General features: G+C 55.1%; 59 protein-coding genes, 3 tRNA genes and 1 pseudogene (2 of these 63 cut by a window edge). 27 read left to right on the top strand and 36 right to left on the bottom strand.

All coding sequences use genetic code 11. The features are described from left to right. From ACNSPV_RS07360 to ACNSPV_RS07325, 8 genes are all read left to right on the top strand, one after another. Positions 1 to 528, top strand: partial view of a DUF4366 domain-containing protein gene (locus ACNSPV_RS07360; RefSeq protein WP_270477444.1) — the 3' portion only. It extends 120 nt beyond the left edge of the window; only the last 528 of its 648 coding nucleotides appear in the window; its start codon lies off the left edge, out of view; its stop codon occupies positions 526 to 528. Beyond that, positions 525 to 722, top strand: coding sequence for a hypothetical protein (locus ACNSPV_RS07355; protein ID WP_005927616.1), 198 nt, complete (start codon positions 525 to 527; stop codon positions 720 to 722). Before ACNSPV_RS07360 ends, ACNSPV_RS07355 begins: the two co-directional genes overlap by 4 nt. Beyond that, complete coding sequence (locus ACNSPV_RS07350) at positions 723 to 1,124, top strand: cysteine-rich VLP protein (protein WP_270477446.1); 402 nt, start codon at positions 723 to 725, stop codon at positions 1,122 to 1,124. Between the two features lie 99 nt (positions 1,125 to 1,223). Further along, positions 1,224 to 1,847, top strand: coding sequence for a hypothetical protein (locus ACNSPV_RS07345; RefSeq protein WP_418268262.1), 624 nt, complete (start codon positions 1,224 to 1,226; stop codon positions 1,845 to 1,847). Positions 1,848 to 1,859: 12 nt separating this feature from the next. After that, positions 1,860 to 2,042: a DUF4316 domain-containing protein gene (locus ACNSPV_RS07340; protein WP_003500078.1), complete on the top strand. Its 183-nt coding sequence runs from the start codon at positions 1,860 to 1,862 to the stop codon at positions 2,040 to 2,042. Then, entirely contained in the window at positions 2,042 to 2,383 is a 342-nt protein-coding gene (locus ACNSPV_RS07335; protein WP_012741672.1) for a plasmid mobilization protein, read from the top strand. The genes ACNSPV_RS07340 and ACNSPV_RS07335 overlap by 1 nt, the downstream gene beginning before the upstream one ends. 175 nt (positions 2,384 to 2,558) lie before the next feature. After that, the gene (locus ACNSPV_RS07330; RefSeq protein ID WP_009901657.1) at positions 2,559 to 2,849 is read left to right on the top strand and encodes a CD1845 family protein; all 291 of its coding nucleotides are present in this window, start codon (positions 2,559 to 2,561) and stop codon (positions 2,847 to 2,849) included. A 79-nt stretch (positions 2,850 to 2,928) separates the two neighbouring features. Beyond that, positions 2,929 to 4,344 (top strand): relaxase/mobilization nuclease domain-containing protein, encoded by a 1,416-nt coding sequence (locus tag ACNSPV_RS07325; protein WP_008401432.1) that lies wholly within the window; start codon positions 2,929 to 2,931, stop codon positions 4,342 to 4,344. A gap of 169 nt (positions 4,345 to 4,513) precedes the next feature. Here ACNSPV_RS07325 and ACNSPV_RS07320 read toward each other — a convergent pair whose 3' ends face one another. Further along, positions 4,514 to 4,879 carry a helix-turn-helix transcriptional regulator gene (locus ACNSPV_RS07320; RefSeq protein ID WP_021651271.1) on the bottom strand — a complete coding sequence of 122 codons (366 nt, stop codon included), beginning with the start codon at positions 4,877 to 4,879 and terminating at the stop codon, positions 4,514 to 4,516. A 147-nt stretch (positions 4,880 to 5,026) separates the two neighbouring features. Here ACNSPV_RS07320 and ACNSPV_RS07315 point away from each other — a divergent pair, with 147 nt between their 5' ends. The 9 genes from ACNSPV_RS07315 to ACNSPV_RS07275 all read left to right on the top strand — a co-directional run bounded on the left by ACNSPV_RS07315 (position 5,027) and on the right by ACNSPV_RS07275 (position 12,630). Then, positions 5,027 to 5,212 (top strand): helix-turn-helix domain-containing protein, encoded by a 186-nt coding sequence (locus tag ACNSPV_RS07315; RefSeq protein ID WP_050005652.1) that lies wholly within the window; start codon positions 5,027 to 5,029, stop codon positions 5,210 to 5,212. Positions 5,213 to 5,254: 42 nt separating this feature from the next. Continuing rightward, a complete protein-coding gene (locus ACNSPV_RS07310) occupies positions 5,255 to 5,929 on the top strand; it encodes a response regulator transcription factor (RefSeq protein WP_021651273.1) in 675 nt (224 codons plus the stop codon). After that, entirely contained in the window at positions 5,917 to 7,095 is a 1,179-nt protein-coding gene (locus ACNSPV_RS07305) for a HAMP domain-containing sensor histidine kinase (RefSeq protein ID WP_044961421.1), read from the top strand. The genes ACNSPV_RS07310 and ACNSPV_RS07305 overlap by 13 nt, the downstream gene beginning before the upstream one ends. 87 nt (positions 7,096 to 7,182) lie before the next feature. Further along, the gene (locus ACNSPV_RS07300; RefSeq protein ID WP_044961423.1) at positions 7,183 to 8,058 is read left to right on the top strand and encodes an ABC transporter ATP-binding protein; all 876 of its coding nucleotides are present in this window, start codon (positions 7,183 to 7,185) and stop codon (positions 8,056 to 8,058) included. Then, on the top strand, positions 8,055 to 9,131 hold the full coding sequence (locus ACNSPV_RS07295) for a hypothetical protein (RefSeq protein WP_021651276.1): 1,077 nt from the start codon (positions 8,055 to 8,057) through the stop codon (positions 9,129 to 9,131). The genes ACNSPV_RS07300 and ACNSPV_RS07295 overlap by 4 nt, the downstream gene beginning before the upstream one ends. Before the next feature lie 457 nt (positions 9,132 to 9,588). Beyond that, positions 9,589 to 10,011 (top strand): RNA polymerase sigma factor, encoded by a 423-nt coding sequence (locus ACNSPV_RS07290; protein WP_205506556.1) that lies wholly within the window; start codon positions 9,589 to 9,591, stop codon positions 10,009 to 10,011. Positions 10,012 to 10,518: 507 nt separating this feature from the next. Beyond that, positions 10,519 to 10,722: a hypothetical protein gene (locus ACNSPV_RS07285; protein WP_117851693.1), complete on the top strand. Its 204-nt coding sequence runs from the start codon at positions 10,519 to 10,521 to the stop codon at positions 10,720 to 10,722. A gap of 133 nt (positions 10,723 to 10,855) precedes the next feature. Next, positions 10,856 to 11,032: a hypothetical protein gene (locus tag ACNSPV_RS07280; RefSeq protein ID WP_015553872.1), complete on the top strand. Its 177-nt coding sequence runs from the start codon at positions 10,856 to 10,858 to the stop codon at positions 11,030 to 11,032. 89 nt (positions 11,033 to 11,121) lie between these two features. Beyond that, positions 11,122 to 12,630 (top strand): recombinase family protein, encoded by a 1,509-nt coding sequence (locus tag ACNSPV_RS07275; RefSeq protein ID WP_348583872.1) that lies wholly within the window; start codon positions 11,122 to 11,124, stop codon positions 12,628 to 12,630. 309 nt (positions 12,631 to 12,939) lie between these two features. Here the strand turns inward: ACNSPV_RS07275 and ACNSPV_RS07270 are convergent, their stop codons facing one another. After that, on the bottom strand, positions 12,940 to 13,533 hold the full coding sequence (locus tag ACNSPV_RS07270) for a xanthine phosphoribosyltransferase (protein WP_249238316.1): 594 nt from the start codon (positions 13,531 to 13,533) through the stop codon (positions 12,940 to 12,942). A gap of 225 nt (positions 13,534 to 13,758) precedes the next feature. Here ACNSPV_RS07270 and ACNSPV_RS07265 point away from each other — a divergent pair, with 225 nt between their 5' ends. Then, positions 13,759 to 14,628, top strand: a complete 870-nt coding sequence (locus ACNSPV_RS07265; protein WP_249238315.1) for a patatin-like phospholipase family protein — start codon at positions 13,759 to 13,761, stop codon at positions 14,626 to 14,628. 86 nt (positions 14,629 to 14,714) lie between these two features. On the opposite strand, the gene ACNSPV_RS07260 is transcribed toward ACNSPV_RS07265, so the two are convergent. Beyond that, on the bottom strand, positions 14,715 to 15,626 hold the full coding sequence (locus tag ACNSPV_RS07260) for a LysR family transcriptional regulator (protein ID WP_339396268.1): 912 nt from the start codon (positions 15,624 to 15,626) through the stop codon (positions 14,715 to 14,717). 261 nt (positions 15,627 to 15,887) lie between these two features. On the opposite strand from ACNSPV_RS07260, the gene ACNSPV_RS07255 reads away from it, so the two are divergent. Beyond that, a tRNA-Thr gene (locus tag ACNSPV_RS07255) sits at positions 15,888 to 15,962 on the top strand. Here the strand turns inward: ACNSPV_RS07255 and ACNSPV_RS07250 are convergent. From ACNSPV_RS07250 to ACNSPV_RS07225, 6 genes are all read right to left on the bottom strand, one after another. After that, positions 15,951 to 16,199 (bottom strand): hypothetical protein, encoded by a 249-nt coding sequence (locus ACNSPV_RS07250; protein WP_348583875.1) that lies wholly within the window; start codon positions 16,197 to 16,199, stop codon positions 15,951 to 15,953. The two genes, ACNSPV_RS07255 and ACNSPV_RS07250, sit on opposite strands and share 12 nt — an antisense overlap. 11 nt (positions 16,200 to 16,210) lie before the next feature. Continuing rightward, complete coding sequence (locus tag ACNSPV_RS07245; RefSeq protein WP_348583877.1) at positions 16,211 to 17,569, bottom strand: FAD-dependent oxidoreductase; 1,359 nt, start codon at positions 17,567 to 17,569, stop codon at positions 16,211 to 16,213. Further along, positions 17,556 to 18,113, bottom strand: coding sequence for a hypothetical protein (locus ACNSPV_RS07240; RefSeq protein WP_339396285.1), 558 nt, complete (start codon positions 18,111 to 18,113; stop codon positions 17,556 to 17,558). Before ACNSPV_RS07240 ends, ACNSPV_RS07245 begins: the two co-directional genes overlap by 14 nt. Positions 18,114 to 18,132: 19 nt before the next feature. Then, entirely contained in the window at positions 18,133 to 20,283 is a 2,151-nt protein-coding gene (locus ACNSPV_RS07235) for a hydantoinase/oxoprolinase family protein (RefSeq protein ID WP_348583879.1), read from the bottom strand. Positions 20,284 to 20,468: 185 nt separating this feature from the next. Beyond that, entirely contained in the window at positions 20,469 to 21,770 is a 1,302-nt protein-coding gene (locus tag ACNSPV_RS07230) for a C4-dicarboxylate ABC transporter (RefSeq protein ID WP_249238310.1), read from the bottom strand. A gap of 69 nt (positions 21,771 to 21,839) precedes the next feature. Further along, complete coding sequence (locus tag ACNSPV_RS07225; protein WP_339396287.1) at positions 21,840 to 22,904, bottom strand: winged helix-turn-helix domain-containing protein; 1,065 nt, start codon at positions 22,902 to 22,904, stop codon at positions 21,840 to 21,842. 350 nt (positions 22,905 to 23,254) lie between these two features. Here ACNSPV_RS07225 and ACNSPV_RS07220 point away from each other — a divergent pair. After that, positions 23,255 to 23,339 (top strand) — tRNA-Tyr (locus ACNSPV_RS07220). 152 nt (positions 23,340 to 23,491) lie between these two features. After that, positions 23,492 to 23,743: a DUF6061 family protein gene (locus ACNSPV_RS07215; RefSeq protein ID WP_005927463.1), complete on the top strand. Its 252-nt coding sequence runs from the start codon at positions 23,492 to 23,494 to the stop codon at positions 23,741 to 23,743. A 98-nt stretch (positions 23,744 to 23,841) separates the two neighbouring features. Here ACNSPV_RS07215 and ACNSPV_RS07210 read toward each other — a convergent pair whose 3' ends face one another. Together ACNSPV_RS07210 and ACNSPV_RS07205 are read right to left on the bottom strand one after the other, a co-directional pair. Further along, positions 23,842 to 24,018: a hypothetical protein gene (locus ACNSPV_RS07210; protein WP_348583881.1), complete on the bottom strand. Its 177-nt coding sequence runs from the start codon at positions 24,016 to 24,018 to the stop codon at positions 23,842 to 23,844. Positions 24,019 to 24,035: 17 nt separating this feature from the next. Then, positions 24,036 to 25,301 carry a plasmid recombination protein gene (locus ACNSPV_RS07205; protein WP_348583883.1) on the bottom strand — a complete coding sequence of 422 codons (1,266 nt, stop codon included), beginning with the start codon at positions 25,299 to 25,301 and terminating at the stop codon, positions 24,036 to 24,038. Between the two features lie 686 nt (positions 25,302 to 25,987). Between ACNSPV_RS07205 and ACNSPV_RS07200 the strand changes: the two genes are divergently transcribed. The 3 genes from ACNSPV_RS07200 to ACNSPV_RS07190 all read left to right on the top strand — a co-directional run bounded on the left by ACNSPV_RS07200 (position 25,988) and on the right by ACNSPV_RS07190 (position 28,145). After that, positions 25,988 to 26,818, top strand: a complete 831-nt coding sequence (locus ACNSPV_RS07200) for a helix-turn-helix transcriptional regulator (protein ID WP_348583885.1) — start codon at positions 25,988 to 25,990, stop codon at positions 26,816 to 26,818. Further along, complete coding sequence (locus ACNSPV_RS07195) at positions 26,802 to 27,467, top strand: sigma-70 family RNA polymerase sigma factor (protein ID WP_348583887.1); 666 nt, start codon at positions 26,802 to 26,804, stop codon at positions 27,465 to 27,467. The genes ACNSPV_RS07200 and ACNSPV_RS07195 overlap by 17 nt, the downstream gene beginning before the upstream one ends. Before the next feature lie 201 nt (positions 27,468 to 27,668). Beyond that, the gene (locus ACNSPV_RS07190) at positions 27,669 to 28,145 is read left to right on the top strand and encodes a hypothetical protein (RefSeq protein WP_097772699.1); all 477 of its coding nucleotides are present in this window, start codon (positions 27,669 to 27,671) and stop codon (positions 28,143 to 28,145) included. A gap of 121 nt (positions 28,146 to 28,266) precedes the next feature. On the opposite strand, the pseudogene ACNSPV_RS07185 reads toward ACNSPV_RS07190, so the two are convergent. Next, positions 28,267 to 28,359, bottom strand: a pseudogene (locus ACNSPV_RS07185) (DUF6061 family protein); the annotation flags it as partial. A gap of 135 nt (positions 28,360 to 28,494) precedes the next feature. On the opposite strand from ACNSPV_RS07185, the gene ACNSPV_RS07180 reads away from it, so the two are divergent. The 3 genes from ACNSPV_RS07180 to ACNSPV_RS07170 are packed head-to-tail and all read left to right on the top strand — an operon-like array spanning position 28,495 to position 30,624. Next, positions 28,495 to 28,800 carry a type II toxin-antitoxin system RelB/DinJ family antitoxin gene (locus ACNSPV_RS07180; RefSeq protein ID WP_035393314.1) on the top strand — a complete coding sequence of 102 codons (306 nt, stop codon included), beginning with the start codon at positions 28,495 to 28,497 and terminating at the stop codon, positions 28,798 to 28,800. Beyond that, complete coding sequence (locus ACNSPV_RS07175) at positions 28,797 to 29,117, top strand: type II toxin-antitoxin system RelE/ParE family toxin (RefSeq protein WP_015537812.1); 321 nt, start codon at positions 28,797 to 28,799, stop codon at positions 29,115 to 29,117. Before ACNSPV_RS07180 ends, ACNSPV_RS07175 begins: the two co-directional genes overlap by 4 nt. Before the next feature lie 13 nt (positions 29,118 to 29,130). Next, positions 29,131 to 30,624: a recombinase family protein gene (locus ACNSPV_RS07170; protein ID WP_348583889.1), complete on the top strand. Its 1,494-nt coding sequence runs from the start codon at positions 29,131 to 29,133 to the stop codon at positions 30,622 to 30,624. A 392-nt stretch (positions 30,625 to 31,016) separates the two neighbouring features. Here ACNSPV_RS07170 and ACNSPV_RS07165 read toward each other — a convergent pair whose 3' ends face one another. The 24 genes from ACNSPV_RS07165 to purE all read right to left on the bottom strand — a co-directional run. After that, entirely contained in the window at positions 31,017 to 31,355 is a 339-nt protein-coding gene (locus ACNSPV_RS07165; protein ID WP_348583891.1) for a sporulation initiation factor Spo0A C-terminal domain-containing protein, read from the bottom strand. Between the two features lie 193 nt (positions 31,356 to 31,548). Further along, complete coding sequence (locus tag ACNSPV_RS07160; protein ID WP_348583893.1) at positions 31,549 to 31,686, bottom strand: phage holin; 138 nt, start codon at positions 31,684 to 31,686, stop codon at positions 31,549 to 31,551. A 59-nt stretch (positions 31,687 to 31,745) separates the two neighbouring features. After that, positions 31,746 to 31,822, bottom strand: a tRNA-Trp gene (locus ACNSPV_RS07155). A gap of 73 nt (positions 31,823 to 31,895) precedes the next feature. Beyond that, on the bottom strand, positions 31,896 to 32,045 hold the full coding sequence (locus tag ACNSPV_RS07150) for a hypothetical protein (RefSeq protein WP_348583895.1): 150 nt from the start codon (positions 32,043 to 32,045) through the stop codon (positions 31,896 to 31,898). Between the two features lie 59 nt (positions 32,046 to 32,104). Beyond that, positions 32,105 to 32,308 (bottom strand): hypothetical protein, encoded by a 204-nt coding sequence (locus tag ACNSPV_RS07145; protein ID WP_348583896.1) that lies wholly within the window; start codon positions 32,306 to 32,308, stop codon positions 32,105 to 32,107. Between the two features lie 185 nt (positions 32,309 to 32,493). After that, positions 32,494 to 32,826 (bottom strand): hypothetical protein, encoded by a 333-nt coding sequence (locus ACNSPV_RS07140; protein ID WP_348583897.1) that lies wholly within the window; start codon positions 32,824 to 32,826, stop codon positions 32,494 to 32,496. Between the two features lie 182 nt (positions 32,827 to 33,008). Further along, positions 33,009 to 33,266, bottom strand: a complete 258-nt coding sequence (locus ACNSPV_RS07135; RefSeq protein ID WP_348583901.1) for a hypothetical protein — start codon at positions 33,264 to 33,266, stop codon at positions 33,009 to 33,011. Between the two features lie 567 nt (positions 33,267 to 33,833). After that, positions 33,834 to 34,688, bottom strand: a complete 855-nt coding sequence (gene rsmA / locus ACNSPV_RS07130; RefSeq protein WP_348583903.1) for a 16S rRNA (adenine(1518)-N(6)/adenine(1519)-N(6))-dimethyltransferase RsmA — start codon at positions 34,686 to 34,688, stop codon at positions 33,834 to 33,836. A 339-nt stretch (positions 34,689 to 35,027) separates the two neighbouring features. Continuing rightward, positions 35,028 to 36,389 carry a S41 family peptidase gene (locus tag ACNSPV_RS07125; RefSeq protein ID WP_348583905.1) on the bottom strand — a complete coding sequence of 454 codons (1,362 nt, stop codon included), beginning with the start codon at positions 36,387 to 36,389 and terminating at the stop codon, positions 35,028 to 35,030. 151 nt (positions 36,390 to 36,540) lie between these two features. Beyond that, entirely contained in the window at positions 36,541 to 37,857 is a 1,317-nt protein-coding gene (locus tag ACNSPV_RS07120; RefSeq protein WP_348583907.1) for a murein hydrolase activator EnvC family protein, read from the bottom strand. A gap of 16 nt (positions 37,858 to 37,873) precedes the next feature. Then, a complete protein-coding gene (locus ACNSPV_RS07115; RefSeq protein WP_348583909.1) occupies positions 37,874 to 38,782 on the bottom strand; it encodes a cell division protein FtsX in 909 nt (302 codons plus the stop codon). Then, positions 38,779 to 39,546 (bottom strand): cell division ATP-binding protein FtsE, encoded by a 768-nt coding sequence (gene ftsE / locus ACNSPV_RS07110; RefSeq protein WP_249238294.1) that lies wholly within the window; start codon positions 39,544 to 39,546, stop codon positions 38,779 to 38,781. The genes ACNSPV_RS07115 and ftsE overlap by 4 nt, the downstream gene beginning before the upstream one ends. Positions 39,547 to 39,654: 108 nt before the next feature. Next, positions 39,655 to 40,740 carry a PucR family transcriptional regulator gene (locus tag ACNSPV_RS07105; protein ID WP_005944450.1) on the bottom strand — a complete coding sequence of 362 codons (1,086 nt, stop codon included), beginning with the start codon at positions 40,738 to 40,740 and terminating at the stop codon, positions 39,655 to 39,657. 264 nt (positions 40,741 to 41,004) lie between these two features. Further along, positions 41,005 to 41,706, bottom strand: a complete 702-nt coding sequence (locus ACNSPV_RS07100; protein WP_348583912.1) for a pseudouridine synthase — start codon at positions 41,704 to 41,706, stop codon at positions 41,005 to 41,007. 455 nt (positions 41,707 to 42,161) lie between these two features. Continuing rightward, on the bottom strand, positions 42,162 to 42,335 hold the full coding sequence (locus ACNSPV_RS07095) for a hypothetical protein (RefSeq protein WP_348583914.1): 174 nt from the start codon (positions 42,333 to 42,335) through the stop codon (positions 42,162 to 42,164). A gap of 174 nt (positions 42,336 to 42,509) precedes the next feature. Next, entirely contained in the window at positions 42,510 to 43,955 is a 1,446-nt protein-coding gene (gene purB, locus ACNSPV_RS07090) for an adenylosuccinate lyase (RefSeq protein ID WP_348583916.1), read from the bottom strand. A gap of 140 nt (positions 43,956 to 44,095) precedes the next feature. Continuing rightward, positions 44,096 to 47,788 carry a phosphoribosylformylglycinamidine synthase gene (locus ACNSPV_RS07085; protein ID WP_348583918.1) on the bottom strand — a complete coding sequence of 1,231 codons (3,693 nt, stop codon included), beginning with the start codon at positions 47,786 to 47,788 and terminating at the stop codon, positions 44,096 to 44,098. Positions 47,789 to 47,990: 202 nt separating this feature from the next. Beyond that, on the bottom strand, positions 47,991 to 49,295 hold the full coding sequence (gene purD / locus ACNSPV_RS07080) for a phosphoribosylamine--glycine ligase (protein WP_339396047.1): 1,305 nt from the start codon (positions 49,293 to 49,295) through the stop codon (positions 47,991 to 47,993). Between the two features lie 200 nt (positions 49,296 to 49,495). Beyond that, a complete protein-coding gene (locus tag ACNSPV_RS07075; RefSeq protein ID WP_249238289.1) occupies positions 49,496 to 50,677 on the bottom strand; it encodes a phosphoribosylaminoimidazolecarboxamide formyltransferase in 1,182 nt (393 codons plus the stop codon). A 34-nt stretch (positions 50,678 to 50,711) separates the two neighbouring features. Then, positions 50,712 to 51,512, bottom strand: coding sequence for an IMP cyclohydrolase (locus ACNSPV_RS07070; RefSeq protein WP_339396048.1), 801 nt, complete (start codon positions 51,510 to 51,512; stop codon positions 50,712 to 50,714). 120 nt (positions 51,513 to 51,632) lie between these two features. Next, positions 51,633 to 52,229 carry a phosphoribosylglycinamide formyltransferase gene (gene purN, locus ACNSPV_RS07065; protein ID WP_339396049.1) on the bottom strand — a complete coding sequence of 199 codons (597 nt, stop codon included), beginning with the start codon at positions 52,227 to 52,229 and terminating at the stop codon, positions 51,633 to 51,635. Continuing rightward, complete coding sequence (gene purM, locus ACNSPV_RS07060) at positions 52,223 to 53,269, bottom strand: phosphoribosylformylglycinamidine cyclo-ligase (protein ID WP_348583921.1); 1,047 nt, start codon at positions 53,267 to 53,269, stop codon at positions 52,223 to 52,225. Before purM ends, purN begins: the two co-directional genes overlap by 7 nt. Before the next feature lie 4 nt (positions 53,270 to 53,273). After that, positions 53,274 to 54,752, bottom strand: coding sequence for an amidophosphoribosyltransferase (purF, locus tag ACNSPV_RS07055; RefSeq protein WP_348583923.1), 1,479 nt, complete (start codon positions 54,750 to 54,752; stop codon positions 53,274 to 53,276). Between the two features lie 159 nt (positions 54,753 to 54,911). Then, positions 54,912 to 55,395: the 3' portion of a 5-(carboxyamino)imidazole ribonucleotide mutase gene (gene purE / locus ACNSPV_RS07050; protein ID WP_249238284.1), read on the bottom strand. Its footprint extends 17 nt past the window's final position; 484 of the gene's 501 nt are visible here — the last part of the coding sequence; the start codon falls outside the window, past its right edge; it ends in the stop codon at positions 54,912 to 54,914.

Here is a 55,395-nt window from a genome sequence, read left to right as displayed (position 1 = left end):
CCGGTGGAAACCGAAGCGGAGCCGGAAACCCAGAACCCCTTTACCCCGGACGGGACGGGAACCGTGGTGGACAACGCCACCGACGAGGATGGAAAGGAGTTCTACACCATCACCACAGCAGACGAGAGCGTGTTTTATCTGGTGATCGACAAACAGAAAACCAGCGAGAACGTCTATTTCCTCAATACCGTTACCACAGACGACCTTCTGCCTCTTGCTGAACAGGGCAAGGAACCGCCCAAAGAAGTGACCCCTGAGCCAGAGCCAAAGCCCACCGAACCGGTGGAGGAAGTACCGGAACCCAAGCCGGAGAAAAAGGACAGCCCCCTTCTCTCTCTGCTCCTGATCGGTGCGGTGGTGCTGGCCGGCGGTGGGATTGGTTACTATTTCAAGATTTACAAGCCGAAGCATGAGGCCCCGGATTTGGAAGATGATTACTGCGAATATGAGGACGGGGAGCTGGAGGAGATCGCAGAGGAACCCGAGGACGAAAATACCCCGCCGTGGGAGGAAGATACGGAGGAATGAGAATGAATTTTACAAGCAGCCCTTTTGAACGAATGATGAAGGAAGTACCGCACCCCGGCTGGGACAATGACGACCCTTGTAAGGGATGCCGTTATTACAAGGAGTGCAAAGGAAAGAAAAAACAGTGCCGGAAGAAGTTCCGGGCGCTGATCGTGGAGCCCCGCCCTTCGGGCCATCGTGGCCCGAAGTCTTAAATGGACGCCCGGGAGCTGACCCGTGACGAGAAGAAAAAAATCCGTTCTCTGGTCACGGGGATGTGCGCCAACTATGACCGGGAAAGCGGCCTGTGCCTTCCTCTTGACTGTGCCTGCTGTATGCTGCACAAGTGCTGGACAGGGGCGTACTGCCGTTATTTCCGTGAGGCTGTCCTGCCTCTTAACCCGGAGCTTCAAGCGTCGTTGACAACGGAAGGCATCTCCCCGGAGCTGCGAGCCTGTGCGGTCTGCGGAAAGGCGTTTTTGCCCGAGGGGCGTCAAGCCTACTGTTCCGACGCCTGCAAGGCCGAAGGGAACCGCCGAAAAAGCCGGGAACGCATGAGGAAAATGCGGAAGAAAAGGCCGGGCGGCTGTTACGATTTGCCGCCTCCAAAGGCTTGACATTCCGGGCTTTTTTGAGGGTGTTTCCGGGGTGGGAATATCTTATTACATTTCTCCCCGGTCTGCCCTCTTATTTCGTAACATCCAGCACTTCGGGTCATGTTAGCCCGAGGCACAGAAAGGAGGAATCTCTTGGAGACAGTACAAGGATATGTGATTTTGAAAGCTGCCACCTTTGAAACCGGACACGGCTTTGCGCTGGGGCATAATCCGGGAGCGCCGAGCCCCTTTGTGACCTGGCAGTTTACCGAGGGGGAAAACGGCCATCGGGATTACTACTGGGGTCGCTATGGAACCAGTCAGGCGTGGGCGCAGAGGGACTTTGACCGCCGGGTGGACGACTATCAGCAGCTTTACCATGCGGCGGTCAAGCATACCGAGCTCGGACCGGAGGGCGTTTACCGCTATTATTCCACCCAGCGGCCCGTGGACATAGGAACTTACCCGAAGCTGCCGGATAACCAGCCTCTTTCCATCGTCAACTACGACGATGACAGGCGGCGTCCTGTGGCAGACGGCAGTCTGATGGCATGGGGCGAACTGACCTACGCAAAGCCGCTGACCGAAAAGCAGATGGAGGATTATGAACTGAAACCAGCACCGGGCAATCCTGACCGGGTGCGCCCATCCATTACCGCCCGGCTCAAAGAAGGAACCAGAGGGCAGGAGCCCCCGAAGGAGCCCGGCCAGAAGCGGAGCCATAAAAACCATGAGGAACGATAAAGGAGGATCGCCATGCACGAAAAAGACAACTATCTGAAAACCGCCGAGCTCTCCACAGAGCAGAACTGCAACATGATCGACGGCGTACCCAACAACACGCCCATCCCACCCACGCCCCCGGAGCTGGACGCAAAACCGCTTGATAAGGTAAAGGAACCCAAAGAGCGCCGGAAAGGCCGGGAGCTGGAACGCTGATGGAGAACCGCAAGCGGAATGTCCATCTGCACGTCATGGTAACGCCGGACGAGCTGGCAGCCATCCATGAACGGATGGCTGAGGCGGGCATTTCCAACGCCGGGGCTTATGTACGGAAAATGGCTCTGAATGGGTATATCCTGCACATCGACCTTGCGCCCGTAAAAGAGCTGATCTCTCTGCAACGGCGCTGTTCTAACAATCTCAATCAGGTTGCCATACACGCACATACCTATGGCGTGTACCCGGAGGAAATCGACGGATTGAAGCGGGACTATGAAAAGCTGTGGGGCGAGGTGTCAAAGGTGTTGCGGGAGCTCTCCGAGCTGGTGGCAAAGTAAGACGAGGGCGGCAGGCTTCCGTTGCGGGGCTTGCCGCCCTGCTCTTTTTTTACCACTTCGGGCCAGTATGACCCGAAGGTTTGGGACAGGATTTACTAATCTTTCGCAACATTTATGTCCCCGGGCAGGCATGATAAAATAGAGGTAGGAAGGATAGATAAAGGAGGTTTTGAAGATGAAGATACTGCTGAAAATATTGGTTGCTCCCTTTGCTTTGGCGCTGTCCCTTCTGGCGGCTCTGCTGGTGTTCCTGTTTGATATTTGTGCCGTCCTGCTGACGATTGCCTCTGTGATCCTGGCGGTGCTGGGTGTCGCTCTCTTTTTCACGCCGACGCCCATAGGCGGGATTGTATTTCTGTTTCTTGCCTTCCTTCTTTCGCCGTATGGACTGCAAGCGGCGGCGGGCTCCCTTCTTTGGGCGCTGGACGGAGGCAAATCCGCTCTGTACCGGTTTCTGGCAAGTTAAGCAGCCTCGGGCCATACTGGCCCGAAGTCGGGGCGGTCGGAATGGGCCGCCCCTTTCTCATGGAAAGGAGGAATGATTTTTGGCTACCACAACTTTGTTACAGCGCCATGCGGGCGAAGGCGAAACGATTGCTGAGGCTATCCGGGATTGTCTGGACTATGGCAAGGACCCGGAGAAAACAGAAAGCGGAAAGTATATCTCCGCTTATGAATGTGATCCGGCCACCGTGGCGGACGAGTTCCTTTTGGCAAAGGCCAGCTATGCCGCTATGACGGGCCGGGAACAGAAGAAAGAAAATAATGTGCTGTGCTATCAGATACGACAATCCTTCTATCCGGGCGAGATCACCCCGAAGGAGGCGAACCGTATCGGCTATGAGCTGGCTATGCGCTGGACAAAGGGGCGGCACGCTTTTATCGTTACCACGCACACCGATAAGCAGCACATCCATTGTCACATTTATTACAACTCCACCACCCTTGACTGCACCCGGAAATTCCGAAATTTTTGGGGCTCCAGCTTCGCCCTTCGGCGGCTCTCTGACAGGCTGTGCCTTGAAAACGGGCTATCCATCGTGGAGAACCCGAAGCCCCGGAGCAAGGGCAAGTATCGGAACTATGGAGAGTGGCAGAAAGACCGGAAAGGGCCGCTTTCCTATCAGGACAGGCTGCGCCTTGCCATTGATACTGCGTTGGCGGAACGCCCCGCTGATTTGGACGAATTTCTCAATTTGATGAAGCGGGCCGGGTATGAGGTCAAGACGGTTCGGGGCGGCGGTATCAGCTTCCGGCTGACCGGGCAGGGACAGGAACGCTTCACCCGTCTGCGTGCCTCCACGCTGGGGGACGGCTACGACTTGCAAGATGTTCTGTCCGCCATTGAGGGTAAAGAAAAACGCCCCGGGCGCTCGGAGCGGAAAATCAGTCTGGCGGTGGATATTCAAGCAAAGCTGGCTGCCGGTAAGGGGCCGGGATATGAACGCTGGGCGAAGGTATTTAACATTAAGCAGATGGCCGCCGCTCTTGCCTATATACAGGACAATAACCTGACCGATTATGAGCAGTTGGCGAAGAAAGCCACCGAGGCGGCAGACCGTTTCCATGTTATTTCCGAACAGGTCAAGCAGACGGAGCAGGCCATGAAAACCAATGCCGGGCTAAAGGCCGCAACGGTTCAGTATGCCAAAACCCGCCCAGTCTTTGAGCAGTATAAGGCGACGAAGTACAGCCGGAAATTCCTTGCGGAGCATGAGGCCGACCTTGAACTGTACCGGGCTGCACAAGCGGAAATGCGCTCTCTGCTGGGCGGGGCGAAGCTCCCTAAAATGGATGTGCTGAAGGAGGAAGGCCGCAAGCTCACAGCAAAGAAAAAACAGCTCTATGGAGAATACCAGAAGGCACGACGGGATATGCAGGAGATCGTCACGATCAAGGCGAACATTGACACTCTGATGGGCTACACCGAGCCGGGAAGAAAGCAGGAAAAGGAGCGTTAAGGTTATGAAAATAAGGAGCAAAGCGACGCTGACACTTCGGGCCATGTTGGCCCGAAGATACGGGTTTGGGGCGAGCCCCAACAAGCCGCCTTTGTGCCACTTGTGGCCACAGAGGCATTGCTTGCCACTTAGCGGCAGCCCCTAAAATGGCGCAAAAAAACAGAGGTCCTTATTCTGGAACCTCCGTTTCTCTGGCTTTCTTAATGCCCTCGGCTGTGGCTTCTATTACGACAAGCTCTTTTTCAGTCATGGAGTTTAGAAGTACATCAATGTGTTTTCTGCAAGAGCTTGACCTTGCCCCTCCGTCCGCATGAATAAACTGGTCAACTGAAACGTCAAACATAGTAATGAGTTTAACAAAAAGGTCGAAACTGGGATACTGACCTTTGTTCTCAATATTCATAATGGTACGGGAGTCACGGTCTACTAATTCCGCAACATAGGCTTGTGTCCAGCCCTTTTCTTCTCTGGCTCGTTTGAGAGCCGCTCCGAGGCCGTGAAAGTCAAACCTTCTTTCATCTTGGTTCATTCTCATATCACCCTATATCATTCTACATTTCGGGTTGAATTATGAGAATGTAATGAAATTTTACATTAAGTAGTATTTTATTTCGCATCCGTGTAGGCTCTAACTTGTATTATTCGAGGTAGAGAACTATAATATATCCTGTGGAGGTGCGAAATGGACTATATGACATTGAAAGAGGCTGCCGAAAAGTGGGGCGTGACACCTCGTAGGGTAAATTATTATTGTGCCGGAGGGCGTATCCTCGGCGCTGTGAAAATGGCCGGTGTTTGGCTGCTCCCTAAAACTGCGGAGAAGCCTATGGATGCTCGTACAAAAGACTTTCGGAAAATAGATAAATAATTGAAAAAGGATTGCTATATTTGCTGTTAGGAGGTGAGCATAATGAATGCAAAGATACTGATTGCTGACGATGAAAGCGATATTGTTTCTATGCTCGGCAGCTTTTTTGAAAGCAAGGGCTTTCGTGTCTTGCCTGCTTCCAATGGTGCAGAAGCACTAAAGCAAGTGGAAAAACAACCGGATATTATTTTGCTTGACATCAATATGCCCGGAACGGACGGGTTAGAGGTTTGCAAGCGTATCCGCGATCACATATCCTGCCCAATCCTTTTTCTGACTGCCCGAATCGAAGATACAGATAAGGTAAACGGCTTTGCTGTTGGCGGCGACGATTACATTGTGAAGCCCTTTTCACTTATGGAACTTGAAGCGCGGGTGTGCGCTCATCTGCGCCGGGAAGCGCGACACAACTTTGAAGCGCAAGTCAAGTTTTCCGGTGATTTGACGATTGACTATTCGGAACGTTGCTTGTTCTTTGGTGATAAGCGTGTCGGTCTTGCAAAAAAGGAATTTGATATTGTGGAACTGCTTTCTCAAAATCCGGGACAGGTCTTTGATAAAGAACGGATTTATGAGCGTATTTGGGGTTATGACAGCGAGGGCGACAGCAGCGTTGTGGCAGAGCATATCCGCAGGATACGAACAAAGATTGCGGCATATACAGACCGGGTATATATTGAAACAGTTTGGGGGTGCGGATATAAATGGTTAAAATAATGCGACCCGTACAAAATTTATCTCTGCGTAAAAGTCTTGTACTCTATATTGTTCTCTTTGTTATGTTCGCTCTTGCCCTATCAATTATGACTGCTTCTGTATGTGAAACTGTCGCCGATAAAATCAATGAAAAGTACCCTAATACTGGCGAAAAATACTACTTGACGAATGAACAGGGGGAACGTTTGGGAGAAGGAACTTATATTTATAAGGAGCTGCCTGTCTTGAACGAACAAGACGAACAATTGCTTGCTATATTAGATTTGTTGCCAACCGTTACACCCCCTATTTATTCTGCATTCTGTATCATAGCGGCTGCGCTATTGTTTTACAAAAATAAACTGAAAAAACCGCTTGCTGAACTGCGGGCGGCTTCTGAAAAAATAGCGAACAATGATTTGGACTTTTCAATCGACTATGACAGCAACGATGAATTGGGGCAGCTTTGCGCGTCCTTTGAAATCATGCGGACAACCCTTGCGGATAATTTCTCTAAAATGTGGCGGCAAGTTGAAGAAAGAAAAGCACTCAACGCCGCTTTTGCTCACGATTTGCGTACCCCTCTGACGGTACTAAAAGGCTATAATGAAATGCTGCAAGCCAGCGACAATTCCCAAACGAGGGAAACCGCCGCCACAATGGGAAAGCATATTTCCCGTATGGAAAACTATGTGAGCAGTATGAGCAATCTTAGGCGTATGGAAGATACGCAGCCGGATTACAAGTTGATTGACTTGCAACCGTTGGTATCTTCTTTATATGACAGCGCAAAAATCGTTTGTACGAAAAACGGAAAAGAGTTGATTTTACAAAATGACATCCCTATTTTGCAGCTATCTCTTGACAGTGCATTTATCTCACAGGTATGCAACAACTTGATTTCTAATGCTGTGCGGTATGCCCGTACTTTGGTAACAATATCTTTCGCCTTGCATGACAACGGTTTGCTGCTTTCCGTATCGGACGATGGGAATGGTTTTGATAAAGACAGCCTACAAAAAGCCGCAAATCCGTACTTCACAGGGGAAAGCAACCATTCCGAGCATTTCGGACTTGGGTTATATATTTGTAAGCTACTTTGTGAACACCATAACGGTTATCTGAGGATTGAAAATACCGAAGTGGGAGCAAAAGTTTCCGCCTTCTTCAAAACTCCTGTCTTGTAGATAAAAAATAGATATTTACCCGCTATACTCTCCATGAAAACACATGGAGAGTATTTTATTGCTCCCTATGGAGAAAGGAGCTTTTTTATGGAATTAAAGACAGTTGGACTGACAAAAAAGTTCGGTTCCAAAATCGCCGTAGACGATTTGAATATTACTCTGGCTAATGGTGTCTACGGCTTGCTGGGCGCAAATGGCGCAGGAAAAACAACGCTAATGCGGCTGCTTTGCAATATCCAAAATCCCACTTCCGGAAAAATACTGTTGAATGGGAAAAATGCTGTTGGGCTGGGTGAACGCTATCGAAGCCTCTTGGGCTACTTGCCCCAGCACTTCGGATATTACCCGGACTTTTCAGCGTTTGACTTCCTGCTATATGTTTCTGCCCTAAAAGGCTTGGACGAGAAGGCAGCGCGGAAGAAATCAAAAGAACTGCTGGAAGCGGTAGATTTATCAAAGGAAAGTAAGCACAAAATCAAAACTTTTTCGGGAGGCATGAAACAGCGTTTAGGGATTGCACAAGCCATGCTCAATGATCCCCGCATTTTGATTTTAGACGAGCCGACGGCGGGGCTTGACCCGAAAGAACGCGTCCGTTTCCGCAATTTGATTAGTGCCTTTTCCAAAGACCGCATTGTAATCCTGTCTACGCATATTGTTTCCGATGTGGAGTTTATCGCGGAGGAAATCATTATGATGAAGTCCGGGCAAATCATTCATTTTGGAAATCCGCAGGAGATTACTTCTGAAATCAACGGTCAAGTATGGGAATGTACGGTTCCGACTGCCTATGCGGAAAAATACGCGGCTTCCTATAATACAAGCAATCTGCGGAATACCAGCGAAAACCAGACAATCCTGCGGATTGTTGGAGATCGTCCGCCGATGGAAAATGCAGTAAGGGTACAGCCTACTTTGGAAGATTTGTACCTGTTCTATTTCAAAGGAGGCTGTGAAGAATGAAAAAACTAATTTATTTTGAACTGCGGAAGATTTTTTCCAAGCGTTTATCTATGGTTACCCTTATCGGGATACTTCTATTCTCTGCTTTGCTTTCTTTTTCCACCTATCAAAACAAATACGCTTTTGACCAGAACGCCGGTGAAGGTTCCGGCAAAGCAGCAGTAGAAATCGACAAGGAAATCGCAGCAAAGTATGAAGGAATCCTGACCGATGAAAAAGTGCGACAAATGATGTCTGATTTTGCGCCGACATCAGATTTGCATGGGTTGAATGCGGCCTATATTTACCAAAACGCCATGCAATCCGCAGCCTTTTCACGATTTTCAGATCTGAACGGAAATTGGAACGGATTGAGTGTTTCCGATGTGTTCGGTAATGAAGAAATCAAAATTGGCTATGTAGATGGTTGGCTTTCAACAAGTAAAAACATGGTGCGGGTTTTTATCGCGCTTGCTCTTGCGGTTATCATCATGCTTGCTCCGATTTTCTCCGGCGAGTATGAAGGCGTTGACAATATCATATTGACAAGCAAATACGGAAAAACCAAATGTGCTACTGCAAAGGTAGTAGCTGGCATTCTCACCGCCATTCTCACCACTGCGCTGATAGTAGCTTTTAACTTATTTCTTGCGCGTGCTTTTTACGGAACGGAAGGATTGAATTGCAGTATTCTATTTGCTCCCAGCGAATATGTTGAAGCATTTATCCCTTTTAATATCACCTGTGGGACGCTGCTCAAATATCAAATCCTGTTGGCATTTACCTGTACCATCAGCGTTACAGGAATTACATTGTTGATGTCTGCAATCAGTAAAAATCAGATTGTAGCTTTGGTTGCGGCAATGGCAATTTTTCTGTTCCCGGTTTTGCTGCCGATCCCGGAAACAAATCCATTGTTCCGATTGGTCGGGCTTCTTCCTGTCTACCATGTTCTGGCTGTTTCGCTTCTATCGGTGGAACAAATGAGCAACGGTATGCTGTATGCGATATGGGCAATCCCAACGGCATTGATCTTTTTGGGAATTGGCGCTGGTTTTTCTCGCCATATATTTGCGAAGCACCAAGTTTCATAAATATGGAATAATCTGCCGCACGACGGCAAAAGAAAAAAAGCCGTCGTAAAGCAGACACATTCACACGCCCATGAAGCGGTGGCTTTGATTTTCAGAGCCGCCGTTTCTTTTCGTCTATCCTAAACCAACGACGACCTAACACCGTGTAAATCCACGGCGGCATATAGGAGGATTGCCGCCGTGTCTATTTTTGCCTTTTTTCATAGTACCCATGACCTACATCAGTTAAAAAAAGCATAGCTCCGCCTCCGGGTTATTCCGGCTATGTATGCGAAATTTGTTGGAACCTTAATTGTTATGTCATTTCATGCGTCCGTGTGGCTTCATGCCGCCCGGGCGCTTTTGTGTTCTTATGGGGCTGCTTCGGGTCATGTTGGCCCGAAGTCATTCCCCAGTGTCGCTCCCCGCCGCCTTCGTTTCGGTCACTCGTCAACCAACAACCGAAACGGAGGTCAATATGGCTATTATCAATTTGCGGGACTATTACCCATTCTATACATCGGATTGCTTCATGGAAGTATCGGAAGAAGTTGCAGAAATGTTCAAAGAGTTTGATCGTAAAGAGGCTGCCTACCGGCTGCGTACATACCGCCACAAAGCCTACTATTCCCTTGATCGGGATGACGGGCTGGAGCATGAAGCTGTCTTTGTTGCCTTATCTCCCCATGAACTGTATGAGCGGAAAGTGACCATGCAGGAACTTCACGCAGCGATTGCCAATCTGCCGGACAAACAGGCAAAACGGATTTATGCTCATTTCATTCTCGGCATGACCAAACAGGACATTGCCCTGGCAGAGGGCGTCCATGAAAAAGTGGTTCGTGTCGCAATCGAGCGAGGTCTGCGGCGCTTAGAAAAAATTTTGAAAAATTCTTTGTAAGGCGTACCGATTTAGGCCGGAAAATGAAATGGCTTATGAGAGGCAAAACACTTCGGGTCACAATGGCCCGAGGTTCAGACAAGCCTCATGCAGATTGAAAATTGAATAAAAAGACACCCGGATACGAAGGGGAACGCGCTGTGTGACAGACCCGCCATGACCTCGGATTTCAAAGAATACAGTCTTTGTAAAACTGAGCGAGCGAACAGGTCCATGCCATAGGTGGGGCAAGGCTGGCTCCACCGGAACAGGCGCAGAACCCGGATACTTGCGTTTAGTCACAGTCCGAGCGTTGAAGCGGCCTTGCAAGCCGTGAGCCGTCGCAGGCAATGAGAACGCCTTGCCATCAGAATGGGGAGAGTTGAAATACTATGGGGCATGAAGCCTATGCCCGTCCGGTGTGTCTGAAATGAAGTGAAAACCTATGGGGAGCCCCCGGCAATGCTGTCTGATGATAGGCTAACCGATCCGGCGTGGCTCCCCATCTTTTCAAAAAAGGAACACTTTATGGGAAATGCGTTTGGAATGATCCCCGGCTTGGAACCGGACGAATGGAGCAATGACGCCTGCCGTGGTTATGTCATTATGGCAATGGAGGACTGCGGATTTTCAAAGAAGGATATACGGCGTGTTGTGGGGCAGCTTTATGAAGTATTCGACCTCAACAGCGTGGAGGACGCCAAAGAAAAGTACCTTTCCAGTCCTTACTGACCTCGGGCCACATTGACCCGAAGTGGAGAAAGCTCAAAGGGCGGCACCTGCTGGGTGCCGTCTTTTGACATTTCCCCACGGGACAAGCGGGAAAGGCTGGCATATACACGAACTTTCGCAAAGGAGGTTTTCAATGACGCAAGCTGTCACTTATGAACGAGAAACAAAGTCTGTCGCATTTCAAGGGAAGATTATTGTGCTGGAAAGCCTCACGCCGGTACTTCCCCCGAAGGAGAAAGAACAGCGCAAAAAAGAAATTGAGCGTTGTCTTTACGAGGTGTTCAGCAAATATGGGGACAGATTTCCCTAATCATTCGCAACATTGTTGTCCGGGGCTGCTGATGGTATAATATAGTTGTAAGGTTGGTAGCTCCATTCCAACAAGGAAAGGAGCCCAATATGGAATTTATCAGAGAAGATTGTATTTACGCAAGACAGTCAGTAGACCGCAAGGACAGTATCAGCATTGAAAGTCAGATCGACTTTTGCAAGTATGAATTGAAAGGTGGGAGCTGCCGGGTATTCAAGGACAAAGGCTATTCCGGTAAGAATACGGACAGGCCAGAGTTTCAAAAGCTGCTGGGCGAGATCCGCAAGGGAAAGGTTCGGCGGGTCATCGTGTACAAGCTGGACCGTATAAGCCGCTCTATTCTGGACTTTGCAACGATGATGGAGCTGTTTCAAGAGTACGATGTGGAGTTTGTATCCTCCACGGAAAAGTTTGATACTTCGACCCCGATGGGCCGGGCCATGCTGAATATCTGCATTGTATTCGCCCAGCTTGAACGTGAGACAATTCAGAAGCGTGTCACAGACGCCTACTATTCCCGGTGCCTAAAAGGCTTCCACATGAGCGGGCAGGCACCATACGGTTATCAGTTAGAGCCTACTGTGGTAGAGGGTATCCGCACAAAGAAAATGGTTGCCGACCCCGTAGCCGCCGACCATGTTCGGCTGATGTTTGAAATGTACGCTGAACCGGAAACCTCCTTCGGAGATATTACCCGATACTTCGAGGAACATGACATAAAAATTTATGGCAAATCCATGTTCCGTACATTTCTTTCCCAGCTTTTAAGAAACCCCGTTTACGCACAGGCCGATTTGGAGCTGTACGAATTTTTCAAGAGCCAGGGTGCAGCGATTGTCAATGACGCTTCCGACTTTGCCGGAACAAACGGCTGCTATCTCTATCAGGGGCGGGATGTGAAGGAGGACAAGGACAGGTGCTTAAAAGACCAGATACTTGTTATCGCTCCACACGAAGCACTCATTTCCTCTGACACATGGCTTAAATGCCGGAAAAAACTTATGGCAAATACCACCTTCCAGCAGGGACGGAAACCGAAAAATACTTGGCTGGCCGGAAAAATCAAATGCGGGCATTGTGGGTATGCTCTGAAAGCCACCCATGTACCAAACAGCACCGGATATTTCCGCTGTACCAAACGGACGGAAAACAAAGGCTGTCCGGGCTGCGGGAAAATCCGCAAAGAAGAATTTGAGCAATTCATTTTCTCGGCCATGCAGGAAAAATTCAAAGACTTTCAGATACTCCACGGCAGAGAGGAAAAAGTCAATCCGAAACTTACCGCCTATCAAGTGGAGCTGGCACAGGTGGAGGCAGAAATTGAAAAGCTGCTGGATACGCTGACCGGAGCCAATGCGACCTTGCTTGCCTACGCCAACAAAAAAATTGAAGAACTGGACACCCGATGCCAGACCATTTCAAAGGCAATCGCTGAATTGAGTGTTGAAACCATATCGCCCCAGCAGATAAAGAAGTTATCCTATTATCTCGACAACTGGGAGAGCATAGATTTTGACGACAAAAGAAAAGCCGCCGATGGTTTGATCTCTACGATCAAGGCCACCAGCGACCGTGTTCAGATAGAGTGGAAAATCTGACATTTCCGCTCTATCGCCCCTCATTTCTATTTTATCTTGTTTGTACCCCTTGTACACCGATGTTTTCGTTCCTTTTTATACAAAAAAGCGGAGCCAACCTTTTCAGTTGACCCCGCTTGATTTCTTCGCCCGGTCAATTTTTATTTTACCGATGTGTCAGAACCGTCACACATCATCTTCACTCGGTCACGTTTTATTTTACCGACGAGTCAGAACCGTCACTCGTCATCTTCTGCGAAGATTGAAAAGCCTGCGCTTTTCTCATTCATATTATATCACAGCACCCGTTAAAATGCAACGTCTTTTTGTTCAATTTTGGTGCGGCTGGTCGCGGAAGACGATCTCGCCGGTCTCGCTGTTCATGGAGTCCACGATGGCAAGGCTTTCCAGCTGGATGCCCTTGCTGCGGATCAGCTCGCCGCCCTGCTGGAAGCCCTTTTCCACGGCGATGCCGATGCCTTCCACGGTGGCGCCGGCTTCCTTGGCCAGATCCAGCAGGCCCATCAGAGCGCAGCCGTTGGCAAGGAAGTCGTCAATGATCAGTACATGATCCTCTGCCGTGAGGAACTTTTTGGAGACGATGACGTTGTAGATCTTTTTGTGGGTGAAGGACTGGATCTTGGTCTCGTAGTTATCGTAGTCCAGATTGATGCTCATAGACTTTTTAGCGAACACCACCGGCACATTGAACTCGCTTGCCACCACGGCTGCAATGCCGATGCCGCTGGCCTCGATGGTGAGCACCTTGTTGATGGTCTTGCCGGCAAACAGGCGCTTCCACTCCTTTGCCATTTCACGGAACAGCGGAATATCCATCTGGTGGTTGATAAAGCTGTCTACCTTGAGCACGTTGCCCTCGCGTACAATACCATCCTTGCGGATACGTTCTTCCAGCATCTTCATAGCGAACCAGTTCCTCCAAGTCTATTTTCCATCTCCGTGCACTCTCCGGCACACATGTTTTTTATTTCATATAGTATACCGGATGCATCCTGCTTTGGCAAGAGCTTTTCTTGCCAAAGTTCAGCCCTTTCGGCCCTTGTACTTTTTGCAGAATTGAGTATACTAGAATTAGTATAAAGGGTTGTCCGGCAGCTGTGTGCCGGTACTGCGGAGAGGGAGAGCTGTATGAAAACTGGACTTGTGCTGGAAGGCGGCGCCATGCGCGGAATGTTCACCGCCGGTGTTCTGGATGTATTGATGGAGCACGGCATCGTGCTGGACGGTGCCATCGGCGTTTCTGCCGGTGCAGTGTTCGGCTGCAACTATAAGTCGCACCAGATCGGGCGCACCATCCGCTACAACACGGAATACTGCACCGATAAGCGCTATGCCAGCTTTGGCAACCTGCTGCGCACCGGCAATCTGTACAGCGAGCAGTTCTGCTACCACACCGTACCGGAAAAGCTGGACATCTTTGACTCCAAGGCTTTCCGGGAGAACCCCATGGACTTTTTTGTGGTGTGCACCGATGTTCGCACCGGCGACCCCATCTATCACAAGTGCCGCACCGGTGACGCTGAGGACATCCAGTGGATGCAGGCATCGGCCTCCATGCCGCTGGCCTCAAAGATCGTGAAGATCGGCCACTACCAGCTGCTGGACGGCGGCATTGCAGATTCCATCCCGGTGCGGTTCTTTGAGTCCATCGGCTACAAGCGCAACCTGATCGTGCTGACCCAGCCCAAGGGCTTTGTGAAGAAGAAAAACAAGATGCTGCCCGCCATCCGGGCGCGTTACCTGCGCTATCCGGCCTTCGTGGATGCCGTGGCCGACCGCCACGAGCGCTACAACGAGACCCTTGCCCATGTTTCCATGCTGGAACAGACGGGCAAAGCCTTCGTCATCCGCCCGCCCATCCCGCTGGAGATCGGCTCCATGGAGCGCGATGCAGCCCAGCTGCGCCGTGTTTACGACACCGGCCGCGCCGTGGCCGAGATCCAGGTGGACAAGATCGCCGCATTCGTAAATGAATCCAAGGCCGCTGCCGAGGAATAACAGCCGCCGTTCAGGGTGATGTCTCTGCACTTGTGCAGGGCATCACCCTGTTTTTTTTGCACGGACAGCTTTTGCCGCATGCTGCATTACTGGGATACCGGCCTGCCGATAGCAGACTTTGTAAGCATCTGCTGGAACTTGCGCGCCGCCGTGTTCAGCGGGCGGTGGCGGTCATACACCAGACAGATGCTGCGCTCCGGGATGATCTCCTGCAGATGGAGCTGCACCAGCTCCCCGCGTTCCAGCAGTTCTTTTGCCATGGGTTCCGGCACAAACGCAATGCCCAATTCGCTTTTGACCAATGTCAGCATCTGGTCGGTGGTGGCGGCCTCGGTGTCCGGCTTCAGCACCGCGCCATGCTCCAGAAAAAACTGTCTGTAGAAGCTGCGGGTCATGCTTGTATCGCTGAGCGAGATCAGCGGATAATTTTTCAGCTCCTTCAAACTCAGGTTCTGGCTGGCAAGGGCCGTAAAAGTCCTGCCGCCCACCAGCACCTCGTAGAATGCTTTCAGTTCCACCATTTTCAAGCTGCCGTCCACCTCTGCCGGGGTGGATACAACGGCAAAATCCACCTCACCGTTTTTCACAGCCTGCACGGCCTGCGGTGTGGAGTGGTTGGAAATGCGCAGCCGGATGCCGGGATACTCGGTGTGGAAGGCGCGCAGCTTCTCCGAAAGATAGATGTTCAGGGCCGTCTCGGTAGCACTGATGCTGATGGCTCCGTGTTCCAGCGTAGCGCTGGCGCTCAGCTCTTCCTCCGCATCCTGGATCTGCACCGCTGCCGATGCAATGCGGGAATAGAGCAGCTCTCCTTCCGGCGTCAGGGTAACGCCGCGGTTGGAGCGGATGAACAGCACACAATTCAGCTGGCTTTCCAGCCGGTTCATGGCGTGGGTGATGTTGGGCTGATTGCTGCCCAGCACCCGCGCGGCCTTGGTAAAGTTCTGATACTTTGCCACATAGTAGAAGATCTTATAATATTCCCAGTCCACGTACATGGAGCGCCCTCCTCTTTCATGTGAAAAAGATATTGTTGCCATGTGCAGGATTCATTTTGCACATCCTGTATCTTCTCGTATCATAACACCAAAATCAAAATTTGCAAGAGGGAAATCCAAAAGCCCCTCAAGTTCGTTTTGAACTGCAGCGTTTCGGGCCAGCAGGATCTGCCGTGACAAAGTTTCCCGCATGGATATTGACAATCTGCACGATTTCTGCTATCCTATTTCAGGACGGTGATCTTCTGCCGTCCTGAATAGGCTGGTGTGGCGCAATGGCAGCGCAACTGATTTGTAATCAGTGGGTTGCAGGTTCAACTCCTGTCACCAGCTCCAAGAAAAATCCTGCGATATACCGCTAAAATAGCGGCGTGTATCGTGGGATTTTTGCTTTTCTATGCGTTGTGAAACGCCCGGAAAGTGCGACAGCTCGGCAGGTTCGTCTCTGTCGGCACAGCAGCTCCCCACAAGAAAATCCCACCAGAAACGGCGAAGATCGTCATCTGGTGGGATTTTTATGTCATTGTGCAGCTGCGCGGCACGCACTTTCAGCCCTTCGGCAAAGACGGGCATACCCGGCGCTTTCACTTTTGCGGCAATGAGGTCGGTTCAAACCGGCGCAGCTTGCTGCCATCCAGTCTGCACAGCGGCTGACCGGTGGCGTGCGCCAGCGTGCAGGCACTGCCCGCCACATCGCCCATGTCAATGACCGTGGGCAGGATGCGGACACTGGCCTGCATCAGGAAGGTGGTGGAAATGCAGCGGCCCGCCACGATCAGGTTCTCGGCTTCGTCTGTGACCATGCTGCGGTAAGGGATCTCGTAGTAATCCCCGTGCTGGTAGGTGTTCTGGTGGAACAGTCCCTTCTTGTTGGAGTGCACATCAATGTACCAGTCCCCCTTGACCAGACCATCCGGGAAGCGCGCCTGCCGGGTGTAGTCCTCCTCGGTCAGCAGATAGTTGCCCTTGAGCCGCCAGCTCTCGCGCACGCCCAGCATGTCCGCTGTCTGCAGCAGATAGCTGTGCGCAAAGCCCGGCATCTTTGCCTGCAGAAACCGCACCAGACGGCCGATCTTCTCGTGTCCCTCTGCAATGGCGGCAGAGCGGGCCAGTGCATCGGTGTTCTGCTTCAGGCTGGGGAGATGCGGGCAGTTGAAGGCCATGCAGCCGGGCTTGTTGGGCAGGCTGAAGCACTGGTAATAGCGCAGGTCCTCCTCGGTGAGCAGGCCCTCGGCTACGCCCTCGCGGAAGATGGGCTCCAGCTTGAAGCTGCGGCCTGCCACCATGGCAGACTCGAAGAAATAGCCGGTCTTGAGGGGAGAGAACTCGTCGTGCAGAGACAGCACATATTCGCGGTATTTTTCCACGTCGATGCCGCCCATGATAAAGCGCAGACTGCTGACCTGATTGTCCCCGTTCTCATCGCCGGAGCTGGTGGGCACGCCAGCCATGCGGGTGAGTACAGCATCACCGGTAGCATCCACAAAGTTTCCGGCTGCAATGGCCTGCAGACCGTTCACGGTCATCACCACGATGTACCGGATGTGCTTGTCCTCGCACACCGCATCCACCAGTGTGGCGTCATACAGCAGCTTGCCGCCGTTGCTGACATACAATTCCTCAAAGGCATCGCTGAGCTGATCCGGTGCAAACCAGATCATTGTGGTAATGCCGTCACGGGTGGTGACGCCGTGCCTGTTCAGGGTCTCCTCTACCCTGTGCAGCACCTCCAGATGTTCCACATAGGTGGGCATCATGGGGCACACCAGTGCACGGGAAGCCGTGCCGCCCAGAAACGCCCCCTTTTCCACCAGCAGGACCTTCTGCCCGTCGATGGCGCAGCGGATGCCGGCTGCGGCACCGGCAGCACCGCCGCCCACCACAACAGTATCATAGTGGCCCAGAAGGGGCAGCTGCCTGCCCAGATATTCAATGCTTTCCATGTTGCGCCTCCAACAATTGATGATAGGTATGGGCAAAGCCGTGCGCGCCGATCTCGGAAAGGGCACGGATGCCGGTCTTGCCCAGACGGAGCGGGCCGATGCTGATCATGGGCACCTGATAGTCCCGGCTGGTCAGGCCCAGCTTGTTCCACTCCAGAAAGTGATAATATTCATGGCTGAGGATCAGGTTCTCCGCTTCCATGCGGGTCATTTTGTTCTGCTGCGCCCACAGGTCCACCGATCTGAGATAGAGGGTGACGCAGTTTTTGCCCGCCACATAGTCGCTGAAATAGCGCTGGTTGCCGGAAACAAAGTCGATGTCCCGCTCCACCACCGTCAGCCCGTTTGCCTTGCAGATGGCAAAAAAGTCTGCACTGCCGCCGCTTTGTGCAAAGACATCCCTTGCCGCAGCGCAGCCTTTTTCCCATGCGGCATCCACGATGCGGGCGCGGTCTGCCTCCGGGATGCGGGGGCAGCACGGGTCGTAGGAAAGCTCTTTTTCCGCCAGATCACGGCCGGGAAAAGGCAGTGCATAAGACGACATGGCAGCCTCCTTTGGTCGGTCAGGAATCGATGCGCAGGGTCGCAGCCACAATGACCGGAGTTTTGGCATCGTAGCCGTTCAGCTCCACATTGGCAAGGCTGTAGATCTGCTCCTCGCTGGACATGCCGGACAGGTCGATGATGCGCTTGCCCAGCACGATGTACACATTGGGGTAGTTGGTGCCGCCGTCGTTGTAGACGGTCAGCTCTTCCAGCATATAGGCGACCGCATCACGCCAGCTGCTGATATCGGCCTGACGCACCGTGGCGTTGGCCTTCTGCAGGCGGATGACCCCCTCTTCGTCGATCAGGCGCAGCGGATGAGAGGTCTTTTTCATCAGGCCGAACAGCTTTTTCTCCACCTTATCCGCCGTCACTGCGCACATGTTCTCGCTTCTGGCTGCGATATGCAGGGCCTTGGGGTCCATGCTCAGGTTCTCTGCCGCCAGTTCCAGCAGCTTGTCCTCGGTCAGTTTTTCGGCGCTGCGGTTCTTGCTGCGCAGCTCGGTAGCACCCACGGCGATGGCGCGGATCACGTTGCGCTGGGTATCCACCTCCACGGTCACTTCCACAGAACCGGGCGCGGCTCCGTTCCGGATGGCCTTCTGTTCGGCCTCCCGGCGCACACTGATGATGTCATTGTCGGTGGGGTTGGAAACGCTGCGCTCCACCATATCACGCACCATGGCCAATGCCACGCCGATGGTGGAAATGACCGGGCCGTTCTTTGCCAGACGGCTCTTGTGATGCATGGTCTCGGCCAGATGCGGCACCACGCTGGCAGCGCCACCGCCGCCGCCCACGAACACGGTGTGCTGGGGGTCCATGTGGTAGTCCTTCATCAGCTGGGCAGCTACCCTGCTGTTTTTGGCGGCGGCAAAGCCCAACACCTTGCGGGCAGCTTCTTCCACGGTGCAGCCCATGTTGTCTGCCAGCGGCTTCCACGCCTTGCGGGCGGCTTCCACATTGCCATAGGCATAATCGCCGGGCTTGACGTAGCCCGCAATGTTGGCAGCGCCGGACATGGTAAGGCAGACCTTAACGCCGTTGTCGCACTCGATGCTGGCGTACTCCGGGTCGCCGGGCATGGGGCTCACGGGCACCAGACGGGGGTTCTGGATCTTGTCGGCATCGGTGAACACCTCATAGTCCAGACCGGCGATGTGGGCGCTGCGGGGGCCGGTATCGCAGGCCTTGCCGTCCTTCACCTCCACCATGCTGCCGCCGCCGATGCCGACGGTGCGCACGTCCAGACTGTTCAGATAGGTCTTGTGGCCGCCCACCTCGGCGTACTTGATCATCACCTTGCCGTCCTTGACACAGGAGATGTCGGTAGAGGTACCGCCTACCTCAAAGAACAGGCCATCGGTCAGCTTTTCGTACATCAAAGCACCGGCAACGCCTGCGGCAGGGCCGGAGAGGATGGTCAGGATGGGGCGGCTGCGCACCTCGTCCACGGTCATCACGCCGCCATCGCAGCGCATGACCATCAGCGGGCTCTTGATGTCCGCATTTTTGATGCTCTGGTCGGTCATGGTGGCAGCATCCAGCATCTTGGGCATGATGCTGGCGTTGATCACGGCGGTGCGGGTGCGGACCTTCAGGCCGTACAGCTTGGAGATCTCGTTGGTCGCTGTGGCAGGCAGGCCCATTTCACCGCAGATCTCGACCACCCGGTTCTCGTTCTTCGGGTCGTCCACGCTGAAGGCCTCGGCGGCAACAAAGGTCTGTGCCCCCTGCTCCTGCAGCTTCTGGATAGCCGCGCGGATGCTGCCGTCCAGATCCGGTGCATTGGTGTCCACATATTCGTTGTAGCTCCGCAGGTACTTACCCTCAGACAGCTCGATGTCCCCCATGGTGGTATCGCCCTTGCTCTTTGCGCCCTGCAGGCCGCTGCCCAGCGTGATGATGCCGACGGGGGCCACATCACCCTCCAGCAGGGCGTTGGTGGCCTGCGTGGTACCATGGGCAATGAAGATGACATCCTCCGGCCGGATCTCGCACTGCTCCATGACCTTGTGCAGCACCTGTACGATGCCGGCAGCAACGCCCTCGGCGGCGGTATGGGTGGTGGGGACCTTTACGCTTCCAACGACCTCAAAGGTCTCGTTATCAATGGCAACGGCGTCGGTGAAGGTACCACCGACATCAATTCCGATACGGACTTTCATAAAGCAAAAACCTCCTGTTTTTCCTTCTTCTTTGCTGCTTTTCGAGCCCGGGCAGATCCAGGTATAAGAATGGGCGGTCCCAGCATCTCGCGAAGATGGAACAACAAACGCGCGGGATACTCGGACCGCCCATGCAGCGGGCTGCGTACAGCCCGCTGCAGACGGCTTGTGGGGGAGAAAACAACTCAGAAGTAGAGCATCGCGCCCAGAATGACGCCGACGATGGACACTGCCCACAGATACGGCAGCATCTTCTTGGTGCAGGTGTTCACGTCCACCTCGCAGAAGTTTGCGGTCCAGACGTTCTGGGTGTTGGTGGGGTCGCCGCCGCACTGGATGCGCTCAGCCGCCAGGAAGGCAGCCATGACAGCCAGCGGGTTCAGGGTGCCCAGGCCAATGATCAGCGCTGCGATGCCGGAGCCGAGGCCGAACATGTTCATGGGGCCGCGGTACAGCGCCAGAGGTGCCAGAATGGCGAAGAAGATGATGTAGGGCACGCGGCTGGTGGGAACAATGGCCAGCAGCAGCGGGTTCAGAACTTCCTTGACGCTTGCGTTGGTGACAGCCAGGAACAGGATGCCGATGCCGACCATCAGGATGACGGCGGGGCCTGCATCGGTGATGCCGTCGTAGCAGGTCTTGGTCATCTGGTTCATGGCCTTGCTGAAGCTCTGCGAGGTGAAGAGCAGGCACCAGATGATGCCAACGGTGAATGCAGGCGTGACAGGCACTTTCAGGAAGGCGACCAGCACGATGGGGATCAGCGGGGTAATCATGGCCAGACCGCCGCGCACGCCGGTGAGCTGCTTTGTGGGCTTTGTGTTGTCCACGGGAGCGGAGAATGCAAACTTGATGCCGTTGCGCTTGAACTCCACGATGACCATGATGAGGGTGGCGATAGCAGTCGCTGCCATCAGGTAGATCTCAAAGCCCTGAATGTCGGCGATGTCCAGCGAGAAGATGCTTGCAAAGCTCTTCCAGTTTGCAATGTTGCAGGCAAGGCCGGTGGTGAATGCCATCAGGAAGATGCAGGCTGCGCTTGCAGCGGGCACGCCGACAGAGATAAGGATGGGCAGCACGATGGAACCTACCATGATGATGGAGCCCAGACCGCTCAGGGTGGTGAACAGGACAGCGGTGGCCACAACCATGATCAGGGTGACTACCAGCGGACGGTCGCCGCCCAGCTCAGCGCTCTTTTTGATGATGTTCTCGGTGACGCCGGTCTTGTTCATCAGCTGACCCAGCCATGCACCAAAAATGGTTGCCATGATGGCGCTGCCCATACGGACGGTGCCGGCTTCAAACACGGTGGTCAGCCAGCCGATCTCTGCGCCGTCCGCGTTTTTGCCGAACATCGGTACACCGGCGATGATGCAGATGACGACAGCCATCAAAGGAAGCGCCAGCAGAGTAGGGATCTTCTTGGTCATCATCAATGCCGCGACGACCAGGAATGCCACAACGATCAGAATGCCTTGTAACATAGTTCTGCTCCTTTTTTTGCGGGGGCAAGCCCCCTTTATTCTCACCGTAAACCACGGCAAGTTTCATTTTCAGGCGTCCGTGCTGCACAGCAGGCTCTGACGCAGATCCGTTGCCATAAAGGCAGGCGTATGGACAGGATCCGGGTTCAGCACCACCGGACGCATCTCCGGGCTTTTCAGCTTCTGCACCACCCCGCGCATGAACGCCGGGCTTGCAGCCGCCGGGCCGGAGAGATACAGCTTCTCGATCACGAACAGCGAGCAGAGCATCCGCGCCACATTGCTCAGCCGTACCGTAAAGCAGCTCACCGGGCTTTGCGTGTTTTTCAGCGCTGCCGCCTGCTGAGCGGGCGGTGCAGCTTCAAAGTTCTGCGCCAGCTCCAGCAGAGAGCCGCCTTCGGGCAGCAGCAGACCGGTGATGTCTGCCTGTCCCTCGCTGCGCAGTGCCACCGGCTGTTCCTTCTGCACGATCTGCACCACGGCCCGGTCGCCAAGGTCGATGTGTGCATAGTTGGAACCTACCGACTTGCCGGCCTCTGCCAGTGCACGGCTCACGGTATAGACCCGGCTGTATTCCTCCACGATCGGCACTTTGAACTGGGTAAACAGCGCCTCCCGCAGAGAAATGGTCGCCGCGGTATAACCGGTGGAGTACATCACGCGGAACTCGCTGATCTCGGTGTCGTCCTGAAACAGCAGCCCGATGCTCTTCATCTTGCCTGCGTGGAGCTCCTCCATGGAAAAGCCCTGAAAGATCGCATCAGAGATCGAAGTCAGCAGCTCGTTTCCATCCCCGCCGTGGTCGGGCAGCACCGTGTGGAACACACACTGCAAAGCCATGTCGTAGAGATATAAAACCGCATGGCTGCGGCCGATATCCACCACAACGACCCTGCCGTAGTCCGGACAGATGGTCAGTCCGGCACGGCTGCGCCCTGCCGTTGCGGCACGCAGGCCGCTCTCCTGCACGACGCCCTCTGCCAGCAGTTCTCCCACCAGCGCCGTGATGGTGCTGGGAGAAAGGCCTGTCTGTTTTGCCAGTTCGATCCGGGAGAGCCCGCCCTCGGTGAGCAGTGCCCGCAAAATCAGGCGGCGGTTCTTCTCCTTTACTGTCCGCAGGCTGGATTTTTTCATGGCTGTGATTCCTTTCAGACCCCATTGTCTTCGCTTATTTCGGATTATGAAATAAGCACTGTCTACAGAATAACACGCTGTTTGGGATACATCAATACTTTTTTCGGATTCCGAAATAATTTAGCGTCCTGAACATTTTCAAGGTATGTTTTTTGTGCATTTTTCCTTCCGAAAAGTGTCGGAACGTGTTCCGTTCCTGTCACTAGCTCTGATACGCTCCGGGACGCCTTGATCCCGGGGCTTTTCGCTTACTTCCGTCCCCTGCAAGAAAATTTCCTCAAAAAACATTGACAAACCCTTGCCCCAGTGGTAATATATACAGGCAGTCTGTGAGACTGCGAATTGAATATGGGCGTGTTCCCGAGTGGCCAATGGGGACAGACTGTAAATCTGCTGCTTTCAGCTTCGGTGGTTCGAATCCACCCGCGCCCACCAAACAAGAAAAATCCGAACCTATTTCCGATTGGAGAAGGGTTCGGATTTTTCGTTTTCTTCGGGTTTGAGAATGAAGGCTCCCGTGGACGGCGTAAAACTCCGATACCTTGTCATAGACCGTAAGCCAATAACAAGATTTGGAGGGTATGATTATGAAGTACGATGAAAGAACCTGCAAATTCAACATGGACACCGGCTGCGTGGAACTGCTGCTCCGGGATGGGAGAATGATCTCCATTGACTGCACTGGGGTCGAGGATGAATTGGACGTGACCATGGCGCAGAGGACGGAACTGGACTACCTCATCTACAACGATCCGCTGGGCTATGCGGATTTGATTCTGAACGGTGACCCGGAGAAATATTTGAAGAATGTGGCTGGAAGCCATGGGCTAGAAGATTAAGGGCAAAAAAATAAGAGGTGTGCCCAACTGGACACACCTCGGTGAGACACATCTATATAAGGCAGGGCGTTCCCTTTACTGGGAGCGTCCTGCTGTTTTTATGCTGCAACAGGCAAGGCTTGTAGAGTTTCCTGCTCTTTCAGCCATTCCTCGTATTCACGCTGGCCTTCCTCGCTGTTGAAAAACTCAACCATGGAGGGATAAAAGCAACGCGCAAGGGTCTTGATTGCTTCATCCGGGTAGCCGGATTTGTTCGACTTCTTCTTTTTGCTCAAATGGTATCCTCCGAAACTCAAAGTTCCATATCCTGCCCACGCTTGCGGTTTTTCTGCGGCACATTCATGGTGTGCTCCTGCTTGGGGGCAAGAATCTTTTCCAGAAAGCCACGCACCAGTTCGGGCGCACGGTGGAGAGCATCCAGATAGGGTTTCACGTCGTACCACAGGTCGTGGTACTTGTTGCTCCAACGAACGGCCTCTTTCTTGGCGGTGGAAAGTTCTTCTTTCAGGCGGCGGTTCTCCACATCCATCATATAGCCGTGGTCGGCTTGCTTTTTCAGCTTGGAAAACTCTTCTTCGGTCAGCGAATAGTTGCCGAGAAAGGTGCGCTTACCAATATAATCCAGATCGCGCGCATGAATGAGGGCTTCTTTTGTGAGCGTGACCTTTTTCTGCACAGCGGCAAGTTCCTTTTCGGTCTTGGAGAGGGTTTTGTTGGTTTGGGTGAGGTGCTGCTCTTTCTGGTCAATCTGGGCGGTCAGGCTGTCCAGCCGTTCCTGCTCCCGTTGAACTTTGAACTGGGTGACGGTCAGGTGTTCTTCGGTGCTGCCGCGCTCGCCGCGCTCTACATCGGTGTACCCGGCATTGTGCATATAGGTGAAGAAATCGTCTTGCAGGATGCTGTACGACTTCTTCAGGACTGGTTTGCCGTTCTTTTGCAGGACGGGCTCTCCAGCATCGTCCAGCAGGGGCTTGGATGCCCACTTCTTGCTCCGGCTGACCTGCATGACAGTCTCCTTTACGGTACCGACCAGTGCCTTGTCCTTGCAGCGTTTCGACCACAGGATCTGCTTTTCGACCACAGGTACATAGACCACATGGAGGTGGTAGTGGTAAACTTCGCGGCCTAGTGCTTCGGTCATGGCACGGTTGATCTCATCGGCGTGCATGACTGCCGAGAGGATATACTGCTCACCACCCACGATCTGAACGGCTGCTTTGTAGGCATCCTCATAGAACTGCTTGGCGAACTCGTAGCCACCGTGATTGTCAAAATAGGCCGAGTTGACATCAAAGACAAGCTCGCAGTAATGGGTGGCATCCGGCTTCAAGCCGCGCGTGGAGATGGTTCCATCGGCTTCCAACTGGGCGAACAGGTCGGTGTAGCTGGCAGTTGGCTTCTTGAGGTGGACGTTCCATGCAGCGCGCTGGGGGATGATATCGGGGTTCCGATAGCTGTCCTTTTCGCGCTCGTTGTGCTGCTGGGTGTTGCCAACGGCCTTGTCCGAAACGGCGAGGTTTCGGACACTGGTGCGGTCAATGCCATCATTTCTTGCCAAAGGGCATCCCTCCTTTCAAGGTTCATCGAGAGGTGACGGGGAACGAAGATGCACTTCTTCGGAAGTGTAATAACCCACTATGACACTTTCATCCCTATGGGCTGCAAAGTGTAGTGGGCTCTTCGAGGACTCTCCGAGGGAGAACGTCTCCTGCGGGAGAGCTCCGATCAAGTTCGCACAATGCGAACTTGATTGCTCCGTACGCATCTGAAAAAATTGCGTACGGACTTCAAATAACCCGTACGGTCTGTACGGTGTACGGAGACGCGAAATATAAACGATGACGCGTTTTAATTTGCTTCTACTTGCCGTACGGGTGCGTACAAGTACAGACCGTACAGGTTGTACGAACTTCTTCCGTAAAAAAATGCACTTTTTACGGGCAGGGGGGACAAGCGGTTCGATGCCGACAAAACCCCGCACCCTGCGGCCACCGGGCAGGGCGGTGTTATGTGTTGCACCAGAGTATCCCCGTGTGGGAACTCTGGTGTTTTTTTGCTTCCTGCCTGAATATACGGGGAATTTTGCAGAAAGAGCAAAAAAGCGGCAGAACTGCAACGGAAAAAGAAAAAAGCCCTTACTGGTTGCAGGGCTGCAACAGCAAGGGCGGAGAGGTAACCGTATATTGAACAAAACGGCAGAGCGTATTATAATGAGGAAAAAGCTCAAAAAGGAGGGCCGACCACATGGCACAGGAATATCTGCCCGCACCATCCAACATCCGTCTTGCGGACTTGATGAAAGAGCACAACATAAGCCAACCGGAGCTTGCCAAGGAAATCGGCTGCTCCAAAAGCACCATCAGCCGCTTCATCAGCGGCGCAAAAGGGACTCTGACCCATGAGCAGGTGCTGAAGATTGCAAGGCTGTTCAACGTGTCTACGGATTTTCTGCTGGGAGAAACCAACATCCCCGACCGCAAGAACTACGACATTGCCGAACTTGGCCTGTCCGTAGAAGCCGCAAAGAACCTCTACACGGGGCGTGTCAATACAGAGGTGGTCAACCTGCTGTTGGAAAACGCCCGGTTTGCAGAGCTTACTTACCGCATATCGCAGTATTTTGATGATACCTTTGCGTCCGGTATTGCGGCACAGAACGCCATGCTCACGACATTGAGCACCCTGCTGCGTACAAGGGTCAAGACCCCGGAGGCAGCCAAAGCCGCAAAGGACATCAGCCTTCGGAGAAAGCCCGTGTACCAAGGCGACCTTGATGACATTGAAATGTACTTCATGGCGGCGGTCAAGGAAATCAAAAAGGGGATCGGGAGCCATTACGCCGAGCAGGAAGCCATGAGCAAGAAAGTGGCAGAAAAAATGTTTACAGAACTGACCAAATGGCAGGATGTGCAGCACCCAACGATTACGGCAGAGCAGTTGACAGATGCAATGTTGGACAGCGTTTCGGGTATGGAAGGAGCCACGCCGGAAGCACTGGAACAGCTGCGAAGCGGTCTGCTGGGAATCTTGCAGTCTGCCGCAGAGCAGGAAAACGCCCATGAAGCAGACGAATGAACGGCTTTGTGCGCTGGCACAGAAAGGCGATGCCGCCGCGCTGGACAGCCTGATCGACAACAACAAGTCCTTTATCGGCAAGGTGGCGAATGACCTTTTTCGCAGCATGAATCTGGCACAGGCTGGCCTGAACCTTGACACGGACGATTTGAAACAGGCGGGCAATCTGGGCTTATGGAAAGCTGTGCCGAAATTTGATGCGGCGCGCGGCATGAAGTTCCTGACCTATGCGGCTCCGGCCATCCGCAACGCCATGATGGATATGGTTCGGGATGCCTTTGCCGCTTTTGAGCAGCGGATGGTGACGGAGGATAAGGATGGTATCTGCTACCAGCGCGTTTCGCTGGACGATGTTCTGCCGGGAGAGGAACAACTGCGGCGCATCGAAGCCATAGCCGACCCTTATGCCATGCAGCCGCAGAGTATTATGGAAGAGCAGGAATCGCGCCGGGAACTGTACGATGGTCTGAAACGGCTGACCCAGCGAGAGCAGACCTATCTATTGTACCGCTATGGCTTTACCGATGGCGAGGAGCATCCTCTGATCGGCACGGCGATATACTTTCACCTGACAAAAAGCCGCGCCAAAAAGACCGAGGAACAGGCCATGGATAACCTGTGGTTGGAATTGCCGTGGTGGTTTGTATGAACGAAAAGAAAAATCGTGATTGTGCTACAAGTTTTCTGGAAATTTATGTGCAGCCATATGATTTTGAAAAAAATTGTGGACAGATGAAATAAATCAGGCTTGAAGTTCGTTATTTAAACAGAAAAGTTAATAATTATGGTATGATAAAATGCGATAACAAATAAATCGACAAAAATAGATTGAATAAAGGAGAAGAATGCTATGAAAAAAGTAATTTATCTGTTTGTGCTATGCATGGTTTTGGGGTTAGCTGGATGTGGGCAATCTCAGGAAAATAAAGAACCATCGACTGAAAGCACTTCAGTACAAGTAGAAAACAAAAATGTTAGTGATATAGTATCAAACGAGCATTTAACCAATAATGATACTGCGAATTTTCAAATGCCAGAGGAAGGCTATTATAGTAATGATTTTGATGAAATTCTGAATATCACTAAAGAAGATGATGGCACATATAGGATCGAGTATAGCGTTACCCATTTGCTTTATGTCGAAAACGCGATTGGAACTTACGATTCTGAAACAGGGATTCTTAGCTTTAGCGGCAAAGACGACAGAGGAAATGATATAAAAGCAGAAATTGAAAATAAGGGAGATCATCTGGAAGTCACAGTAACTCAGAGCAACTATGAAGATATTATCGGGACGAAGCAGGAATTTTTTCAAGCAGATGAGTAAGAACAAATAGGCGACAAAAGTTGTGGAAAAACTTGATAACTATTAACAAACCGATAGCCCTCTATTTGCAATGATCGCAAGTAGAGGGCTGTTGGTCTGTTTGGAATATTCTAATTAAAGGTCAATCTTCTAATCTGCCATGGTCGCGGCCGAGCGAGAGATAATGCTCAATCTCACCACCCAGTATAAGCTGGGCGTATTCCAAAGATTTATTCTAACGAATGAATATTCTGCGCTTTAAACAATTTAATGACGAATATATTGTGAAATACAGAGAATTTCAATAGCGGCTTCGCGCTTGATTGACTCGCAACGCAAAATACGTTACAATAAATCCGAGGTGATAACCATGGAAAAAACGATGACGCTCAATCTCCGTGTCAACCCTACCGTCAAGCAACAAGCCGAAGATGTCCTAAAGCAGCTCGGCATCCCGATGGCAACCGCCATTGATATGTACCTGCGCCAAATCACGCTGACGGGTGGCATTCCGTTCTCGCTATCCCTGCCGAAAGCTCCTGCTGCACTGAACGCTGACACCATGACCGATGACCAGCTTCATGCAGCCTTGCAGGTGGGCATTAAGGAGATTCAGAACGGTGATACCGTGGATGCTGCAAGCGCATTCGCACAGTTCAGGGAACAGCACAGATGAAACAGTATGATGTGAAAATTTCTCATGCAGCCCTCAGCGATATGGAGCAGATCTACAGCTATATTGCCGACCGTCTGCTGGAGCCTGACACGGCTATGGGGCAGTATAACCGCATTGCGGAAGCCATCCAGTCGCTGAACATCCTGCCGGAACGCTGTGCGCTGGTAGAGAGCGAGCCGGAGCGCACCCAAGGGCTGCGGCAGATGCTGGTGGATAACTACTCGGTATTCTACATCGTGGGCGAGGATGCCGTGTCGGTGGCTCGTGTGCTGTACAGTGCATCCGACCTTGTGCGCCGCCTGCGGAGAATGAAGTGAAAGGGGTGTTTGCATGACCGCCGTGATCTACGCCCGCTATTCCAGCGACAATCAGCGTGAAGAATCCATCGAAGGCCAGATTCGTGAATGTACGGCTTATGCCGAAAAGAACGGCATCACCGTGGTCAAACACTACATTGACCGCGCCCTTTCCGCAAAAACCGACAACCGCCCGGATTTCCAGCAGATGATCAAGGACAGCGAAAAGCGGCTGTTTGACATTGTGCTGGTCTGGAAACTTGACCGATTTGCCCGAAACCGCTATGATTCGGCCCACTATGAGTACCAGTTAGAGAGGAATCATGTCAAACTGGTATCTGCCACGGAGCCTATCTCTGACAGCCCTGCGGGTATCATGGTCAAGAGTATGCTCACTGGCATGGCTGAATACTATTCCGCAGAACTTTCTGAAAAGGTCGTGCGCGGCATGACTGAGAATGTTCTGAAGGGAAAGTACAACGGCGGCACGATTCCCATTGGTTTTAAGGTGGACGAGGAGAAGTTCTTTCAAATCGACCCGCTGAAAGCTCCCTTTGTGGTAGAAGCCTTTCAGCGGTACAACGATGGTGCAACTATGAAAGAACTGATGAACTGGCTGAACGACAGTGGTGTGACCACCAACCGCAACCAGAAGTTCACCTACAACAGTGTTCAAAAGCTGCTGACGAACAAACGGTACATCGGAGAAAACCACTTCAAGGACATTGTGATGCCCGACAGTATCCCGGCCATCGTGGACAAGGACTTGTTTGAGGAAGTGCAGCTGAAAATCAAAAAGAACAGCCGTGCTCCTGCCCGCCACAAGGCCGAGGATGATTATCTGCTCACCACCAAGCTGTTCTGCGGAATGTGCGGTGCGATGATGTTCGGTGAGTGCGGTACGGGTAGAAACAAGGTCGTTCATCATTATTATAAGTGCGCCACCGCGAAGCGTTTCAAGACCTGCAAGAAAAAGACCGTCCGTAAGGAATGGCTGGAAGATTTGGTCGTGGCTGAAACCATGAAGCTGATTCAGGACGATGCCGTGATTGATGCCATCGTTGCAGAAGTCATGGAGTTGCAGGATCAGGAAAACACTACGCTTCCTTTGCTGGAAAAGCAGATGCGCGAGGTGGAGAACGGCATTGAGAATATGCTGAACGCTATTCAAGCGGGTGTGCTGACCAACTCCACCAAATTACGTTTGGAAAAGCTGGAAGCCCAGCAGAAAGAGCTTGAAGTTCGGATTGCCGAAGAAAAAATCGCTCAGCCACGGTTGAGCGAAAATCAAGTTCGGTTCTGGCTGACCCGGTTCCGCAAGCTCGACCCGAACGTGAAAAGCCACCGGGAAACGCTTATCAATACATTCGTGAATGCTGTTTATCTCTATGATGAAAAAGTTTTGATTACATTCAACTACAAAGACGGCACAAAAACCATCACTTTCGATGAGATCGCCGCCAAAGATGCCCCAGAGGGCAATGGTTCGGATTTAGGTTGCTTCGCTCCACCAAAAAGACCAGCGTAGAAAATACGCTGGTTTTTTGCTTTATCCGGTATCTCAAGTTTCACTCTCAAGGGTGGATTCGAACAGCTGCGGCGACGTCGCTGAAGACGGCGCAAAAACAGCCCAGTGCAACAGCGACGACCGCTGCCAGCGGCAGAAGCAGGGAGGAGCTGTTTGGGCTGCGGCCAGCAGGATGCGCGTGCCGCCCAAGGCACGACGCAGCCGCTGGGAGCCGCGACCCGGGTTCCTTTTTGTTTTGCGCGGCTCGCGACATCCACCCGCGCCCACCAAGAAATAGCACCTAGAAACGTTGGTTTCTTGGTGCTTTTCTTTTGCTGAAACCCACTCTTAAACCCACTTCTTCAGAAAACCGTTCAAAAAAACAACTGAAAAGATGAGCTTTTGAGTCGCTTTTATGCTCTCATCACCGCGTTGTACAGCATCTCCAGAAACTGCACCGCGCTGGGCGCACCGGTCAGCGGGTAGCCTGCCAGCTGCTGCACATAGGCGGGGTTTGTGTCCCACGCGGTTTTCGTAGCCCTGCGGATCGCGCTCTGGATTGCCTTAGGGTCACAACATCGCTGATCTGCAATCGGAGTGTAGCTCTCTTTCTCCACAGCCTGCAGGCGGTCCTCCTGCTCATAGATCAGTTCGATACACCGGAGCAGGATGCTGTAGGCGCTCACATTGCGTGTGGTGCCCATCGGGCGCAGCAGGTCATTGACTTGAGCGGACAAATCTGAAACGATCATAGTTGACACATCCTTTCTTTATGCGTCAACTCTAACCGAAAAGTTTTCAAAACACATCAAATACGCCGAAATATGTCGTTTTATGTCTCAATACGTCATACAAACAAAAACAGCCCCGAGGAACCGTCAGGCTCCCCGGGGCTGATGCTATGTATGGCCGTTTTGGACTGGGCGGCTTACTTCCCCTGTGCCTTCAGCTTGTCGTAGGTCTGGTCTGCCTGAAGGGCTGCGGGGGGAAGCTGTTGTTCTTCCACCACGCGACCAGCGCGGCAACGGTGGTGATACTGGCGGTGACCAGCTGCTCCACGATCTGGCTCTCGATGGGCAGCACGGGCTTATCGCGGTTCTCTTTCCGCACGGGACAAGGCGGAGTACGCGCCGCCCGCCGCATGGAACCGTTTACAGGGCTCGAACCTGCCGCTTCCGGTTTTGGAGACCGGCGCTCTTCCAACATGAGCTAAAACGGCATGAAAAAACCACTATGAAGCCTTTTTTCGGGGCACATAGTGGTTAAAATGGGGCATTTCCGTGAATGAAAGCTTACTTTTTGGGGTGCGGGTGCGGCGTGTATTTGTCGTCCTGCGCCTGCTGCACGGCGGATGCAATCATGAAGAACAGCCGGGCACCGTTCAGAAGAATGATCTCAAGCAGGGCGAGGATCATCAGAGTGATAAGAACTGTAGTAACCATAGCGTGCCTCCTAAAAATGGGCAAAAGAAAACCACCGTCCGGGTGGATGGTGGTTAAGGTTATTCGATGCCGGGCGGGAGCTTGCCAATCCCTTTCAATGCATCATAGGCACAGCGCGATGCAAGTTGCTCAGGCGGAACATCATTGTCGTATGCTTCACATGCTTCATCATACGAGTGGTCAATTGGATGTTTCAGCAATGTTTCTTGAAGCTCTTTAATTACTTCTGGTGTGAAATAATCACTCATAGAACCGGATGCCATATTTTTTCATCTCCTTGATTGAATCATGAATTATGGATTCGGCTTCCTGAAGCAGTTGTTCGTCAGGCAATTGTTCCCTTGGAATGTCACTCAATGCATTTACTTTTGTGAAAAGCCGGGAAGAAATAGCCTTGATTGTATTCGAATCATACTCTGATGTTTTCTCAATCGCGTAAATGTGCCCGTTATGACCAACTGCGGTCAGAAGTTTTATAGAATCGTCGTGTGCGAAGTTGTACAAATCGCCCTGCGAAAAAAATACTGCAATCGGGATGGGTGTGAATGAAGATATGCGGAACCGCTGTTTTTGGAGGTTTCACGCTTCCGCCACGAGCGGGCCCGATGATATCCTTCGTCAGCGGCTTCATCTTGATGTCGAACACCCTTCCCACTTCAACATTTTCCGGTTGCTTTGAAGCGACCATGAGAAGGCGCTTGTGGGCATTTTTCAACTGCTGCTGCCCGGCGGCATCCAGCGTGTCACGGCTGAATGCCTTAACATTTGCGATTGACTGCATTGTAACAGGTTTCGCCTTTGTGTTCAAGCTGCTGTATATACAGATATGCTTCCTGAGACCGCTGTCTGTCTTGCTTGGCTGACAGGCAGGTCATGTGCAGCCAGGCATCCCCCTCTGTTCGCAATGCCGGATTCTTTTGCATTTCGTTCCAGATTGCAGAGGGCTCATCAAGCTGTAGCACTTCACTTTTGGTCATTTTTCAATCCCTCGATAAAATGATAGAGCTGCGGATCCTTCTCTTTCAGGGCAGAGGGCTCCTGATAAAAAGCGCGATACCCTTCACTGAAATATTCCTTCAGCATATCTTCATTGATCTGCATCGTTCCGGCTTTAAAAATTCCATCCGTGGGAGATTCATATAGCCGTCCCTGATACTCAGATATGAATTTGCTGTTCTGAAGGAGATAAACCGCTTGTGTATAGGTACTATCATCATACACGATTTTAGAAAGATCTTCAACATCAATCCCGGATTTTCAAATAACCCACTTTGCAACCCACTTTTTTGGCTCAATCCGGGTAAGCAACGCTTTGCGCAGAACAGTAAAACTCAGAAAAATCGCATGATTTCTGTGCTTTTTTCTGCTGAAAATTTGCACAGATAATAGCCAGGCTCGTTCGAATCCACCCGCGCCCACCAAAAAACCTCAACGTATGAGAGTACGCTGAGGTTTTTGTTTTACTGCAAAGCCAGACTCACTGGGCGGGTGGATTCGAACAACAGCGGAGCCGACCGCCGCCTGCGGCGGAAACAGGGAGGCGAGGCTGGGGCAGCGCTCCGCTTTTTCAAAGCCCTGCCAAGGGGCTGCAGAAAAAGCGGCAAGCGCAACTCTTAAGGCCCGCCGAATGGTCCGGCGGGCAAAAAAGCCCCTGCGGGGCTTTTTTAGATGCGCGGCTCGCGAAATCCATGAAAAATGCGCAAACAAAAACCACCGTCCGGGTGGATGGTGGTTCGGTGATCGAGAAAAAACAGGCTTCACCTTGAAACGGGCGGGACGTCGGCGGGGTCAGCGGGCAAGAGCCTGCTGGATCTTGGCAAAATCCTCCAGCGTGAGAGCCTCCGGGCGGATGCGGGCGTCAAACCCCGCAGCTTCAATGGCGGCAGTCACTGCGTCCTTGGGCATCCCCAGACCACTGGCAATGGCGTTGGCGGCGGTCTTGCGGCGCTGACCAAAGGCGGCACGCACCAGTGCAAAGTAGCCTTCTTCGTCCTCCACCTGCACGGCGGGCTGCGGACGGATCTCCATGCGCACCACAGCGCTGGTCACTTTGGGTGCCGGGTAAAAGCTGCCGGGCGCGGCAGTGAACATCATTTTGGAGGTTGCGTAGTAGCTTACGGCGCAGCTGATGGCGCTGGAGGCCCGGGTACCGGGCGCAGCAGCCAGACGATCTGCGGCTTCCTTCTGCACCATAACGGTCAAGCTCTCGATGGGCAGACGATCGCCCAGCAGCTTCATGACGATGGGGCTGGTGATGTAATACGGCAGGTTGGCGCACACCGCCACCGGCATTCCGGGAAACTCTTCTGCAATGAGCGCCTTCAGGTCCACTTTCAGTACATCCTGTAATACCAGCTTGAAATTGTCCACTCCAGCCATCGTTTCGGCCAGCAACGGCGGCAGGCGTTCGTCCACCTCGATGGACACCACCTTGGCAGCACGCTTTGCCAGTTCCCGGGTCAGCACGCCGATGCCGGGGCCGATCTCAATGACGCCATAGCGCCGATCTACGCCGCTGGCATCCACGATCTTGGGCGGCAGACCCGGGTTGATGATATAATTCTGTCCAAAACCCTTGGAGAGTGCAAAATCATATTTTTCGCACAGGGCACGGATCACCGAGAGGTCGGTCAGTTCGGGCATAGATTCCATCCTTTTTAATAGTACGATTTGAATGCCCTCCGCGTTGCTTTGGGCATATTCAGCGGAAATATTATTATAATATGGCAACCCAGCCAGACCTGCGGGTCTGGCTGGGTTGCATTTTCACGAGAAGGGGTCGGTAAACGGGAGCACTGCGGGGCGCTCCAAAACGCTTTTTCACATGAGGAGTCGGTACGGCAAGCGGCATCACCGCGCCCTACGGGCGCGCTCAAAAGCCGTTTCAAAAAAGGAACATGCGTACGGCAAACAGCACTGCAATAAACCGGGTTACTTTTTTACAAGAAGAAGCCCATGCAGCATTTCTGCCGGTTTTACCTTTTATTCCGCACTGGACGCAGCTTCACTGCTTGTTTCTGCTTGGGCAGAAGAAGCCGTTTCCTCAGAGGAAGCGTTCTCCGGCTCAGCAGCGGCGCTGTCCGCAGATTCGGATGCAGCCGCCGAGGAAGCCGCGTCGTTGACGCCGCCCAGAGTCGTGGTACCGCTCAGCTGCTGTGCTGCGCTGACCGCACGCTGGATCTGCGGGTCGGTCTCCGGGGTGTAATCATAGAAGTTGGTGGTCTCTTCTGCGGTCAGCGCCTTTTCCACATCTACACTCAGACCGGTGCCGTCAAAGCAGGAACCGTCGCCACAGATGAGCTTTGCCACCGTGATGCTCACCGCACTGCCGTCCGAAAGGCGCTGCGGGCTGCTCTGGATGGTGCCCTTGCCCATGGTGGTGGTGCCCACCAGACGTGCACCGTTCATGGTGTGCAGGCTGGCGGCAAACAGCTCTGCTGCGCTGGCGGTGTTCCCGTTCACCAGACAGACGATGGGCAGGTCTACCCTGCTCTCGTTGTCACTGCTGCCAATGATCGTGCGGTTGCCGTTCTTATCCTCAGCATAAGCCACCGTGCCCTCCGGAGCGATCAGGTCGATGCAGCTGACGGCATCATCCAGCACGCCGCCGCCGTTGTCGCGCAGGTCGAACACAAAGCTCTGCGCCCCGCTGGCGGTCAGGGAACGAATGGCATAATCCAGTTCACTGGGCGTGCTGCCGTCGAACTGGCGGATCCTGATGTAGCCCACGCTGTCCAGCATCTGATAATCCACGGTGGTGCTGGTATAGCCGGAGTGGGTCAGGTCTGCCGTTTTGGAGGCCGCTTCGCTGTTGAGCCATGTCACATTGACGGTCGTACCGGCCTCGCCCTGCAGGCGGGCCTGCACAGCGTCCACGCCGGAAAGGCTCTTTACCTCAGTGCCGTCAATGGCGGTGATGTAGTCCCCTGCCACGATGCCGGCCTCCTGTGCAGGCGAGTCCTCGTAGACCTTGGTCACCTTTGCGTAGCCGGTCTGGTCGATGCCCAGCTCCACGCCAATGCCCATCACCTTGCCGCTCTGCTGATTCATCAGCTCCGTGTAAGCAATGGCGCTGTAGTAGCGGGCGTACTTGTCGCCCGTGCCCAGCAGGTAGCCAGCCGTCAGGCGGTCATACAGCACCGTTTCGTCGATGGAATAGTAGTCGTTGCTGCGCACATAGCGGTCCACCTCGGCCACCTTGTTGTACATGCTCTCCTTTTCCTTCACGCTGCTGACAGTGCTGTCAAACAGCCGCATGGCGATCAGCATGGTGATGGAAAAGGTCACGGTCATAGCCAGGATCACAATGGTGACGGCCATGCCTACAGAGATCTTACGGTTCATGCCTTGCTCCCTCCTGTCAGAACAGCAGCATCATCAGCACACTGCCCAGCAGCGAAAGTGCAAACAAGCCTGCCAGCAAAAGGCAGCCGATGCGCAGCAAACGCTTATGTTTTTGTTCGTTCATAGAATACCAGACTCCTTATAAATACACTCAGTTGTGCGGGAATGGGATATAACCGCGCGGATTGACCGCATTGGCCTTTTTGCCGCCCTTCCAGACCTCCAGATGCAGGTGGTTGCCGGTAGAGTTGCCGGTAGAGCCAACGTAGCCGATCAGCTCGCCCTGCTTGACATACTTGCCTGCGCTGGTGGCGACCGACCTCATATGGCCGTACAGGGTGCTGTAGGCATTGCCATCCGACATGCTGCCGTGATAGATGATGACATAGTTGCCATAGCCGCCGCTGGACCAGCCTGCCACCTGCACATAGCCGCTGGCGGCTGCGTAGATAGGCGTACCGCCCGGGGCCGCCAGATCGATGCCGGCATGCAGCCTGTTGACGCCGGACACCGGATTCTTACGCCAGCCGTACTCGCTGGAAACGCGGGTATAGCTCTTCAGCGGGCAGGCAAAGCCGGTAAAGCTCAGCTGCGGCTTACTGGATGCAGCCGCTGCGATCGACTTCTGGATCTCTTTTTTGACTGCCTCATAGTTCAGCTCGTCCGATTCAATGGCCGCCTGCGCTGCCTTCTGGGCCTTCTGGGCGTCCTGTGCAGAGAGCTGTGCCGCAGAGATGCTGCTGTTCAGCTCGCTCTGCTTGGCCTTCATCTGGTAGTTCTGGGTATCCAGCTCTGCCTTCTGGCCCTTCAGCTCCTTGCGCTGGGCTTCCAGCTCCACCTTATCTGCTTCCAGAGCGCTCTTGGCGGCTTTCATATTGTCCATGATCTCGGTATCTTTGATGGAGATATCCTGCATGACCTCGTTGAAGGTCAGCAGCTCATACAGGTCGTTCACCGCGCTCAGCATGGCCACACTGCCGCCATCGCGCAGCTCCTGCATCGCCGCCATATGCTTTTTGAAATCGTCCCACTGGCCGTCGATCTCGGTCTGCTTCTGGGTGATCTCCGCTTCCTTGGCGCTGATCTTCTGCTCGGTCTGACCGATGCTGTTCTGCACCGCCGCGATCTGGGTGCTCAGCACACCGATCTGAGACTGAATGACGCCCACGCGCTCCTTCAGCTCACTTTCCAGCGCTTTTGCCGCAGTTTCCTTTTTCTTTGCGTCCGAAAGCTCCTTTTTGTGCTGGTCAATGGATTTGGAAAGGCTGTTCAGCTTGTTCTGCAGGCTGGCCATACTGGTGGCTGCCGTAGCCGGGTGAAAGCTTACGCTTGCCACAAGGCACGCGGCCGCCAGACACAGGCTGACGCCCCGCAGCAGCTTACTGCGGGCAGGCTCCGGCCGGGCATGGCGCGGCGTGTAGCCGGGCAGTTGAAGCCGGAAGGGCTTTGCATGAAGTGCTTTTTTCATGTGCGGCTCCTTTCCATCATACATTCAGGTGTTTGCGGATGGAGAACATGCTGCCCAGACCACCCACAACAGCACCGCCGATGAGGCTGTACGGGACGATGGTGGACCAGACGGCGCTCACCGGCACAAGGGCCTGACCCATGATCATTTCCCATACGCCGCCCAGACCATCGGAGGCCTGCACCATATAGGAGTAGCCGCCCAGACTGATCGCTGCAGTGAGTGCACCGGAGATCAGGCCCATGGCCAGACCCTCCACAAAGAAGGGCAGGGTGACAAGGCTGTTGGTGGCGCCCACATACTTCATGATCTCGATCTCGCGGCGGCGGGCAAACACGCTCAGGCGGATGGTGCTGCCCACGGTGATGATGCTGACCACCATCAGCACCAGCACGATACCGCGGCCCACTTTGGTAACAGAGCGCTGCACCTGCACAAAGACATTGGTCATTTCCACCGGAGCGGTCACGCTGTATACCCCTTGGATGGCCTGCATCTTCTTGCTCATTTCCTCCATCTGGCTCAGGTCTGCGATGGAGACGCGGTAGTTTGCCTTGAAGGGGTTGTCGTTTTCAAACTCGTCCCACAGGGAGGAGTAATCTTCCATGTAATTGCGGTAGGTGTTCAGCACGTCCTGCTTGGAGACGAACTGCACATTGGTCACGCCGGGCATGGCAGACAGCTTTTCGCCCACAGCCTGAGCGGTGGCATCGTCGCACTCCGGGTCCAGATAGACCACGGTCTCGTTCTGGCTGCCCAGATAGTTGACCATGCTGTCCACGTTCACCTCTGCAAGGCTTGCAAAGGTGTTCAGGGTCATACAGACGCTGAGGGACAGGATGCACACACAGGTCATGGCCCAGTGCTTGCCCAGATTGCACACGCCGCGCCGGACCAGGAAAAAGAAGGTAGAAGGTCTCATCATACGGTGGCCGCCTCCTTTTCTGCAGTGTTTTTCGGTTCCAGCTCGGTCTCAAACAGGCGCTCCCGGCGCTCTGCCCGCTCCCGGATGGCTTCCTTATCGGCAGGCACGTCCGAAATGATGCGGCCCTTTTTCAGGGTAACGACCCGCTGATGGAACTGACGCACCAGCTCGTGTTCATGGGTGACGACCACAACGGTGATGCCCATTTCACTCACCCGCTCCAGCAGCTCCATCATTTCCAGACTCAGCTCCGGGTCGATGTTACCGGTGGGCTCGTCCGCAATGACCAGCTTGGGGCCGTGGGCAAGTGCACGGGCCACAGCCACGCGCTGCTGTTCGCCGCCGGAAAGGGTGTCCGGATAAGCCTTGGCCTTATCCTCCAGATGCACCAGTTCCAGCATGTACTCCACACGGTCACGGATCTCCTTGCGCTTGACATTGGTGACGTGCATGGCAAAAGCGATGTTCTCGTACACGGTCATGGTGGGGATCAGACGGAAATCTTGAAAGATAATGCCCATCTGACGGCGCAGATACGGCACCTGATGGCGGCGCAGCCGGGCAACATCCTTGCCCAGCACAGTCACCTTGCCTTCGCTGGGCAGCTCCTCGCGCAGCAGCAGCTTGAGCAGGGTGGATTTGCCTGCGCCGGAATGGCCCAGCAGGAACACGAACTCGCCATCGTCCACATGGAGGCTGATGTCGTCCAGTGCAAGCGGTCCGCCCCGTTTATATTCCTTGGAAACGTGTTCTAAATCGATCATAGGGTAATATTAGCTCCTGACATTAAAATCTGTTTTCACAGCAAAAAGAACCGGCCAGCATCGGTTGCGAGCGGCCGGTTCTGCACTGCAGGCAGAGCCTGCAGCCTATTAGTATTTGGCCGGATTGTTGGACAGGTACTTTTTGACCATCAATGCTACCTTGAAGACGATAGCATCGTCGAACTCACGCAGATCCAGGCCAGTCAGCTTTTTGATCTTTTCCAGACGATACACCAGCGTGTTGCGGTGCACGAACAGGCCGCGGCTGGTTTCCGACACATTCAGGTTGTTCTCAAAGAAGCGCTGGATGGTGAACAGGGTCTCCTGATCCAGGCTCTCGATGCTGCCCTGCTTGAACACCTCACGCAGGAACATCTCGCACACGGTGGTGGGCAGCTGATAGATCAGGCGTGCAATGCCCAGATTATCGTAGCGGATGATCTGCTTTTCGGTGTCGAACACCTTGCTCACTTCCATGGCGATCTGTGCTTCCTTGAAGGAGGTAGCCAGATCCTTCACGTTGGAAATGGGGGTGCCAATGCCCACCACAGCCTTGATGTAGTGCTCGCCGGACAGGGTATCCACGATGCTGGCAGCCAGCTTTTCCATATCCGTGCGGTCGATGCCCTTGCGGATCTCCTTGACCAGCACCGTATCCGTCTCGCTGATGTTGAACACAAAGTCCTTCTGCTTATCCGGGAACAGGCTGCTGACCACATCATAGGCGGAGATGTCGCCGCCGGAAGTCACGCGCACGATGAACACCACGCGGGAAACGTCGGTGGCAAAGTGCAGCTCACGGGCCTTGGCATAGATATCGCCGGGCAGGATATTATCCAGCACCACGTTCTTGATGAAGTTGGACTTATCGAACTTCTCATCGTGGTACTGCTTGATGCTCTGCAGGCTGATGGACAGCATGGCGGCAAACTGACCAGCCGTCTCGTCCACGCCCTCCACGAACACTGCATAATCGTTATGCTTGGCGCTGGAGAACTGCTGATAGGTGTAGCCATCGCGCACGAAGCGGTCCCCCGCCGTCAGGCGCTCTGCCATGAAGCCCTCGCGCACCTCGCCGATCAGGTTCAGCTCCGAGCAGGAAATGACAGCGCCGGTCTCATCCACCACGCCGACCACCCGGTTGATCGCATCTTTCATCTGGTAGATCACGCTTTGAAATACTCTATTGGCCATAATGGATACCCCTTTTCCTCGTTTGTGCAAACCGCAGCGGCAGCCGGTCGTGATTTTCAACAATTTAGCTGCATTACATTTTATGTTTTACACAAAAGAATTTACTTTTGCAACATATTTCAACAAAAAAGATAGTTTTTTCTTGTGAATATTATCTCTCAGGGGTTTTTCAAGCCAAAAAAGTGCCTTTTTGCGTGGTTCTGGCCTCTATTTTACCGGCAAAATGTGTTGCTTTTTTGAAATCCGGGTGAAAAGCGCACCCTATCAGATGGTAATTTTTGACACTTCTTCGGCAGAAAGCTCCCGCCACTGCCCCGGTGCAAGGGCCGCATCCAGCGCAAGGCCGCCGATGGCGTCCCGGTGCAGGCCGTTCACGCCTGCGCCGTACACGCCGAACATCCGCTTGATCTGGTGGTAGACCCCCTGCCGCAGCACCACCCGCACGGTCAGGCCGTCGGCAGAAAGGGCCGTGACCTCCGCAGGCGAAAGCGCTGTGCCGTCCGCCAGCGTGACCCCGGCGGCAAAACCAGTGCGCATCTCCTCGGTCAGCGGCATGTCCAGCACCACAGTGTAGGTCTTGGAGACGTGGCGCTTTGGGGCAAGGATCTCGTGGGCAAAGGTGCCGTCATCGGTCAGCAGCACAAAGCCGGTGCTGGTCTTGTCCAGCCGCCCCGCCGGAAACAGCTGCCTCCGCGGATAGGCGTCCCCCACCAGATCCACCACGGTGGTGTCCCGCTTGTCCGTGGAAGCGCTTACCACTCCCTCGGGCTTGTTGAGCATCAGGTACACAAACTGCTGGTAATTCAGGGCTTTGCCGTCCACGGCCACAGTGTCACTTTCTTTGAGCTGGGTGTCCCCTTTTTTGCAGACAGCACCGTTCACCTGCACCCGCCCTTTGGAAAGCAGCACCTTGGCCTCGCTGCGGGTGCACTGGGCCGTCTCGGCTAAGTATTTATCCAATCGCATACGCGGTTCTCCTTTGTTGATGATACTCCCAGTGTAGCATGACAGCGGATTTTTCTCAAGGGGGACAGGCATCAAAAAAGGCCGCCGCAGATGCGGCGACCCTTTAAATTTTTTCCTGAAAACAGGAACGGGGAACGGCATCTGAACCGTTCCCCATCGAGTGGCATCCGGCAGGCGTGGCGTTCTCCTGCATCTCTCAGAGCAAAAGCTCTTGTCGTTACCATCGGCGTGTGGCTGCCACGAAATTGACCACCTCAGATGCTCTCTTATCCTATGTACAGGATATCACATTTATTCTTTTTTGTAAAGTGTATCACCCTGCCGAAGCAGTCGCTGAAAACGTTTTTTGCTGATTTTCCACATCGTGATGATCGAGTTTTTATACTCTTTCGGATCACTCGACACCTTCAGCCGCAAAATCACCTCTGCTTCGAACTCCGGCGTTTCGATCTGTTTTAAAACCAGCGCTGTATGCGGGCGATTCGCACGCAGAATATAATCGGCTCCTGTAAAATCCGTGGGATATGCTCTGCAAGACGTTCAAAGTCGCCCGGATGGCCTTCTTCAATGTGCAGAATCTGCTGCTCGGTAATAATGACTTCATCCGTCACCAAGTCTTCTTCGACCACACGATAAAGTTCCCGGTCGATTTTGCAAATAAAATTCACGTCCTGCCTCACACCTGTCCGATTTTATGGAATGAGTATAGCATATCCAGACGTTTTTTCATAGATTTTTGTATTAAAAATAGAGAGAGGCCAATTAGCCTCTCTCTATTTTTAATACGCATGACAGCTTTACATTTACACGCTCAGAGATGCGTGCTGCTCCACGGCATCGGGGTTGGCATCGAAGATGGGCTTGAGCACATTGGCGATGAACTCCTCCACCTGCTGCGGTGCACGGCCCACAAAGTTCTCCGGCACAAGGCCCTCCACGATCTCCTCGCGGGTCAGGCCAAAGGCGGGGTCGGCAGCGATGCGGTCCACCATATCGTTGGGCAGGCCCTCTTCCTTGACCTGCTTGCCGGCGGCGATGGCGTGCTGACGCAGGCGCTCGTGCAGCTCCTGACGGTTGCCGCCCTTTTCCACAGCCTGCATCATGATGTTCTCGCTGGCCATGAAGGGCAGCTCTGCCATCAGACGGCTGCGCACCACCTTGGGGTACACCACGATGCCATCGGTGACGTTGAGCATGATGTTCAGGATAGCGTCGGTGGCAAGGAAGCCCTCAGCCATGGCAACACGCTTGTTGGCGCTGTCGTCCAGCGTGCGCTCAAACCACTGGGTGCCGGTGGTAAAGCTGGGGTTCAGCACATCCACCATCAGATAGCGGCTCAGCGCACAGATGCGCTCGCAGCGCATGGGGTTGCGCTTGTAGGGCATGGCGGAAGAACCGATCTGGTTCTTCTCGAACGGCTCCTCCATCTCCTTGAAGTTGGCCAGCAGGCGCAGGTCGGTGGCGAACTTCATGCAGCTCTGGCCAATGCCGGCCAGGGCATTCAGGATGAAGGCGTCCACCTTGCGGCTGTAGGTCTGGCCGGACACGGGGATGACCGCATCGGGCGCAAAGCCCATCTCCTTGGCGATGGAAGCATCCACGGCGCGGATCTTATCGGCGTCACCCTTGAACAGCTCCATAAAGGAAGCCTGTGTGCCGGTGGTGCCCTTGACGCCGCGCAGCTGCAGAACGGCAAGACGGTGGTCGATCTCCTGCAGATCCATCACCAGCTCGTTGGCCCACAGGGTGGCGCGCTTGCCCACGGTGGTGGGCTGAGCAGGCTGGCAGTGGGTGTAGGCCATGCAGGGCATGTCCTTGTATTCCTCAGCGAAGCGGCCCAGCTTTGCCAGCACACCGATCAGCTTTTTGCGCACCAGCTCCAGACCCTGACGCATCACGATGATGTCGGTGTTGTCGCCCACGTAGCAGCTGGTGGCACCCAGATGGATGATGCCGGCTGCCTTGGGGCACTGCTGGCCGTAGGCGTAAACATGGCTCATCACGTCGTGGCGCACCAGCTTTTCGCGCTCAATGGCCACTTCATAGTTGATATCGTCCACATGGGCTTCCAGCTCGGCCACCATATCGGGGGTGATGTTGGTCAGGCCCTGCTCCATTTCGGCCCGGGCCAGCGCCACCCACAGGCGGCGCCATGTGCGGAACTTGTTGTCGTCCGAGAAGATATACTGCATCTCATCCGAGGAATAGCGGGTGGAAAAGGGGCTGATATAACGATCATGCTGAGACATTGGTTATTTCCTCCTGAAAGTGACTCCCCCAGTCGCCTTCCGGCGACAGCCCCCTCGGGGAGGGGGCCTTTCAGCCTCCCTCTCCGAGGGAGGTGGCATCGCGTCAGCGATGACGGAAGGAGTTTTTCTCTATTCTACCATCAAATCTTGAAATAGTCCACGCCGCCCTCAAAGATCGGCTGATATTTGTCACCGGTAACGTTCTTGTACAGGTACTCGCCGCTGCGCTCCGAGTGGCCCATCTTGCCGAACACACGGCCATCCGGGCTGGTGATGCCTTCGATCGCCAGCACAGAACCGTTGGGGTTATAGCTCTGATCCATGGTGGGATCGCCCTCGATGTCCACATACTGGGTGGCGATCTGGCCGTTCTTCATGAGGGTGTCCAGCACTTCCTGCGGAGCCACGAAACGGCCCTCGCCATGGCTGATGGCAACGGTGAACTGTTCGCCCACCTCGCACTTGGAGAGCCACGGGCTGCCGGTGGATGCAATGCGGGTGCGCACCAGCATGCTCTGGTGGCGGCCGATGGTGTTGAAGGTCAGGGTGGGGTCATAGGGAGTGATGGGGCGGATATCGCCGTAGGGGACCAGACCCAGCTTGATGAGAGCCTGGAAGCCGTTGCAGATGCCCAGCATCAGGCCGTCGCGCTGCTGCAGCAGACGGCGCACTGCCTCGGTGACCTCCGGGTTGCGGAAGAAGGAAGCAATGAACTTTGCACTGCCGTCCGGCTCGTCGCCGCCGGAGAAGCCGCCGGGCAGCATGACGATCTGGCTGTTATCGATGGCCTTGACCAGTGCCTTGCAGCTCTCGGCCACGTCGGCGGGGGTCAGGTTGCGGATGACCAGGATCTCCGGGTCGGCACCGGCGCGGGCAAAGGCCTTGGCGGTGTCGTACTCGCAGTTGGTGCCCGGGAACACCGGAATGATGACCTTGGGCTTTGCCACGCCGATCTTGGGTGCGGCGGGTGCGGTCAGGCTGCCGTTGATCTTTTCCACAGTGGGGCCTGCCTTGCGGTAGGGGTACACCGGCTCCAGCTTGCCTTCCCAGATCTCCTGCAGCTGGGCCATATCCAGCTTTTCGCCGCAGGCTTCAAAGACGTATTCCTTGGTGGTCTCGCCCAGGATCTCACCGGCGGGAGAATCGGACACCATTTCCAGAACGATGGAGCCGTACATGGGCTGGAACATCTCATGGGTGGTCTTATCCGCACGCATCTTGAAGCCGATGTGGTTGCCAAGGCCCATCTTGAACAGAGCCTCGGCAATGCCGCCGTAGCCCACAGAGCAGGCGGATGCCACCATACCCTCTTCGATCATGTCCTCCACCATCTTGTAGTTGGCCTTCAGGGAGAAGAAGTTGGGGCAGCCGGTCTCGGGGTCGATGATGGGCCGTACCAGCACCACCGTGCTCTCCGGCTTCTTGAATTCGGTGGACACCACCTTGTTTGCCTTGCCGATGGCTGTGGCGAAGGAGACCAGCGTGGGAGGCACATCCAGCTTTTCAAAGGAGCCGGACATGCTGTCCTTGCCGCCGATGGATGCAATGCCCAGACCCATCTGGGCATCCAGTGCACCCAGCAGAGCGGCCAGCGGCTTGCCCCAGCGCTCCGGGGCGGTGCCCAGACGCTCGAAATATTCCTGGAAGGTGAGGTAAGCATCCTCATAGCGGAAGCCGGAGGCCACCAGCTTGGTAACGCTCTCGATGACAGCCATCTGAGCGCCCTTGTACTGGTCTGCGCTCATCAGGAAGGGGTTGAAGCCCCATGCCATGCCGGAGCAGGTGCTGGTCTCGCCGTCCACCGGCAGCTTTGCCACCATGGCGTTCTGCGGGGTCAGCTGATAGGCACCGCCAAAGGGCATGAGCACGGTGGCGGCACCAATGGTGGAGTCGAACCGCTCAGACAGGCCCTTCTTGCTGCAGATGTTCAAATCGCCCACCATATTCTTCATCTTCTGGCTGAAGGTCAGGCCCTCCCACTGGGGCTGCCAGACCGTGGCCTTTTCCACATGGACCTTCTGGTGCTTCTCGGCACCGTTGGAGTTCAGAAACTCGCGGCTGATGTTCACAATGGACATGCCGTTCCACACCATATTCAGGCGGGGCTCAGCTGTCACCTTTGCCACAGGAGTGGCCTCAAGGTTCTCTTCGTTGGCGAGGGCAATGAACTTGTCCACGTCCTCGGGGGCCAGCGCCACAGCCATACGCTCCTGGCTCTCGCTGATGGCCAGCTCGGTGCCGTCCAGACCCTCGTACTTCTTGGTGACCTTGTTCAGGTCGATATACAGGCCGTCGGCCAGCTCACCGATGGCAACGGACACACCGCCTGCACCAAAGTCGTTGCAGCGCTTGATCATCCTGCAGGCATCCTCGCGGCGGAACAGGCGCTGCAGCTTGCGCTCGATGGGAGCATTGCCCTTCTGCACCTCGGCACCACAGTGCTCAAGGCTGTCCAGCTTGTGGGCCTTGGAGGAGCCGGTAGCGCCGCCCACACCATCACGGCCGGTGCGGCCGCCCAGCAGCACGATGACATCGCCGGGGGCGGGGCACTCGCGGCGGACGTGGGAAGCGGGAGTAGCGCCTACAACGGCGCCGATCTCCATGCGCTTTGCCACGTAGCCGGGGTGGTAGATCTCATCCACCTGACCGGTAGCAAGGCCGATCTGGTTACCGTAGGAGGAATAGCCTGCGGCAGCAGTGGTCACCAGCTTGCGCTGGGGCAGCTTGCCGGGCAGGGTCTCACTGACCGGCTTGAGCGGGTCGCCTGCGCCGGTAACGCGCATGGCCTGATAGACGTAGCTGCGGCCGGACAGCGGGTCACGGATGGCACCGCCGATGCAGGTAGCCGCACCGCCGAAGGGCTCGATCTCGGTGGGGTGGTTGTGGGTCTCATTCTTGAACAGGAACAGCCAGTCCTCGTCCTTGCCGTTCACATCGCACTTGATCTTGACGGTGCAGGCGTTGATCTCGTCGGACTCGTCCAGATTTTTCAGGATGCCCTGCTTCTTCAGCTCCTTGGCGCCGATGGTGGCAAGATCCATCATGCAGCGGGGCTTGTTCTCCCGGCCCAGATCGGCACGCATGGCCATGTAGCGGTCAAAGGCCTTCTGCACCACGGCATCGTCAATCTGCACATCGTCCAGAATGGTGCCGAAGGTGGTGTGGCGGCAGTGATCGGACCAGTAGGTGTCGATCATCTTGATCTCGGTGATGGTGGGGTCACGGTGCTCCGAGCGGAAATACTTCTGGCAGAACTCGATATCACCAAGGTCCATGGCAAGGCCGTTGTCCGCAATGAACTTTTTCAGCTGCTCTTCGTCCAGCTGGTTGAAGCCCTCCAGCACCTTGACCGGGGCGGGCACGGGGTACTCCATTTTCAGGGTCTGCTTGGTGTCCAGCGAAGCCTCACGGGCCTCCACCGGGTTGATGACGTATTTCTTGATCTCGGCCACCTGCTCATCGGTCAGGGCACCCTCCAGCAGATAGACACGGGCAGAGCGCACCAGCGGGCGCTCGCCCTGACTGATGAGCTGGATGCACTCGGCAGCGGAGTCTGCGCGCTGGTCGAACTGGCCGGGCAGATATTCCACCGCAAAGGACACGCCGTCGCTGGCGGGCAGCTCGGCATAGGTGTTATCCACCGGCGGCTCGCTGAACACGGTGTCTGCGCACTGGTTGAACAGCGCTTCGTCGATGCCTTCCACGTCGTAACGGTTCAGCAGACGCAGGCCGGACAGTTCCTTGATGCCCAGCAGGCTGGTGAGCTCATTTTTCAGGCCGGTGGCTTCCACATCGAAGCCGGGCTTTTTTTCCACATAAATACGATAGACCATTGGGTAGGTTCCCCCTTTGTATTCTTTGAACCGACCCTCTCAGTCACGGCTTACGCCGTGCCAGCTCCCCCGAAAGGGGGAGCTTTTTCTGCTGGCGGAGAGTACCGCGTTCGATGGAAAGCACAGGCTTACCCATTTTCCCGCATAAAGTTCCCCCTTCGGGAGAGCTGTCGCCGCCAGGCGACTGAGAGGGTTTTCTTTCTTACTGCTTCTCTGCCAGTGCCTTCAGGGCGCGCAGGCCGATATCGCTGCGCTTGTGCAGCTTTTCAAAGCTGATCTTCTCTGCTGCCTCATAGGCATGGCTCAGTGCATTGGTCAGGCGCGGGCCGGTGGCGGTGACACCCAGCACACGGCCGCCGGCCGTGACAAGGGTGCCGTCCTCGGTGATGGCAGTGCCGGAGTGGTAGACCGTCACATTCTCCTCGCCGGGCAGCTGACCGTCCACAAGGCCGGTGATGGGCTTGCCCTTCTCGTAAGCCACCGGGTAGCCGCCGGAAGCCAGAATGACGCAGGCGGCAGCGCCGTCCGAGAACTTGACCTCCTCGTTTTCCAGCGTGCCGTTGGTGCAGGCCTGCATGATGTGCAGCAGGTCGCCTTCCAGCAGGGGCAGCACCACCTGCGTCTCCGGGTCACCAAAGCGGCAGTTGTACTCAATGACCTTGGGGCCGTCCGGGGTGAGCATCAGGCCGAAGTACAGGCAGCCTTTGAAGGGGCAGCCCTCGGCGTTCATGGCCTTGATGGTGGGCAGGAAAATTTTCTCCATGCATTCGGCAGCCACTTCCGGGGTGTAATAGGGGTTGGGAGCAATGGTGCCCATGCCGCCGGTGTTCAGGCCGGTGTCGTGGTCGTTGGCGCGCTTGTGGTCCATGCTGGACACCATGGGCTTGACCACCTTTCCGTCCGTAAAGCTCAGCACGCTGACCTCCGGGCCGGTGAGGAACTCTTCCACCACCACATGGTTGCCGGAAGCGCCGAACTTCTTGTCCAGCATGATCTCCTTGACGCCCTCGGCTGCCTGCTGCTCGTTTTCGCAGATCAGCACGCCCTTGCCCAGTGCCAGACCGTCGGCCTTGATGACCACCGGGTACTTGCCCTCGGCGCGGATATAGTCCATGACCTTTGCGGGGTCATCGAAAGCCTCGTACTTTGCGGTGGGGATGCCGTACTTCTTCATCAGGTCCTTGGAGAACACCTTGGAGGCCTCAATGCGGGCTGCAGCTTTGTCCGGGCCAAAGGCCGGGATACCCACAGCGGCCAGCGCGTCCACCATGCCGAGGGCCAGGGGGTCGTCCTGCGCCACCACAACGTAATCGAACTTTTCTTCTACGGCAAAGCCCACCATGGTGTCCACATCGGTAGACTTGATGTTTTTGCACTTTGCGTCATAGCTGATGCCGCCGTTGCCGGGTGCGCACCAGATCTCGCCGCAGTCAGGGCTCTTTTTCAGTGCCTTGATGATGGCGTGCTCGCGGCCGCCGCCGCCCACTACCAGAATTTTTTCAGCCATATCATTCACCTTCCCGTTTTTGAATGTCCCTCTCAGTCATTGCTGCGCAATGCCAGCTCCCCCGAAGGGGGGAGTTTTTTTCTGCTGACGGCAGGTACTGCGTTTAACGAAATGCGTATTTCTGTCCGTTTTCTCGCATAAAGCTCCCCCCTCGGGGGAGCTGTCGCCATCAGGCGACTGAGAGGGTTCGTTCTTTTCCCTTAGTGATGGAACAGCCGCAGGCCGCAGAAGGCCATTGCGATGCCGTACTTGTTGCAGGTGTCGATGACCTGCTGGTCACGGATGGAGCCGCCGGGCTGCACGATGGCAGTGACGCCGGAGCGGCGGGCGCGCTCGATGTTGTCGCCGAAGGGGAAGAATGCATCCGAGCCAAGGCACACACCGGTCACCTTGCTGAGATATGCCTTCTTTTCCTCTGCGGTCAGGGGCGCGGGCTGCTCGGTGAAGGTCTCTGCCCAGACGTCATCACCGATGACATCCTCCGGGGTATCGCCGATGTAAACATCAATGGCGTTGTCGCGGTTGGGCTTTGCCACATCATCGCGGAAAGGCAGGTTGAGTACCTTGTCCATGTGGCGCAGCTGCCAGTTGTCGGCCTTCTGGCCTGCCAGACGGGTGCAGTGGATGCGGCTCTGCTGGCCTGCGCCCACACCGATGGTCTGACCATGATAGGTGTAGCACACGCTGTTGGACTGGGTGTACTTCAGGGTGATGAGGGCAATGACCAAATCACGCTTCTGCTCCTCAGTCACGTCCTTGTTCTCGGTGACCCAGTTGTTCAGCATGGTGTCGGCGTTGATGACCAGCTCGTTGCGGCCCTGCTCAAAGGTGATGCCGTACACCTGCTTGTGCTCGATGGGAGCGGGCTTGTAGGCGGGGTCGATGGCAACCACGTTGTAGTTGCCCTTCTTCTTGCCGGACAGGATGGCCAGTGCCTCCGGCTCGTAGCCCGGGGCAATGATGCCGTCGGACACCTCGTGCTGGATCAGCTTTGCGGTGGGCACATCGCAGATGTCGGACAGGGCGATCCAGTCGCCAAAGGAGGACATGCGGTCGGCACCGCGTGCACGGGCGTAGGCATTTGCCAGCGGAGACAGCTCCATATCCGGGGCAATGTGGTACATTTTGCGCTCCACATCGGTGAGCGGCAGGCCCAGAGCTGCGCCCGCCGGGGAAACGTGCTTGAAGGAAGCTGCTGCGGGCAGACCGCAGGCAGCTTTCAGCTCCTTGACCAGCTGGATGGAGTTGAGGGCATCCAGAAAATTGATGTAGCCGGGCTTGCCGTTCAGCACGGTCACCGGCAGGTCAGAACCATCTTCCATATAAATGCGGCTGGGCTTCTGGTTGGGGTTGCAGCCGTACTTCAGTGCCAGTTCGTTCATTGGTGCATCCTCCTTATATCCTAAAGGTTTACTCTTATTCTTCCTCAGCGTCAAGCTTTTTGAGCAGTTCCAGCTCCTCGGGCAGCAGCTCCGGCTCCTCGGGGTCGTCCAGATCGCTGCACACCGGGTCATATTTATTAAAGATCATATCGCCGCTCTCGCCGGTTTCCAGATCGATGACCCGGGCAAACAGGCTCACCTTGTTGTCCAGATTCAGGCTGCTCCACAGATCGTGAGCAAAATCGCCGATGGTGCGGGGGCAGGCAAAGCGCAGCGGCTCGCCCTCAAAGCTGGGGATGGGGTTGCCGTTGTGCTTGTAGGTGCTGATGAAATGGCCTTCGCCTGCAACGGGCTGGGGATAATCAAAGAAATAGCGCTGCACGCTGTCGCCATTGCCGTCCGCAGACTTGAGAATGCTCATCTGGTAGCTGCCGTCGGCATACACCACAGCGGAGATGCGGGGGGTGTAGTTGGGGCCGTCCGGCTCAAAGGTGCGGGTGCGCAGGGCATCGGCAAAGCTCTTGCCCTGACTCATCAGGTCATAGATGGTGTCGGTCTGGTCGCCGTTGGTCACGATATGGGTCTTGCCCAGCGTCAGCACCGGATTGTAAATGATCAGGCTGGGGTCCTCCAGCTTTGCGGGGTCCGCTGCGATGGTGCAGATGCCGCCGCGCTCGGGCACGGGGTCGAACACGCGGTTGCGGCTGTTCTCGCTGCGGCCCATGATAAAGTAGCCAATGAACATCTGTCGGCCATCCGGAGCCATTGCCACAGCAATGCCGCGGCCGGGGTACTCGTTGGATGCCAGATACTCGTTCAGGTTGATCTTTTCCATGTCAAATTCTCCTATTACGGAACTCCCCCAGTCGCCTGCGGCGACAGCCCCCTCGGAGAGGGAGCCTTGCCTCCCTCCTTGAGGGAGGTGGCACGCCGTCAGGCGTGACGGAAGGAGTTTTTACTCCACTTCACCGTTACAGATCATAGCCACCGCCTTGGGCAGCAGCTTCCATTCGGCCTGCTCCATCACACGCTTCTGCAGCACCTCGGGGGTGTCGCCGGGCAGGATGTCCACGGCCTTCTGCAGCAGGATGGGCCCGCCGTCGCACTCTTCGTTCACGAAGTGGACGGTGGCACCGGTCACCTTGCAGCCCCGGGCCAGAGCCGCCTCATGCGGACGCAGGCCGTACATGCCGGGCCCGCAGAAAGACGGGATGAGCGCCGGGTGCACATTCAGGATGCGGCGGGGATACGCTTCAATGACACTGGGCCCCAGCACGGACAGAAAGCCTGCCAGCACCACCAGATCGATGTTGTGGTCTTTCAACGTTTTCAGCAGAGCTGCGTCGAAATCTTCACTGTTCTCGTAATCCTTGCGGCGCACCACGCAGCCTTCCACACCGGCCTTTGCGGCCCGTTCCAGCGCATAGACACCGGGCTTGGAGGCCACCACGAGGGTGATCCTGCCGTTGGGGTTCTCGCCCCGGGCTTCGCTGTCCAGCAGAGCCTGCAGGTTGGTGCCGCCGCCGGAGACTAAAACTGCAATGTTCAGCACAGCTCCACGCCCTCACCTTCTGCAATGACGCCCAGACGGTAAGCTTCCGGCTCGCCGTTTGCATGCAGGATCTCCAGTGCCTTGTCGGCCTGCTCTGCGGGGACGGTAAGCACCATGCCCACGCCCATGTTGAAGGTGTTGAACATGTCATGCTCGGAGATGTTGCCGGTCTTCTGCATCAGCTGGAACAGCGCCGGGGTACGGACATCTGCCTTGTTGATGCGTGCGCAGCAACCCTTCTTCAGGCTGCGGGGGATGTTCTCGTAGAAGCCGCCGCCGGTGATGTGGGAAATGCCCTTCACATCCACCTCTTCCAGTACCTTCAGCACAGGCTTTACGTAGATCTTGGTGGGGGCCAGCAGGGCCTCGCCGAGGGTCTTGCCGCCCAGCTCTTCCGGCTTGGTGTGCAGCACATCGGGGTTTGCGTCAATGTCAAAGATCTTGCGCACCAGCGAGAAACCGTTGGAGTGCACACCGGTGGAAGGCAGGGCGATGATCACATCACCGGCTGCCATGGTCTCGTTGCTGAGGATCTTTTCCTTATCCACAACGCCAACGGTGAAGCCGGCCAGATCGTACTCCTCCTCCGGCATCATGCCCGGGTGCTCGGCAGTCTCGCCGCCCACCAGAGAGCAGTCGGCCTGCACGCAGCCCTCGGCCACGCCCTTGACGATCTCGGCGATCTTCTCAGGAATGTTGCGGCCGCAGGCGATGTAATCCAGGAACACCAGCGGCTTTGCACCAGCGCAGATCACATCGTTGACGCACATGGCCACGCAGTCGATGCCGATGGTATCGTGCCTGTCCATGATCATGGCGATCTTCAGCTTGGTGCCCACGCCATCGGTGCCGGAGATCAGCACCGGGTGCTTATAACCGGTGCAGTCCAGCTCGAACAGACCACCAAAGCCGCCCAAGCCTCCGATGCAATGCTCGTTCATGGTACGGGCCACATACTGCTTCATCAGTTCAACGGAGCGGTAGCCTGCGGTGATGTCCACACCGGCGGCTGCGTAGCTTTCAGAATAGCTCTTTTCCATGGTCTTACTCTCCTAATTTTTTCTCGTCCTTGGGACGGTCGTTCAGGTGGCGTTCGTGAATATCGGTGGAAAGCACCTCGTCCGGCCTTACGGCGTATTCGCCGGTAAAGCAGGCAGTGCAGAATCCGCATTTTGCGTTTTTGGCCAGCTGTACCACATGCTCGGTGGACAGATAGCCCAGTGTATCGGCCCCGATGATCTCATTGATCTGCTCCACGGTGCGGCCCGTGGCGACCAGCAGCTTCTGGTCCGGGATATCGGTGCCGAAGTAGCAGGGGTACTTGAACGGCGGGGCCGACACCATAAAGTGCACCTCGGTGGCACCGGCGTCCCGCAGCAGCTTGATGATGCGGGCAGAGGTGGTGCCGCGCACGATGGAGTCATCCACCAGCACCACCCGCTTGCCCTTGACCGTGCTGGAAACGACGTTCAGCTTGATGCGCACGCTGTTCTCGCGCTGCTTCTGGCTGCCCTGAATGAAGGTGCGGCCGATGTATTTGTTCTTGATAAAGCCGATGCCATAGGGGATGCCGCTCTCCTGTGAGTAGCCGAGCGCTGCATCCAGACCGGAATCCGGCACACCGATGACCACATCGGCCTGCACCGGGTGCTCCTGCGCCAGGAAGCGGCCTGCCTGCTTGCGGGCCTCGTGCACCGAGCTGCCCTCGATGATGCTGTCCGGGCGGGAGAAATAGATGAACTCGAACACGCACATCTGGGTGTCCGGGCGTCCGCAGTGATCCTTGATGCTGCGCAGCTCGCCGGTTTTTGCGTCTGCCACCACGATCTCGCCGGGCTCCACGTCCCGCAGCAGGGTGGCACCGGCAGCGTCCAGTGCACAGCTCTCGCTGGCAAACACGTAGCCGCCGCCGGGCAGAGTACCGATGCACAGGGGCCGGTAGCCGCGGGGATCACGCACTGCAATGAGCTTGGTGGCCGACATGATCACCAGACTGTAGGCACCCTCCAGCACATCCATCGTCTTGCTGATGGCGGTCTCGATGCTGCCCATGCGCAGGCGGTTGCGGGTGATCAGGTAGCAGATCACCTCGGTATCGGAGGAGCCGTGGAAGATGGCGCCCTCGTTTTCCAGCTGGCGGCGCAGTTCAATGGCATTGGTCAGGTTGCCGTTGTGGCACAGGGCCATGGTGCCGCGGCCGTGCCGGACGATCATGGGCTGTGCATTGGCCCGCACACGGCTGCCTGCCGTAGCGTAGCGCACATGACCGGTGGCCATGTGCGCATTGGGGTTTGCCAGACTTGCCAGCACTGCCGGGGTGAACACCTCGTTCACAAGGCCGAGGTCGCGGTGGCCGACAATGACGCCGTCATCGTTCACAGCGATGCCGCAGCTCTCCTGACCACGGTGCTGCAGAGCATACAGGGCCGAGTAGGCGGCAGCGGCCACATCCTCGGTACCGGCACGGTCATAGATGCCGAAAACACCGCATTCTTCATGCAGTGGATATGAAAAATCAGACATTGGTTCTCCTTTTTCGCTCTGAAACCCTCTCAGTCGTTGCTCCGCAATGCCAGCTCCCCCGAGGGGGGAGCTTTTATACCGCTTTCCCGTCAGATGGCGTAAGACCTCGCCCTTCGGGAGAGGTGGCACGCCGCAGGCGTGACGGAGAGGGTCCGCGTCTTACAGCTCGTTCAGTTCGTTCTGCAGCTTTTCCTCTTTGGCGGCGATCTGTGCAGCCATGGCGGTGCGCTCTGCAGCCAGCTTTTCGGCCAGAGCGTCATCGCTCAAAGCCAGAATTTCCGCTGCCAGCCATGCGGCGTTCTTGGCACCGTTCAGAGCCACCGTTGCCACCGGGATGCCGCTGGGCATCTGGACCGTGGCAAGCAGTGCATCCAGACCATCCATGGCACCGCCCTTCATGGGAATGCCGATCACCGGCAGGGTGGTGTTGGCCGCAAAGGCACCGGCCAGATGGGCCGCCATGCCTGCCGCGCACAGGATCACGCCAAAGCCCTTGGCGCGGGCGTTCTTTGCAAACTCTGCCGCCTCGGCAGGGGTGCGGTGCGCCGAAAGGATGTGGGCCTCAAACGGGATCTCCAGCGCCTTGAGCTGAGCGCAGGCTCCCTTCACCACCGGCCAATCACTGTCTGAACCCATGATCACA

The organism is Faecalibacterium sp. 3 (assembly GCF_048323735.1).
Taxonomy (GTDB): Bacteria; Bacillota; Clostridia; order Oscillospirales; family Ruminococcaceae; genus Faecalibacterium; species Faecalibacterium wellingii.
This window is presented reverse-complemented; position numbering and strand designations above follow the sequence as displayed.

Bases quoted from the DNA above. Each gene is read 5' to 3' on its own strand.
- ACNSPV_RS07355 (WP_005927616.1), top strand. From the start codon at position 525: ATGAGAATGAATTTTACAAGCAGCCCTTTTGAACGAATGATGAAGGAA.
- ACNSPV_RS07350 (WP_270477446.1), top strand. From the start codon at position 723: ATGGACGCCCGGGAGCTGACCCGTGACGAGAAGAAAAAAATCCGTTCT.
- ACNSPV_RS07345 (WP_418268262.1), top strand. From the start codon at position 1,224: ATGTTAGCCCGAGGCACAGAAAGGAGGAATCTCTTGGAGACAGTACAA.
- ACNSPV_RS07340 (WP_003500078.1), top strand. From the start codon at position 1,860: ATGCACGAAAAAGACAACTATCTGAAAACCGCCGAGCTCTCCACAGAG.
- ACNSPV_RS07335 (WP_012741672.1), top strand. From the start codon at position 2,042: ATGGAGAACCGCAAGCGGAATGTCCATCTGCACGTCATGGTAACGCCG.
- ACNSPV_RS07330 (WP_009901657.1), top strand. From the start codon at position 2,559: ATGAAGATACTGCTGAAAATATTGGTTGCTCCCTTTGCTTTGGCGCTG.
- ACNSPV_RS07320 (WP_021651271.1), bottom strand. From the start codon at position 4,879: ATGAGAATGAACCAAGATGAAAGAAGGTTTGACTTTCACGGCCTCGGA.
- ACNSPV_RS07315 (WP_050005652.1), top strand. From the start codon at position 5,027: ATGGACTATATGACATTGAAAGAGGCTGCCGAAAAGTGGGGCGTGACA.
- ACNSPV_RS07310 (WP_021651273.1), top strand. From the start codon at position 5,255: ATGAATGCAAAGATACTGATTGCTGACGATGAAAGCGATATTGTTTCT.
- ACNSPV_RS07305 (WP_044961421.1), top strand. From the start codon at position 5,917: ATGGTTAAAATAATGCGACCCGTACAAAATTTATCTCTGCGTAAAAGT.
- ACNSPV_RS07300 (WP_044961423.1), top strand. From the start codon at position 7,183: ATGGAATTAAAGACAGTTGGACTGACAAAAAAGTTCGGTTCCAAAATC.
- ACNSPV_RS07295 (WP_021651276.1), top strand. From the start codon at position 8,055: ATGAAAAAACTAATTTATTTTGAACTGCGGAAGATTTTTTCCAAGCGT.
- ACNSPV_RS07290 (WP_205506556.1), top strand. From the start codon at position 9,589: ATGGCTATTATCAATTTGCGGGACTATTACCCATTCTATACATCGGAT.
- ACNSPV_RS07285 (WP_117851693.1), top strand. From the start codon at position 10,519: ATGGGAAATGCGTTTGGAATGATCCCCGGCTTGGAACCGGACGAATGG.
- ACNSPV_RS07280 (WP_015553872.1), top strand. From the start codon at position 10,856: ATGACGCAAGCTGTCACTTATGAACGAGAAACAAAGTCTGTCGCATTT.
- ACNSPV_RS07275 (WP_348583872.1), top strand. From the start codon at position 11,122: ATGGAATTTATCAGAGAAGATTGTATTTACGCAAGACAGTCAGTAGAC.
- ACNSPV_RS07270 (WP_249238316.1), bottom strand. From the start codon at position 13,533: ATGAAGATGCTGGAAGAACGTATCCGCAAGGATGGTATTGTACGCGAG.
- ACNSPV_RS07265 (WP_249238315.1), top strand. From the start codon at position 13,759: ATGAAAACTGGACTTGTGCTGGAAGGCGGCGCCATGCGCGGAATGTTC.
- ACNSPV_RS07260 (WP_339396268.1), bottom strand. From the start codon at position 15,626: ATGTACGTGGACTGGGAATATTATAAGATCTTCTACTATGTGGCAAAG.
- ACNSPV_RS07250 (WP_348583875.1), bottom strand. From the start codon at position 16,199: ATGCCCGTCTTTGCCGAAGGGCTGAAAGTGCGTGCCGCGCAGCTGCAC.
- ACNSPV_RS07245 (WP_348583877.1), bottom strand. From the start codon at position 17,569: ATGGAAAGCATTGAATATCTGGGCAGGCAGCTGCCCCTTCTGGGCCAC.
- ACNSPV_RS07240 (WP_339396285.1), bottom strand. From the start codon at position 18,113: ATGTCGTCTTATGCACTGCCTTTTCCCGGCCGTGATCTGGCGGAAAAA.
- ACNSPV_RS07235 (WP_348583879.1), bottom strand. From the start codon at position 20,283: ATGAAAGTCCGTATCGGAATTGATGTCGGTGGTACCTTCACCGACGCC.
- ACNSPV_RS07230 (WP_249238310.1), bottom strand. From the start codon at position 21,770: ATGTTACAAGGCATTCTGATCGTTGTGGCATTCCTGGTCGTCGCGGCA.
- ACNSPV_RS07225 (WP_339396287.1), bottom strand. From the start codon at position 22,904: ATGAAAAAATCCAGCCTGCGGACAGTAAAGGAGAAGAACCGCCGCCTG.
- ACNSPV_RS07215 (WP_005927463.1), top strand. From the start codon at position 23,492: ATGAAGTACGATGAAAGAACCTGCAAATTCAACATGGACACCGGCTGC.
- ACNSPV_RS07200 (WP_348583885.1), top strand. From the start codon at position 25,988: ATGGCACAGGAATATCTGCCCGCACCATCCAACATCCGTCTTGCGGAC.
- ACNSPV_RS07195 (WP_348583887.1), top strand. From the start codon at position 26,802: ATGAAGCAGACGAATGAACGGCTTTGTGCGCTGGCACAGAAAGGCGAT.
- ACNSPV_RS07190 (WP_097772699.1), top strand. From the start codon at position 27,669: ATGAAAAAAGTAATTTATCTGTTTGTGCTATGCATGGTTTTGGGGTTA.
- ACNSPV_RS07180 (WP_035393314.1), top strand. From the start codon at position 28,495: ATGGAAAAAACGATGACGCTCAATCTCCGTGTCAACCCTACCGTCAAG.
- ACNSPV_RS07175 (WP_015537812.1), top strand. From the start codon at position 28,797: ATGAAACAGTATGATGTGAAAATTTCTCATGCAGCCCTCAGCGATATG.
- ACNSPV_RS07170 (WP_348583889.1), top strand. From the start codon at position 29,131: ATGACCGCCGTGATCTACGCCCGCTATTCCAGCGACAATCAGCGTGAA.
- ACNSPV_RS07165 (WP_348583891.1), bottom strand. From the start codon at position 31,355: ATGATCGTTTCAGATTTGTCCGCTCAAGTCAATGACCTGCTGCGCCCG.
- ACNSPV_RS07150 (WP_348583895.1), bottom strand. From the start codon at position 32,045: ATGGTTACTACAGTTCTTATCACTCTGATGATCCTCGCCCTGCTTGAG.
- ACNSPV_RS07145 (WP_348583896.1), bottom strand. From the start codon at position 32,308: ATGGCATCCGGTTCTATGAGTGATTATTTCACACCAGAAGTAATTAAA.
- ACNSPV_RS07140 (WP_348583897.1), bottom strand. From the start codon at position 32,826: ATGCAGTCAATCGCAAATGTTAAGGCATTCAGCCGTGACACGCTGGAT.
- rsmA (WP_348583903.1), bottom strand. From the start codon at position 34,688: ATGCCCGAACTGACCGACCTCTCGGTGATCCGTGCCCTGTGCGAAAAA.
- ACNSPV_RS07125 (WP_348583905.1), bottom strand. From the start codon at position 36,389: ATGAACCGTAAGATCTCTGTAGGCATGGCCGTCACCATTGTGATCCTG.
- ACNSPV_RS07120 (WP_348583907.1), bottom strand. From the start codon at position 37,857: ATGAAAAAAGCACTTCATGCAAAGCCCTTCCGGCTTCAACTGCCCGGC.
- ACNSPV_RS07115 (WP_348583909.1), bottom strand. From the start codon at position 38,782: ATGATGAGACCTTCTACCTTCTTTTTCCTGGTCCGGCGCGGCGTGTGC.
- ftsE (WP_249238294.1), bottom strand. From the start codon at position 39,546: ATGATCGATTTAGAACACGTTTCCAAGGAATATAAACGGGGCGGACCG.
- ACNSPV_RS07105 (WP_005944450.1), bottom strand. From the start codon at position 40,740: ATGGCCAATAGAGTATTTCAAAGCGTGATCTACCAGATGAAAGATGCG.
- ACNSPV_RS07100 (WP_348583912.1), bottom strand. From the start codon at position 41,706: ATGCGATTGGATAAATACTTAGCCGAGACGGCCCAGTGCACCCGCAGC.
- purB (WP_348583916.1), bottom strand. From the start codon at position 43,955: ATGTCTCAGCATGATCGTTATATCAGCCCCTTTTCCACCCGCTATTCC.
- ACNSPV_RS07085 (WP_348583918.1), bottom strand. From the start codon at position 47,788: ATGGTCTATCGTATTTATGTGGAAAAAAAGCCCGGCTTCGATGTGGAA.
- purD (WP_339396047.1), bottom strand. From the start codon at position 49,295: ATGGCTGAAAAAATTCTGGTAGTGGGCGGCGGCGGCCGCGAGCACGCC.
- ACNSPV_RS07075 (WP_249238289.1), bottom strand. From the start codon at position 50,677: ATGAACGAACTGGCACTGAAGTACGGCTGCAACCCCAACCAGAAGCCC.
- ACNSPV_RS07070 (WP_339396048.1), bottom strand. From the start codon at position 51,512: ATGGAAAAGATCAACCTGAACGAGTATCTGGCATCCAACGAGTACCCC.
- purM (WP_348583921.1), bottom strand. From the start codon at position 53,269: ATGGAAAAGAGCTATTCTGAAAGCTACGCAGCCGCCGGTGTGGACATC.
- purF (WP_348583923.1), bottom strand. From the start codon at position 54,752: ATGTCTGATTTTTCATATCCACTGCATGAAGAATGCGGTGTTTTCGGC.